The following is a 50628-nucleotide window of genomic DNA, read 5'->3' as shown; positions in this document are numbered from 1 at the left end:
CAAATATTTATTCAAAGAGCTGGCATAAATGAACCCATTGGTAATATGCTTTATAAAATAGCCAACGGCCAAAAGTTTACAATTAATGTAAAAAAAGGATTTCAAGTAGGTGTTTTTATTGTTGTTCCTCCATTTCCTTATGAAGATAAAAAAAGTTTTAATTTGTTTTCTAAAGATTCAGTAGTAATTTTTAAAAAGGATTTAAAAGAAGGAATACACCCAATGCATTTAAAGAAAATAAATGATGAATGGCTTATTACAGGAAATACGGGTATTGCATTATTAGTAACTGGCACAGGAATTACAATGAAAGATGCTCAAAAAATGATGTATAACCGCGTAAATACTATTATTGTAAATAACAGTTATTATAGAACTGATATTGGTGATAGATGGTTTGACGAATCAGACAAGCTAATGTCTTGGGGTTTAATCTAAATTAAAAAAAATGGCTTTAGACTTTATTAATTTAAACAAATCTCCAAAACAGTTTTTTGATATATTACCTACAGATTGGCAAGATATTATTGTTTCTGAATGGGATGCTTATAAAAAAACCGCAACAATTTATGTTTTAAAAGATAAAAATGAGATAGTTGCTGGTGGTATTGTGTTTTTAAACAGTCACCCTGAAATGACAGATTTTGAACAGTCATTTCAATACTTATTTTCAGAAGGTTATTTATACATTGGTTATCTATGGGTAATTCCTCAAAAAAGGAATCAACAATTAGCTTCAAAATGGTTGGATAAACTTAAAGAAGAAAATAAAAATCAAAAATATTGGCTCACTATTGAAGAAGAATCTCTTAGCTATTTTTATAAAAAAAATGGTTTTAAACTATTAAAAGAAAGTACTAATTCAGCTTCTAAAGAATGGTTACTCACCTATAGTCCAATAAAATAACCTTAGTTTAGTAAATTTAAAGTTTGTTAAAACACTCTCTAAGTAATTGTCTAAATTAGTCCAATTTTAACTGACGATTTACTTTGTAAAGTTTACATAAGCTATAATACTAAAAATAGCTTTTTTGCTAAATAGTATACTCAAATTTAAAATTTTTAATTACTATGTGCACTATGTGCCAAGAATTAAAAAATTATGTAAATGTTGCAAATGAGATTTATGCTACATAAATTAATATTTTGTATATTTAAAACTATTAACTAAAAAACAAAAATTATGGCAATTATGAAAGTTATTGAAGTAATGGCAAGCTCAGACAAAAGTTGGGAAGATGCTACTAGAAAAGCTGTTGCACATGCAGGAAAAAGTATAAACCACATTAAATCAGCCTTCGTACAATCACAAAGTGTTGTTGTTAATAACAGCAATGTTGAAGAGTTTAGAGTAAATCTAAAAATTACATTTGAAGTGAAATAATCTCTTTTTATATTATTTTAAAAAGACTGTCTAAAAAGTGAAATTTTCGTTAACCTGAATTTAATTCATATTATCATATTGATTTAATATTTACATGATAAGATTCTGGAATAAATTCAAAAATGACAGTTTTTATAACTTCTTAGACGGTCTTTTTAATTACATATTTGAATTAAATTTCAACTAATAATGTATAAATTACCATTATTACTTTTACTTATTCTTTTAACTAATTGTACAAGTCAAACTAATAAAAAAATGTCAGAACATACATACACCAACAGTTTAATTAACGAAACTAGCCCTTACCTTTTACAACATGCTCACAATCCTGTTGATTGGTATGCTTGGAATAAAGAAACACTTGACCTTGCCAAAAAAGAAAACAAACTATTACTTATTTCAATTGGGTATTCGTCTTGCCATTGGTGTCACGTAATGGAACATGAATGCTTTGAAGATGAAGAAGTTGCAGCTGTTATGAATCAAAATTTCATTAATATTAAGGTAGATAGAGAAGAACGTCCAGATATTGACCAAGTATATATGAATGCCATTCAATTAATAACTGGTAGAGGTGGTTGGCCTTTAAATTGCATTGCACTACCCGACGGAAGACCAATTTGGGGTGGTACTTATTTTCCAAAAGAAAATTGGATAAATGCTTTAAATCAACTTTCAAAATTATATACTGAAACACCTCAAAAAGCAATTGATTATGCCGAAAAACTAACGGAAGGAATTAATAATTCTGATTTAATTCCAAAAAACAACAATGAAATAGATTTTAAAGTAGCAGATTTAAACTTAACAGTAGATGAGTGGAAACAATCTATGGATTTTAATTTAGGAGGAAGAAAAGGCGCACCTAAATTTCCAATGCCTAACAACTACCAATTTTTGTTGCGTTACGCAATGCAGGCTGAAGATACTGACATACTTAACTATGTAAATACATCACTTAGCAATATGGCTTTTGGTGGTATTTACGATCAAATAGGTGGTGGGTTTTCTCGTTATTCGGTTGATGAAAAATGGCACGTACCACATTTCGAAAAAATGTTATATGATAACGGGCAATTAGTAAGTTTATACGCTGAAGCTTATCAGGCAACAAAAAATGAGTTGTATAAAAATACGGTATACCAAACGCTTCAGTTTATTGAAAGAGAATTAACGACCAATGAAGGTGCTTTCTATTCATCATTAGATGCAGACAGTATCAATGAAAAAGGAAAATTAGAAGAAGGCGCTTATTATGTTTGGACAAAAGAGGAAATAAAATCTATTTTGGGAACTGATTTTGATTTATTTTCTGACTACTACAATATCAATCATTATGGTTTTTGGGAACATGACAACTACGTGTTAATTAGAAAGGATAATAAACTTGAAATTACCCAGAACCACTCAATCTCAAATTCTGAATTAGAAGAAAAAGTTATTCATTGGCATAAAATATTATTAAAAGAACGAAATAAAAAAGAAAAACCACGATTAGATGACAAATCCTTAACTTCTTGGAATGCATTGATGCTGAAAGGATATATAAACGCGTATACTGTTTTTAATGAACAACATTTTTTAGATGTTGCCATTAAAAACGCAACATTTATCTATACCAAACAACTTCAAGAAAACGGAAATTTGAATCATAATTATAAAAATGGAAAAAGTACTATTAATGGGTATTTGGAAGATTATGCTACTGTAATTGATGCCTTTATAGCTTTATATGAAGCCACTTTTAATGAAGTATGGTTAAACACAGCCAAACAATTAACCGACTATACTTTTGATCATTTTTATGATACTGACAGATCACTATTTTATTTTACTTCAAACGAAGATCCTAATTTAATTACACGTAAAATGGAAATTGAAGACAATGTAATACCTGCTTCAAATTCTATAATGGCAAGAAATTTATTTAAATTAAGCCATTATTATTCCAATAGTTATTATTTAAAAGTAAGCAAACAAATGCTTCATAATGTAAAAGAAAGAACACAAAAATATGCGTCAGGGCATTCAAATTGGTTACAACTTATGTCTGATTTTTCAGGAGATTATTATCAAATAGCCATAGCAGGTGAAAATGCTTTTGAGAAACTTAATGAAATAAATAAAAGTTATATTCCAAATAAACTAATTGCCGGAAGTACAAAAAAAAGTAATTTGTCTTTAATGGAAGGTCGCTTTAATGAAAGTGAAACTCTCATTTATATTTGTGTAGATGGGGCTTGTAAAATTCCTGTAAGCGATACTAAAAAAGCATTAAATAAATTAAAAATAAAATTTTAACTATGAAATTATTACAAGTGTTTTTTGTTTGCTTAGTTGCCTTTGAGCACATTTATTTTATGATTTTAGAAATGTTTTATTGGGATAAACCAAGAGGTTTAAAAGCTTTTGGTTTAAAACTTGAAGATGCGAAAATTTCTAAAACACTGGCTAAAAATCAAGGTTTGTATAATGGTTTTTTAGCTGCAGGACTTATTTGGGCTATTATAGATATGGACAATTTTAATAACATTGCTCTTTTCTTTTTAATTTGTGTAACTGTAGCTGGGGTGTACGGTTGGTATACTACAAAAAAAATTAAAATATTTTTTATTCAATCTATTCCTTCAATTATAGGAATAGTCCTAATTTTACTTAAAAATTAAAAAATCATGGATTATCAAAAGTACTTAGATTTAACAACAAACTTTATTGACAGAAATGCAACTAATGTTATAGGCGCAATATTAATACTAATAATTGGGTTCTGGCTTTCTAAAAAAATTGTAAAAATCACTCAAAAATTAATGGCTAAAAGAGGGTTTGATGAAACCCTACAAAAATTTTTAGGAGATTTATTTGGTTGGGGATTAAAAGTATTGATTTTTATTACTGCCATTTCTCAAGTTGGTATTGAAACAACTTCTTTCATTGCTATTTTAGGAGCTGCAGGTTTAGCAGTTGGTTTAGCTCTACAAGGTGCTTTGGCAAATTTTGCGGGCGGTGCTTTAATTATGATTTTTAAACCTTTTAAAGTAGGTGATCTAATAGAAGCTCAAGGTGAAATAGGTGTTGTAAAAGAAATTCAAATATTTGTAACTAAATTAATTTCCCCAGGTAATAAATTAGTAATAGTGCCTAATGGAATTTTATCTAACGGAAATATTAAAAATTATACAGAAGAAGGAAAATTACGTGTAGATCTAACATTTGGAGTTGGTTATAGTGAAGACATCAAAAAAACAAAAGAAGTTTTAATGAATGTTATGCTTAAAAATTCAAAAGTTTTAAAAGATCCTGCACCAACAGTAAATGTTTCAGAATTAGCTGATAGTTCAGTGAATTTCGCTGTGAGACCTTGGGCAACTCCAGCTGATTATTGGGATGTTTATTTTAGTGTAATTGAAGAAGGAAAATACGCATTAGATAAAGCTGGTATTGAAATACCTTATCCACACCAAGTTAACGTTACAAAATAGATTTACTTCTTAGATTTTATAGCTACAAAATCTTTTAAATAAAAAGGTTCAAAATAAGCGACATCTTCGATGCCGTTTTTTTTGAGCTTTTCAAAAGAAAGTTTTGACATTTCATTTGCTGAAGGTAATTTATCATCAATAAATGTTGCGTTTTTATGTGTAATAATTCCTTTACATTTTTCGACACCATCACCAACAAAATAAACTTTTTGAATATTTAAGTACTCTTTAAAAGAGTCTTCCGTAATTATTTCAGCTTTCACTTCTCTAAGAGATTCATTTTTTGAATTAAAAACACTACTATAAACTTCCATTCTTCTCGCATCTAACAAAGGAATAACAACACCTTCAGAAATTGAAATTGATAATGCTAATATTTGTAACGTATTTATCGAAATTAATGGAATCTCTAAGGCAAAACACAAGCCTTTTGCAGCCGAAACTCCAATTCTTAAACCCGTATAAGATCCAGGCCCTTTACTAACTGCTACCGCCTTTAATTCTGATAATTCAATACCAACTTCATCAGTAACTTGTTTAATAAATTCGTGTAATTTTTCAGCATGAGAATATTCTCCACTATTTAGTTCTTTTAAAACAATAGTTTTACCTTCTTTCGAAATACTTACCGAGCAGTTTTTTGTTGCAGTTTCTATGTTTAAAATGTACCCCAATATTCAATTTTTAAATGGCAAAGATACTTAATTCAATAAGTATAAAACAAAATATCCAACGTAAAACGCTGGATATTTAATTAACTATTTTATGAAATTATTAATCAAGCAAAATAGGCTCTCCATAGTAAAATCTCAAAACTTTGGTTTTAAATACAAAATCGTATTTTGCTCTTATTATTGCTCCTTCTGCATTTACAAAGCGATTACGAACTTGGTCAAAATCAAACTGTGTCATTGCTCCTAAATTGTAACTTTCTTGTGCATTTTTAAAAGCCTCATTTTGTGCAATCAACGATTTTTCTGCTGATTCATATGTTTTTGCCGCTGCTTTTGCGTCATAAAACGCTTTTTGAATTGTTTGTTGTAATTGTAATTTTTCATTCTCTAATCCAAACTTTGAAATCTCATAATTAATTATTTGTCTATTCACATTAGACTTCGTTTGGTTTCTATTAAAAATAGGAATATTAACATTGAAACTTATACCATAACCTAAATTATCATCTAATTGTGAAAAGTAAGGTATGTGAGAATTATTTTTAAGATTAAAACCATAACCTGTACCTACATTTGCCCCTAAAGATATTGAAGGCAAAAATGATGCTTTTGCAATTTCAACTGATAAATCTGCTGATTCTATATCTAATTCAGCTCTTTTAATCTCTGGTCTGTTTACTAATGCTTTATTATAAACTTCATTAGGGTCTTTATACATTAATATAGTTGAAGGAGAATCTATTTCTATAACCTCCACATCAAAGCCAACTGGATCAACTTGCAATAATTGAGATAAATCTAACAACGCTAAATTTAATGTGTTTTCATATGAAATTACAGCTTGTTCATCAGCAGCAGCAGTAGATTGTGCGTTTAACAAATCACCTTTTGGTTTCACTCCAGCATCAAACTTTGCTTTTGCATTTTCAATTTGTTTTTTACTAATTTCAAATTGAACATTTGCAACATTTAAATTTTCTTTAGCAAACAATACATTCAAATACGTATTTACAACATATAATGAAATATCATCTTGAATTTTTTCTAAATCTAATTTACTTCCTTCAACGCCTAGTTGAGCTTGCTTATAAGTGTTTAAATTTCTATACCCATTGAAAACTGTTATTCCTGAATTAATTCCAAAAGAACCACCAAAAGTACTTGTTGAAACTCTATCTTGAGAAACAGGGTCGAAACCAGATCCGAAATTTAAATTTCCACCAGTTGAAGCATTCAAATTTGGTAAAAAGTTCCCTTTAGAGCTAATTACATTCTCTTGACTTATTTCAACATTTAACTTATTTTGCTTAATTGTAATATTATTATCTAAAGCGTGATATACACATTCTTGAAGTGTCCATTTTTTTTCTTGTGCATTTATAGTTATAAAAAATACAAATGCTAAAATTGTAACAATTTTTGTTCTCATTATATAGAATTGAGTTTATAGTTAAGCTGATATTGTTATATGACGACTAAAATTATTATTTGTTACACTCTTAGTCTCTTATAGAAATGTTAAATTTTCTTCTTTCTTCTACTTTTAATAATAAAATAAAATAAAGTACCCACTAAAAGGTAAGGAAAAATCATTAAATAAAGTATCCCTGTGTTTAAGCCTTCAGCTTGTGAAATATCACCACTTTCAACAACGGCTTTACACATGGCGCATTGTGCATTTAAAAAATGTGTACTAAATATTAATATAAAAACTACTAATTTTTTCATTATTAATAATATGGTGAAATCATTAAATAAACTACCACCCCACTAATAGCAACATATAACCATAATGGAAAAGTGAATTTTGCAATTTTTTTATGTAGTTCAATATTATTGGTAATAGCCCTAACATATGTTATCAATACGAAAGGAATGACTGCAATAGACAATATAATATGTGAAATTAAAATGATAAAGTACACTATTCTTAAATTTCCTTCTCCTCCAAATTTTGTGGAATTTGAAGTCATATGATAGGCAACATATAATACTAAAAACACTACTGAAAATATAATGGCTGTTTTCATTAAATTTTCGTGCAATTTTACTTTTTTGTTTTTTATAGCCCAAAATGAAGCTATCAAAACTATTGAAGTTAATGCATTGATGCTTGCATATATTGGCGGTAAAAAAACAGGTAGTTCGGCATCAATTTTTACACCAAATAAAATTGCCACTACTAACGGAATTGTTATTGATAAAATAACAATCCATTTATTATATTTTTTGGTTTCTTTAGTCATTATTCTTTCAAAAGTATTGCAATATCTTCTTTAATCATTTCCACGCCAATTGGATCTAAACCATCATAAAAAGCAATTGGATTTCCAAATTCATCTAACCTTGAACGTATATTTCCTTCTTTATCAATTAAAGCAAACATTCCTGAATGTTCAAACCCGCCTTCTGCATCGCTGTTTTCACCTGCAAAAAGTGTAAAACCAGTATTTGCTAACTCATAAATTACCTCTTGCTCTCCAGTTAAAAAGTTCCAATTTTTTAATGTAGCTCCGTGATCTTTTGCATATTGTTTTAAAATTTCAGGAGTATCATGTTTTGGGTTAATACTAAAAGAAACAATTCCAAAATCTTGATAGGCATAAAATTGATTTTGAATGGTAATCATACTTTCAGTCATTCTCGGACAAATAGTTGGGCAGGTTGTGAAGAAAAATTCTACTACATACACTTTATTATCATAAAACGAATTTGAAATTAATTCACCATCTTGATTCGTAAATTCGAATGAAGGAACTTTTGCAACGGTAATTAATTCTGGTGTTTTTAATGTATTTACAATTTTAGGAATCGCATAAATTCCGAAGATTAAAATGATAAAGGCAACACCTATATATGAATATTTTTTCATGATAATTATATTTCTCTTTTTCTTCTTTTTTGCTTCTCTGCAGATTTTTTTAATTGATAATAAATAACATCAATATCATCTTTCATTTTATTTTTTAACGTAGAAACAGACTTCATATTATAACCGTACAATTTTCCACCTTTAGTATCTTCATCATCTTTTCTACCTCGCAATCGCAATTCCATATCAATAATAAATGCATTTTCTGAATATAAATTATTATTCAGTTGGAATGGAGTGTCAAAACTATTAAAAAGTGATTGAATGCTTTCTGAATTTGCATATACAAAATGCCAGTTTTTAATATCTGTAAATACTGAAAGTTCTTCAATTACCGCTTCATATTCATTTTTATTTTCTTTAGGAAGTAAGGCTATCATTTGAAAAAATGGCTTTTCATAATAACGCTTATATACCGTTTGATTTAAATTAAATAAACTTGCTTTTGCTTCTTTTATATCACTTCCTAAAAAACAAACAACAGTCAATTTATTGGCAAAAGAACTTTTTTCGTCCGAAGTAAATTGTTTTACATCAACTACTTTTTCAGTGAGTATTGGCAAATTTGAATATTTGTAAATTCCTTTTGATAAAAATATATAAAATACCAATGGTAAAATAAATAAGCTAAAAAGTATCCAAAATTTCTTCATATTGATTGTAAAAAAAAGGTGGTTAAAAAACCACCTTCCTCCTTTATAATTTTAAAGTTTTAGTAGTTCCATTTTGTTAATGGCCCTAAAACATCGTTAATATAACTTCCTTCAATTAATAATAATGCTGCTAAATAACAAATTAAGAAAAAGGCTGTCCAAACAACAGCTCTTCTTAAATTCTTCTTTTCATCGGCCATATGCATAAAAAACCAAGTAATGTAATATGCTTTTACCAATGTTAAAACTAAGAAAATGATATTTAATAAACTTGTTCCTAAAAAATTAGTTAAATGAAGAAATTCTGGCTTTATAATTCCTAAAATAACTTCAACTAATGTTATTGCTGAAAGTATTCCAAATACTTTCCAAATTAATTTTGTGTGCGATGTATGTTCTTGTGCGTGTGCCATTTTTATTTCTTTTTTTGAATTAAACTAAGTAGAAGAATGTGAATACAAATACCCAAACTAAATCTACAAAGTGCCAGTACAATCCAACTTTTTCAACCATCTCGTAATGTCCTCTACGCTCATAAGTTCCAATAATAACATTAAAAAATACGATAACATTTATAATAACTCCAGATAATACGTGAAAACCGTGAAATCCTGTAATAAAGAAAAAGAAATCTGCAAATAAAGTTTTACCGTATTCGTTTACTTGTAAGTTAGCACCAGTAACAACTGCCTTGCTTTCATTTAAATAAGCCATGGCATTTTCACGTGGAATGATTATTTTTTCTTTTAATTCTGGATTTACTTGTTCAGTTCTAATTGTAATTTCAGGATGTGCTTTAAAACCTTCTATTACTTCATTTAAAGTTATTGCTGGTAAAGCTGCTTCTTCAACAAACCACAATCCTTTACTTTTTATATGTTGGGTTCTTTCTGTTTGAGAAGGTTTAGCAAAACTTTCTAACGTGATTTGTTCGCCAGAAGCATTTACAAATTGAATAATTTTACCGTCATTTAATTGAACTGCACCATAAGAACCTCCTATAAAGTTTTTCCATTCCCAAGCTTGTGAACCTAAGAATATAGCACCACCAATAATGGTTAGAAACATATAAAAGGTAACTTTTGTTTTATTCATTTGATGACCTGCATCAACAGCTAATACCATTGTTACTGATGAAAATATTAAAATAAAGGTCATTAAAGCTACATAATACATTGGCGCATGTACACCGTGTAAAAATGGAAAGTGGGTAAAAACTTCATCAGCAATTGGCCAAGAGTCAATAAATTTAAAACGCATTAAACCGTAAGCGCCCAAAAAACCTGAAAATGTAAGTGCATCCGATAAAATGAAAAACCACATCATCATTTTGCCGTAGCTTGCACCTAAAGGTTTATTGGCTCCTCCATCCCAATTATCTCTATTAGCGTTAGTAGCAATAGTTGATTCCATATAAAGTTTGTTTTGATTTTTAGTTATAGTTGCGCCAAATATATGTAATTTTTATTACCTAATAAAATAGAAAAATAAAAACAGGTAAATCCATAATATATCAACAAAATGCCAAAAAATTGCACCTAACTCTAATCCTAAAAAATTTGTTGAAGTATATTTTTTAGTTAGATGGTTATAAAACACTACAAGAAGTACTATGATTCCTGCAGCTATATGCACTAAATGTGCTAATGTGATTCCGTAAATAAAAGATGATTTTACCGTGCTTTTTTCACCTGCAAAAAACAACCCTGAATTAATTAATTCTTTAAATCCTTCAAACTGAAAAAACACAAAACCAGCACCCAAAACTAAAGTTGTAATTAAAAATACGGTTGTAAGTTGTCTATTATCCTTTTTAATAAAAAATTTGGCTAATAAAAAAGTTATACTACTTAGTACTATTAAAATTGTGCTAATATAAAATGCTGGTGGTAAATCAAACGAAACCCAATCATAACGTTTCCTGCTTACTACATATGCACTTGTTAAACCAGCAAACATCATGGTCATACTAATCATTGAAACCCAAAGCATTGGTTTAGCCGATTTCCTTTTGGCTTGTTTGTATTCTTGTTCTAATGTGTTTTCCATTTAATGTAAAAATTTATCGACAACGTAAATTACTTGTATTAGGGTTATATATAAAACACTTGACAGCATTAATTGTCTTGCTTCCTTATTGGTTTGGTTTTTATATAGTTTCACCGCATAAAATAACATTGTGCTTCCTAAAAAAACCAAAATAACCGCTGTTATTGGGTAAATATAAAAACTTCCTGTTAATTTTAATACAGGAATTACTGAAACTATTATTAAACAAACTGTATATATGATAATTTGAATTACAGCTTTCTTATTTTTTTGTCCCATCGGCATTAAATTAAAACCTGCTTTTTTATATTCATCATATTGTAACCAAGCAATTGCCCAAAAATGAGGAAATTGCCAAAAAAACTGAATTAAAAATAACATTCCAGGTTCTATAGAAAAATCATCTGTAGCGGCCACCCAACCTAGCATAAATGGAATTGCACCAGGAATTGCACCTACAAAAACGGATAATGGAGTAACTGATTTTAAAGGTGTATAAATACTTGTATATAAAAAAATAGATATAGCACCAAATAAAGCACTCTTAGGATTGATGCTATATAAAATTGCCAAACCAACAATTGTAAAAGAAACTGCAATAACCAACGCCATTGAAACATGCATTCTACCTGCTGGCAATGGTCTATTCATTGTTCGTTTCATTAATGCATCGGTGTCTTTTTCAATAATTTGATTGAAAGCATTTGATGCTCCAACCATTAAATAACCACCAATTGCTAACATAAATAGTATTGATAGTTGAATTTTATCAACAGCCAATAAATACCCCGCTAATGAAGAAAATACTACACTTAAAGATAAACCAACTTTTGTTAGTTGCTTAAAGTCACTAAATATTGCTGAAAAATTCACCTTTATACGACTAGAATTTGAAGTTATTTGCATTAAATTTGATTAAAATCACTGCAAATATATTTTATTATTAGAGAATTACAACCTTATAGCTAGTTGATTAAATAAATATTTAAAATAAACTTAAAAAAGTCTTTGCAATTAGTTTAATTATTTTAAATTTGCACTCGCATTTAGATTATCAAATGTAAGTTCTTAAGAAAATATGACTGCGAAAGTAGCTCAGGGGTAGAGCATCACCTTGCCAAGGTGGGGGTCGCGGGTTCAAATCCCGTCTTTCGCTCTACAACATAAAATACCAATGCAGGAGTGGTGGAATTGGTAGACACGCTGGACTTAAAATCCAGTGAGCTGTAAGGCTCGTGCGGGTTCAAGTCCCGCCTCTTGTACTAAAAACCTTGTTAATCGTTTGATTTTCAAGGTTTTTTTCGTTTTTAGAAGCATTTTGTTCAAGTCTAATATACGCTTGGGTGTAATTTGGAGAAGTCGACGTAAAGTATTTGACACAACACTATAAAACAGTTCTAATATTACAGTGTTTTAGGTTCAACAAAATCTAGCATTCTTGAAACAATAGTCTCTTTCTTTCAAATAAGAAGCATTATTATTAATTGCCACATCAACTGCTTTACCATTTGAAAACCCTTCCAAAACTTTTAAAGCTTTTTCTTTCGTTCGACTTACTATCGTAACTGAATATTATTATCAAGTAAATAGTGAACAATTGGTTTTACCACCATTCCAGTTCCTAAAATCAATACTTTTTTCATGTTTAAATTTCTCAAAATATTTGCTGATTCATAAAAAGACTGTCTTTTCAGACAGCCTTTTTAAAATAAACTCAAATAATTACTTTAGATTTATAATGTTTTTCTTAATCAATTTTAGAGTTTGCTTGTATTTCCGATAATGGAACTGGAAGATATGAATGTTCAGTACTATTAAATCCGCTTCTACCAGCAGCCTGCATAGCCTGATCTAACATACCCCATCTTCTTAAGTCAAAAAATCGAGTAGATTCCAATGTTAATTCCATAGTTCTTTCATGAATTATTTGTGTTTTCACAGCTGATTGAGAACTTACAGTTAAATCAGGCATTAAACCATGGGTATTTCTAACTTCATTTATTAAATCTATTGCCTTTGGTGTATTTCCAGTTTCATTTAACGATTCAGCATACATTAATAACACATCAGCATAGCGCATTAATACTACGTTTACTCCAACATATCCATTATTCCAAACATAATTCGGCAGCCATTTTCTAAAGTACACATGATTGTCATGCGTATCTCCATAAGTATCATTCATTAATACATCCCAGGTCCCTCCTTGCATTTGGCTAGTATTGGTATCGTTATAAAAAGAGTCTCTAAAATAAAGGGAACCATACAATCTATTATCATACAAGCCATTGGTAGCAATCATTCCTTCTTTTTTCATTTCATTTACAGCAGCCATAGAAGCTTCAATACCTCCCCATCCTCCAACAGACCAATCTCCTACAAAGAAATGAAGTGCGGTAGCATTCCATGAAGTTGCATCACCACTTTTAAATTGTAATTCAAAAATAGATTCGGTATTATTTTCATTTTCACCATTAAAAAGACTTAAAAATTCAGGTTCTAAATCATAATTTCCAATGCCGTCGTCTACAATTTGTTTAAATGCATTTGACGCATTTTCAAAATCATTGCTTTCAGAAGATGAAATATCTCCCGCTTTGTATAAATAAGCCTTTCCTAAAAAAGCCAACGCAGCACCTTTATTTGCTCTACCCAAATTATTAGCACTATTAGTTGGTGGAAGCATTTCTGCAGCAGTTTTAAAATCATTAATTATTGCAGTCCAAGATTCTGGTCTATCTGCTAACTCTTTGTCCAACGTTTCTTGAGAAATGATATCAGTTCTCAAAATAATTTGTTCAAAAAGTGTTAATAATTTAAAATGGTAATAAGCTCTTAAAAAAGTGGCTTCGCCAATAATTTGATTTTTTTCTGCATCTGATATTTGTTCACTGGTCATAGCGCCAACTTTTGAAATAACCTGATTTGCAAAATTTAACCCTTTATAATTAGTACTCCATAAAACATCTACAAAAGTATGTCCGTTTGTATAAGTGAAATTAAAAATTGACATCCAGTGCCCATAGTTTGTAGCATCTGGCCCCGGTAATGCATAATCTGATCTAAAGTATTCAACCACACCCCTTCCTTCTTGCCAACCGTCCCAAAAATTACTTCTTGATTCTAATTCAGCATAGGCAGCTGTTAATCCAGATTTTGCATCTTCAGCATTTCTCCAAAAGCTTTCTGAAGTTAATTGATCAGGTGATGATTGCTCTAAAAATTCATCATCATTACAAGATATTAATGTTAGCATACTAAATGCCACCATACATATTTTATTTATATATTTCATTTCCTAAATTTTTAAAGTTAAAATTGAAGTTGTACCCCAAGAATGAATGATTTGTATTTTGGATAAAGGCTTCTATCAATACCTCTTGATAAAATACTTCCTCCTACTTCAGGGTCTAAACCACTGTAATTTGTAAAAGTAACTAGGTTTTGTCCTGTTAAATAAACTCTACATTTTGACATTTGAAGATTTTCAAGTACTTTTTCATTGAAACTGTACCCTAACTGTATTGTTTTAATACGGAAATAACCACCATCTTCTAAAAATCGTGTAGATGCTCTTGCGTTTTGATTTGGATCTCCAAGAACTGCTCTTGGCATATCGGTATTGGTATTTGTAGGAGTCCAGGCATTTAATGTTTCTGTTCTAAAATTTCTACCACTATCCATTCCTAACATTTCAAAATCATTTCCATTGTAAATTTTATTTCCACCTACTCCTTGAAAAAATATATTTAAATCAAATCCTTTATAATCTGAATTAAAACTTAAACTATATTCATACTTTGGTATTGCGGTTCCTTGATAGGTAGCATCATCACTATTAATAACTCCATCATTATTTTGATCAACAAATCGGATATCTCCTGGAGAAGCTTCTGGTTGGATTAATTCACCGTTTAAACTATGCGTATCAATTTCAGCCTGATTTTGAAAAATTCCATTTGCTGTTGGTAAAAAGAAAGCTCCTGGTTCATGTCCAATTTTGGTCTGATTTACAAAATGGTCTGAACCATATTTTAACCCTACACCATACAATACTTGATCTTCACTACTTAATTTAGTAACTTCACTATTGATGGTTGTAAAAGTTGTAAAAGCGCTATAATGAAACTCATTATCATTATTTTTATAACCAAGTTCAAATTCAAACCCTTTATTTTCAAATGCTCCTACATTTACAACCGGACTGTTAATCCCTGCCGATGGAGAAACAACTTTTGTTATTAATAAATCTTCAGTACTACTTTTATAATAATTGATAGCTCCTTTTAATTTAAGGTCTAATGCAGCAAAATCAAGACCATAGTTTGAAGATGTGTTTGTTTCCCATTGTAAATCATCATTCTGTAAATCTCTTGCAATACTTCCTAATGAAGACGTTTGAGGATTTCCGAATACATAACCTCCATCATTCTGACTTTTTCCCTGACTAATTAAGGCAACATAATCATAGTATCCCAAAGCACTATCATTTCCTGCTTGTCCCCAACTCATTCTTAATTTTAAGAAATCAAAAATGGTTTGGTCTTTCATGAAATTTTCATCCGTTATTTTCCATCCTAAGGCAAATGAAGGAAATACTCCATACCTGTTATTTTTACCAAATTTAGAGCTGCCGTCTCTACGAACACTTGCTTGAAATAAATATTTATCATCATAAGAATAGTTTATTCTTCCAAAGTAAGAAAGCAAACTATACTCAGCATTTGTACCACTGGCAGAATAGGTTCCATCAGTAAAAGCATTTAGTGTATTAAAACTATCATCTAAAATAATGGCATCAACTTTATTTCCATCATCATCTAATTTATACCCTTCACCTTGCGCATAAGTTTCTTTAAAAGGTTCAGATATTTTTTGATATCCCACTAAAACATCAAATGAATTTTTACTTAATTCAAATTTATAATTTGCAGTATACTCTTGATTTAATCTTCTGAACTCACTATGATATTCTGACACAAAAGCGTATTGATTACTTTCTTCTTGTACATCTCTAACCTGAAAAGGGGTATGAAAATTATAGGTGTAATTCGCCAAATTTGACATGGAAAAATTTGCATTCACATTTAATCCTTCAATTATTTCATATCCAAATGTTACATTTCCTAAAAAATATTTCAAATTTGTATTTCCCTGAAGAAAAGCATTATCCCCTACTGGATTACGATGATCAGGTATATCACCATCTCTAAACCCAAACCCATATTCTTTAGTGTTATCATACACTGGAATTAATGGAGAAATGTGATATGTTTCTCTTAATGAGAACTTGTAGGCCTCTTTATCTGTTTCTGTATAATTTAAATTGGCATTAATTTTTAATTTACCTTTTTTAATACCCAAATTAGCACTAATCCCTTTTTTTGAAAAGTCAGATCCAATTAGTAATCCCACTTCGTCAGCAAAATTTCCTGAAACACTATAATTTACATTATCTGTTGCTCCACTTACTCTTACATTTAACAATGATAACTGCCCACTTCTATGTGTTTCATCAATCCAATCTGTATTTATAGCAGGTGCATTTTGCACATATTGAGGCAAAGCATTGCCTGCATTTTCAAACATTTGACCATGAACTTTTACGTAACCTTCAGCATCTAACAATTCCATTTCATTTCTAGAAGTATTGCTACTAAAAGATGATTCAATATCAATAATTGGTTTTCCTAGTTTTCCTGTTTTGGTAGTAATAATAACAACACCATTAGCCGCTCTTGTACCATAAATTGCACCAGAAGCAGCATCTTTTAAAACTTCTATAGATGCAATGTTGTTTGAATCCATAAAAGAAGGATCGGCTTGCACCCCATCAACAATATATAAAGGTTGGTTGTTTCCAAAACTCCCAATTCCTCTAATCATAATATCAGAAGTAGAACCTGGGCTACCTGAAGATGAAGTTACATTAACCCCAGAAACTCTACCTTGCAACGCGCTCATTGGATCTGCAGTTACAACCTGTGTTAATTCACTTGCTTTTACTTGCCCTATTGCGCCAGTTACATCACTCTTTTTCTGAGTTCCATAACCAATAACAACAACTTCGTCCAAACTATTGCTATCCTCTTGCATCACAACATTTACAAACTCTTTATCACCAACTAAAATTTCTTGAGTAACAAAACCCATAAAACTAAAAACAAGCGTTGATTCGGTATTTAGTAAAGTCATGGAAAAATTTCCATCAAAATCAGTTTGAGCACCTATAGTTTGATCCTCTTTGATAGTAATTGAAGTTCCAGGTAAAGGAATCCCATTTGCATCAGTAACAGTTCCATTTATTACAATGCTTTGAGAAAAAGAACTGGAAGTAAACGCAAACGATGCAAACATAAAAAGCAATAAAAACAGACCGTTAAACGACTGGTTTTGATTTTTTGATTGTTTTTTTTTCATATTAGAATAGTTAATTGTTAGATTAACTCATAACCTTAAATTAGACATGAGTTTTGTATTGTCAAATATTGTTTTTTTTTCGAGTAAAACCTTAAAAACAACCTTTACTTGACCTTTACATCATGTGTAAACATCTTTAAATGAGGGTATTTAATATGAAATGTATGTAAGTGAGAAATTAAAAAAATAATGTGATTTTAGTTAGAGGAAAGAAATAATATTATTAATTAGAAGGTAATAAATGAATGGCGTAGGCTTCTGTTTATGGTAAGGTTAAATGTGTACAAGATTTTGAAAAACTTAAATACTTTCTAGAAAACTAACCAGGTTCTCTTTTTTATCCAAATTCAGTTTTTTCCTCAATCGATGCCTGCCAATTTCTACAGAATTTAATGAAATGTTATTAATATTTGCAATTTCTTTAGAACTAAGCTTAAGCTTAACTTGTACAGCTAGTTGCATATCCTTATTCGTTAAGTGAGGGTATTTTTCTTTAATTCGAAATAAAAAATCGCTTTGTAAAGTTTCAACATTTGTATGGAATCTTTGTATATCTTCATTAAAATCAAGCTTAAAAGTATACTCTTTTATAAGTGTATTAATATCTTTTTTTAATTGATTTATATCCGTAAAATTTAAGCTTTTAAAAGATTTTGTTAAATCCCCATATATAGATGTTCTTTGAGATATAAATAATGCTAAATTTGTTAGCTCTTTCAGACGAAATTCTAATTTGTGCTCAAGATTTTCTTGTAAAAGTGATTGTGTTTTTAACTTTTCCTTTGACAACCTATCGCTTTGTTGATAAATAGCTTTTTTCTTTTTTATATTGTTCCAAAGTGAAGCTATTATAAGAATTCCTATAATCGCTAATAATATGGAACCAATTAGTAACGATTTCTTTTTTTGTGCTTCTAGGTTTCTTTGTTGCTCTAATAATTTAATTTCAGATTTTTTTCGTTCAGCTTCGTAAAGAATCCTCATTTCAGCTAATTTTTCACTTTTATTACTTGAAAAAATATCTGACTTCCCTAGATCATACATTTTATATTTAGAAAGTGCTTCTTTGTAATCTCCGATTGCTAAATAATAATCAGACATAATTCTATCATTTTCAACTAACCACTCTTTATTATCCATTAACCCCTCCATAATCAATCTGGATTCTTTTAATAGTAAATAACATTTATCATAATCTCTAAGCTTCAAATTTACTATTGAAAGCTCAATTAGAATTTCAACCTTGTTATGATCATCCTTAATTTGATTTGTAATTTCTAAAGAAGATTCTAAAAATGTCTTAGCAGAATCAAGTTCATTAATTTTGCGATAACAAACCCCCATGTTTTTCATGGTTTCGGCAATTCTATCTTTATTTTTAAACTCTTTTTTTAGTTCTAAAGATTTCTTAAAAAAAGATAATGCCAAATTACAGTCTCCTTTATGTTCATGAATTAACCCTATACTGTTATAGCTATAAGCAATTCGCTGTTTATCGCCAATTTTTTCGTGAAGCTTTAAAGTTTCTGTATGGTATTCAAGAGCTTTTTCAAAATACCCAATGTCGTAATATAACCATCCAAGCGTACGCAGCGTAAAGGCTAAATCATAATCATTCTCAATGTTTTTTCTGATTTCTAACGATTGCAACCCAAATTGTAAAGCTTTATTATAAAAATCATTAAATAAATAGCCTTGACAAAGATTAATAAGTGCTAATCCTTCTTGACTTTTATTATTGAATTTTTGCGATAACTGTAAGGCTTCATCTGCATATTCTATAGTTTTATTGGGGTTAATTGACCAATAAATTTCTGCAACTCTGTTTAATAAAGGTATTTTATCTTTACCTTTTGAGTATGGTAAAATGGTTAACAAACTATCCAGTTCTATTCGAGAATCACTCGGATTTTCATCCCAAATATTAGTTTGAGAATGTACAGTAAAACCTATAAATATGAGTATAAAAAAAATAAGTTTAATCAATTTTTTCATTAGCTAAAATTTATAAATTATAAAGAAAATCGCTTATTAAAATAAGTATTTTCACCAGTTATATTAATTCACAAATATAGATATTATTAACTGACGTGCTTTTATAAAAAATATAATGTAAGGTCAAGTAAAGGTCATTTTTAAATTATCAAAGAAAAATAATCGAAATTTGTTGAAATCTGATTTAAGATAGAAATGATAATTTAAAACAAATCCTAAAATTAAAAAAATGAATTTAAACAAAGTAGTTAAACATATAGTTGTTTTAATTTTGGTATTAAATTTTAGTTGTAATAACACTAAAGAGCCAGTAAAAATTGATAAGAAATTTGTTTTTCTTAACCAGAGTGAAAATATTCTTAATTATAAAATTACCCCAAAAACAGCTTTTGATAAAAGCGGTTTAATGTTTTCTGATCAAGGAGCATGGTTTGGGTATAGTTTGCCAGATACAATTTCAAGTTATGGAGGTTTTTCAGGGCCTTTTTTAATGACCCAACAAAATGGAGTTTGGAGTAGTTGTTCTCTTGTTCAACTTCATATAAAAAATAATGTATGGAATACAATTGAAACTAAAAGCTATAATAGTCATTTAGAGCAAGTTTTAAAAAGTGATCATTTAGAATTAAAGCAACAACTTATTTTTAGTTCTGGTCATACCGCAATTTTCAAATCAACTATTACAAATCTTAATAAAGAAGAAATTGCTATTTCCATGCATTGGAAAAATCAACCAATATTAGCTGATGGAATAAAATTAGCATCAAACAAAAATGAAGTTACAATTATCTCAACTAAGTCAAATGCGATAGGACATCTTTTATTTCCAACAGGAACTTCCATAAAAAATACTGATAGCACCTATAGTACAGAGCCTGAAAGCATAACCTTAAAACCCAATCAATCAAAAGAAATAATATTTTCACAAACATTTATTTTTCCTGAATATTCTTGGGAAAAAGAAAAAGAAGCGCTTGTTACTATTTCATTTGATTCTGTTTTGAACATTCGAAAAAACGAAAAAGAAGGACAAATTTCAGCATTAACAAACAATTTAAAACCTGAATTTAAAGATACCATTTATGAGAATGTTTTAGCAAAAGCACAATTAACCCTGCAAAATAACTGGCGTATTGCAGCTGGTGAATTAAAACACGAAGGTTTATTTCCAAGCTATCATTATAGATGGTTTCACGGTTTTTGGTCATGGGATTCTTGGAAACATGCAGCTGGATTGTCCTATTATAATACTGATTTAGCAAAAAATCAAATGAGAGCTTTGTTTGATTTTCAAAATGAAGATGGTTTTATTGTTGATTGTGTTTATAGAGATACCACTATTGAGGCTCACAATTTTCGTGACACAAAACCACCATTATCTGCTTGGGCTGTGGCAAAAATCTATAAAAAAGATAAGGATATCGAATTTGTAAAAGAGTTGTATCCAAAATTAAAAAAATATCATGAGTGGTGGTACAACAAACGTGACCATGATAAAGATGGATTGTGTGAATATGGCTCAACTGATGGAACTTTAGTTGCTGCAAAATGGGAAAGTGGTATGGACAATGCTATTCGTTTTGATGATTCTAAAATTTTAAGAAATGAAGATGGAGCTTATTCTTTAGATCAAGAAAGCGTAGATTTAAATGCTTATTTATATGCTGAAAAATTATACTTAGCAAAATTAGCTGAATCTTTGAATTTAATAGATGATGTTGAAATTTATAAAAAAGAAGCTGCAATATTAAAATCTAGCATTCAACAGCAATTTTTTGATGAAGAAGATGGTTGGTTTTACGACACCAATTTAAAAGGAAATAAGTTTATTAAAGGAGAAGGAAGTGAAGGTTGGACTGCACTTTGGGCAAATGCAGCAACACAAGAACAAGCCGAAGCCGTAAAAATAATAATGATGAATTCTGAAAAATTTTACACAAAAATTCCATTCCAAACTATGAGTGCTGATCATCCAAAATTTGACCCGTTAAATGGGTATTGGAGAGGTCCAAATTGGTTAGATCAAGCTTATTTTGGAGTAAAAGGTTTACGGAATTATGGTTTTAATAAGGAAGCCGATAGAGCTACAATACAAATATTAAAGGGAGCTGAAGGTGTTTTAGGAAAAGGAAAGTCAATCCGTGAAAACTATCATCCATTAACTGGGGAAGGCTTAAATGCACAAAATTTTAGTTGGAGTGCTGCGCATATCATCATGCTTTTAACAAATTAATAAAATGAATTACGCCAATCTAAAAATAACATCTGAACAAGCTGAAAATATTCTTTTCACACTTTTTAAGATTAAAGGAAATGCATCAGAACTTCCAGGAGAAGTTGATTTTAATTTTAGAATTAAAGTTGAAAATGAAGAGGGTTTTATTCTAAAAATATCAAGACCAAATGAAGATTTAAAATACCTTGATTTTTATCAAAAAATGCTACAATATGTCGAAAAAAATGGTGCTTTAATTACTCCTCAAGTAATAAAAGATGATAAAGGAAATTTAATATCGGAAATTACAGATGAGTTTGGCAACATTAGAAAAGTACGATTACTAACATGGATTTCAGGAAGAATTTGGGACAATGTAAACCCAAAACTAAATAGTCTTCATTATAGCTTAGGAGAACAATGTGGCTTATTAACTAAAGCTTTACAAGGATTTGAACATCCTGCCGCTAAAAGAGAATTTGCTTGGGATATTGCTCAATCCTTGTGGACAAAAAAACATTTAAATTTATTTAAAGGTGAAGAAAAAGAAATTATTATTTACTTTCAAAATAAATTTGAAGCTAGTCAAAATACTTATATAAAACTTAGAAAATCTGTAGTTCATAATGACGCCAACAATCATAATATTATTGTTTCATCTAATTTAATAAACCCTACAGTAAAAGCAGTTATTGATTATGGCGATGCTATACATACTCAAATTATTAATGATGTTGCAGTTGCTTGTGCTTATGCAATTATGGAGCATAACAACCCTTTAGCTGCTGCTTTGCCAATTGTGAAAGGTTATCACAGTTCTATTCCTTTAAAAGAAAATGAATTAGAACATTTATTTACCGCCGTTGCAATGCGTTTAATAATTTCAGTAACAAATTCTGCTATCAATAAAATTGAAGAACCTGATAATCACTATTTATTAATAAGTGAAAAACCTGCTTGGGAAGTTTTAAAAAAATGGAGAAACATTGCTGCTGATTTTGCCCTTTATAATTTCAGACAAGCTTGTGGTTTTACACCGCATCCAAAACAAGCAACATTTGAAAAATGGGCTTCAGAAAATGAATTTCAACTAACAGATTTATTTCCAACTATTCAAAAAAATAAAATTCAACTACTAGATTTAAGTGTATCAAGCACATGGATTGGTCATCAAGAAGAATTCAACGATTTAGATTTATTTGAATATAAAATCAACAAATTACAAACTCAAAATTCGTCAAAAACAATTGCAGGAGGCTATTTAGAGCCTCGTCCACTTTATACTTCTACTGATTTTGATACCATTGGAAATAACGGAAGAGAAAGCCGAACCATTCATTTAGGAGTTGATTTTTGGTTACCTGCTCAAACACCAATTCACGCATTATTTGATGGCGAAGTGGTGGTTTCTTATAATAATGCAGGGAATAAGTTATACGGCGGACTTATAATTTTAAAACACAGCATTAAAAATTTTGAGTTTTATACGTTGTACGGACATTTAAGTATTGAAAGTGTTATCAAGAAAAAAGTTGGAGACTCAATAAAAAAAGACAGTTGTATTGGTTATTTAGGAAATAGGAAAGAAAACGGTAATTGGGTGCCTCATTTACATTTTCAAGTATTGCTTTCGATTTTAAATTTTAAAAATGATTTTCCTGGAGTTGCTAATTTTAATGAAATTGAAGTTTGGAAAAGTATTTGTCCAAACCCTAATTTATTTTTTAAAACAACAGGACTTCAAGCTAAAAAAATAACTTCAAATGTTGAATTAATTAATTTCAGAAAACAACATTTAGGCAAAAGTTTAAGTCTGCAATATAAAACACCCATTAAAATGGTTCGTGGAGCTGGAGCGTATTTAATGGATGCAAATGGCACTAAATATTTAGATACAGTAAATAACGTAGCACATGTGGGTCATGAACATTTTTCAGTAGTAAAAGCAGGTCAGCAGCAAATGGCTTTGATAAACACAAATTCGCGCTATTTACACGAAAACATAAATGATCTTACCTTCGAATTGTTAAAAACACTGCCGCCTGAATTAAATGTATTACATTTTGTAAATTCTGGTAGTGAAGCCAATGAATTGGCCATTAGAATGGCAAAAGCTGCAACAGGAGAAAAAGATATAATTGCTTCAGAAGTTGGGTATCATGGAAACACGAATGTGTGTATTGATATAAGCTCCTATAAATTTGATGGAAAAGGTGGAAATGGAGCGCCAGAGCATACTCATATTTTTTCATTACCCGATAGTTTTAGAGGGAAATATACTGGAAGCAACACTGGAAAATTATATGCACATGAAGTTAAAAAATGTATTGAACAAGTTCAATATAAAGGTAGAAATGTTTGCGCTTTTATTATTGAACCAATAATTAGTTGCGGTGGACAAATTGAATTACCAGATGAGTTTCTATCGGAATCTTATAAATTAATTAGAAAAGCTGGAGGTGTTTGTATTTCAGATGAAGTTCAAACAGGTTGTGGAAGAATGGGGAAAACATTTTGGGGTTTTCAATTACATAATGTAGTTCCAGATATTGTAACTATTGGGAAACCATTAGGAAACGGACATCCAATTGCTGCGGTTGCCTGTACTCAAGAAATTGCCGATAAATTTGCAAACGGAATGGAATATTTCAATACGTTTGGCGGAAATCCAGTTTCATGTGCTATTGCAACAGAAGTACTAAAAACTGTAAAACGAGAAAAACTCCAGGAAAACGGATTAAAAGTTGGTGAATTTTTAAAAAATGAATTAAAAAAACTTGCTAAAGATTTTCCAATTATAGGAGATGTTCGTGGGCAAGGATTATTTATTGGAATTGAATTAGTAGACGCTAATAAAAATCCGTTAGAGGCACAAACAACATACGTGGCAGATCGAATAAAGGATTACGGCATTTTAATGAGTATTGATGGACCAGACCACAATGTTTTAAAAATTAAACCACCGTTAGTTTTTTCGAAAGAAAACGCTAAAGAATTGATATTCTACTTACAAAAAATATTCACAGAAGATTTCATGCAATTATTTTAATTAAAGAATTATGTACAGAACAGTATTTATAATATTTCTAACCATTAGTTTTTTTAGCTGTAATGAAAAAACTTTGAAACCAATTTTAGAACAAACTTATCATTACAATCACGAAATATTTGAAGAAAATAAATTATTTCCAAGAGCAACTTTTTTTGGTTTTGAATCTGATGATATTTCAGAAAAAGAGGATTCAAATCGTTTTTTAAATTTAAACGGAGATTGGAAATTTAATTGGGTAAAAGATCCAAAACAACGCCCAACAACATTTCAAAATATTAAATTTAACGATAGTGACTGGACAACAATTCCTGTTCCTGCAAACTGGGAAGTTGAAGGTTATGGACATCCAATTTATTTAGATGAACGCTACCCGTTTACTACAAAATGGCCCAATGCCCCAACCGATTATAACCCAGTTGGAACTTACAGAAAAGAGATAATACTCAACAATGAGTTTTTATCTGAAGATGTTATTCTCCATTTTGCTGGTGTAAAATCTGCTATGTATGTTTATGTAAATGGCGATTATGTCGGCTATTCACAAGGCAGTAAAACGCCTGCTGAATTTAAAATCACAGAATTTTTAAAGGAAGGTGAAAACCTAATAGCACTACAATTATTTAGATGGAGCGATGCCAGTTATTTAGAAAGTCAGGATATGTTAAGAATGAGTGGCATTGAGCGTGACGTTTATTTATATGCACAACCAAAAGTGTTTGTTTCAGATTATTACGCAAACACAAATCTTGATAGCTCCTATACTCATGGAATTTTCAACGGAACTATTTCAATTTCAAATGCTACTGATAAAAAAGCTACTAGAGCCATTTTAGTTGAAATTTTGGATAATGAAAAACCTCTTTTTAAGTCATTAGAAACTATTGAAATAGCAGCAAACTCTTCTATTAGTTCTACTTCAAAAAAAATAATTGAACATGTAAAAAAATGGTCTGCTGAACTTCCTAAATTATATCAATTAAAAATCAGTTTGATTGATGATGAACATTCAAATAACAATCAATTTATTACAAAAAACATAGGTTTTAAACGTGTAGAAATTATCAATAGCCAAGTACTAATTAATGGAAAAGCTATTTATTTTAAAGGGGTCGACCGACACGAAACTGATCCATTTACAGGTCATGTAGTTTCTAAAGAATCGATGGAAAAGGATATTCAATTAATGAAGCAAAACAATATAAATGCGGTACGTTCTTCACATTATCCAAACGATCCTTATTGGTTAGATTTATGTGATACTTATGGCTTATATGTAATTGATGAAGCAAACATAGAAAGTCATCCGTTGGCTATAGATAAAAATACCCAAATCGGAAATGAAATATCTTGGTTGCCAGCACATTTAATGCGTACAAAACGTATGTTTTATAGAGATAGAAACCATGCTTCAATTTATTCTTGGTCTCTAGGAAATGAAGCAGGAGAAGGTGACGTTTTTAGAACCACTTACAAATGGCTAAAAGAAAATGATTCAACAAGAATAGTTCAATACGAACCAGCAGGGAAAGATGATTATACAGATTTATATTGCCCAATGTATCCAAGACCCGAAGATTTAATTAATCATGGAAAATCGAATTCTAACAAACCTTCAATAATGATTGAATATGCTCATGCGATGGGGAATTCAGTTGGTAATTTACAAGATTATTGGGATATCATTGAAAAATATCCAAATCTACAAGGTGGATATATCTGGGATTGGGTAGATCAAAGTTTAGAATATAAAGATGAGAATGGTAAACCATATTTAGCGTACGGACACGATTTTCATCCAGATTTACCAACTGATGGTAACTTTTTAAATAATGGTTTAGTTGATCCATATAGAAACCCACATCCTCATTTAACAGAGGTTAAGAAAGTATATGAACCTTCTCAATTCAATTATTTAGGAAATGGTAAAATTGAAATTGAAAATAAAAATTTTTTTGCTGATTTTTCAGATAAAAATATTGCTTGGAAAATATTGGCTGATGGTGAAACTTTATATGAAGGAAGAGTTGCAAGTATTGATGTATTACCTCAGCAAAAAAGCAACTTTATTTTACAAAATTTTCCTGAAAGTTTTGACTCTAGTAAAGAGTACATTCTAGAAGTAAGTCTACTTCAAAAAGAGGCTACAAATTTATTACCTAAAGGTCATGAACTTGCCTGGGATCAATTTATACTAAATAAAGGAATTAGAAAATCAGTTTTAAATTCAAAAGGAAACACAATAGAAATTATTGCATCTAAAAACGGAATTGAGTTAAAAAATGATAAAACTGATTTAAAAATAAACGCTAATTCTGGTGAAATTATTTCTTGGCTTTTTGATGGAAAAGAAATTACAAATCAACCAATTCGTCCTAATTTTTGGAGACCTCCAACTGATAATGATTTGGGAAATGGAATGGATAAATGGGCGAGAGTATGGCAAAATGCATCTTACAATTACACATCAAAATTAATTAAAGAACCAAAAAATAATGAAAATGGAGTTTCTTTTAAAGTTCAGTACAATCTTCCAAATAATGAAGCGACTGTTTTTGTAAATTATTTGATTTCAAATAATGGAAATTTAAAATTAGATTATTCTTTCAGTCCAAATAAAAAAGATTTGCCAAATCTACCAAGAATAGGAATGTATATCAGAATTCCAAACAATTTTACAGAACTATCTTGGTATGGTAATGGTCCTGATGAAAGTTATTGGGACAGAAAAACAGGTGTTAAAACTAGAGTGCATTCAGGAAAAATTGAAGCACATTTCCATCGCTATCTACGACCACAAGAGACAGGTAATAAAACGGATGTTAGGTGGATGAAAGTAGCTTCTAAAGACATTACATTAAAAGTTTCCTCGGAGCAATTATTAAATGCTAGCGTATGGCCATTTAATATGGAAGAGCTCGATTTTAATAGTGATGACGCTGTAAAATCAGCATCTGGGCTAGTTCCTGTAACTAAAAAACATGGCGCAGACATTAAAATTGGTAAAACCATTCAATGGAATATTGATTATTTACAGATGGGTGTTGGAGGTGATACGTCTTGGGGAAGATTACCACACCCAGAATATATGATATTGGCTAATAAATCCTATAGTTATTCTTTTACAATTCAACCATCAATAATAAAATAGTTAAAAGAAATATAAAAAATAGTGATTAGAATTTTATCTCACTTGTCTAAAAACAACTAAAATTCCACTCATTCTATTTAATTACAAAAAAGAATAAGTAGATTGTACAACGGAGCAAACACTCAATTAAAATCTAAATATAATCACCTTAAATAATATGATACCAGTATTACTATTAATGACAATAGGTTTAATTCTTGGATATGTTCTCAGAAATAAAACCAAATTCATTCTATTTTCAAACAAGGCTACAACACTAATTATTTACATGTTATTATTTCTTTTAGGAATTGGTGTTGGTTTAAATAAAACAATTATTTCTAATATTGCCAACATTGGTTTTCAGGCTATTTTAATAACTTTTGGAGCCATATTAGGAAGCCTAATTCTTGCGTACATCACTTATAAATTATTCTTTATCCAAAAAAATGAAAAATAGCATCATCATACTTTTAATGTTTATAGTGGGTGTAGTTTTAGGGCTATACAAATTCTTGCCAGATTTTTTGATGGAAAATGATTTTTCAATGTACTCACTATATGCGTTAATGCTTTTTGTAGGTATTGGTATTGGGGCAGATAGTAATGCACTTAGCGTAATTCGTGAAACAAAAATTAAAATTATACTAGTTCCACTATGTGTTATTTTAGGTTCATTAATTGGCGCAGCAGTAACATCTTTTTTTATTTCTAAAATTAGTATAACAGAAGCTATGGCTGTAGCTGCGGGATTTGGATACTATAGTTTGTCTTCTATATTTATAACAGAAATTAGCGGAGAAACTTTAGGTGTTATCGCCTTATTGTCTAATATCTCAAGAGAAATAATTACGCTTTTAGCAACACCATTTTTCGTGAAATATTTTGGTAAACTAGGTGGTATTGCTTCTGGTGGTGCCACCTCAATGGATACCTGTTTGCCTATTATTTCAGAAAGTACAGGGAAAGAATGGGCAATTATAGCTGTTTTTAGTGGCGTTGTATTAACTATAATTGTACCATTTTTAGTTCCTTTTATATTAACATTTATTTAAATAAATAAGAATTAAACATCGAAATTTTCAGTAACAATTTTCTTTATTTTTATGTTAAGGGATTTCATAGCATTATAACTGGTGTGCTCTAAAACGATAACTATCAAATCGTCTTCCAGATATTGTGTAAGTCCTGTACTAAAACCATTCCATTTACCATAATGATAGATGCTTTTTTCCCCCTTTGTATTAATCCGAAACCCAAAACCATATGGAATTTTTCTTCCGTAAACGGTTTCTCCTTGCGAATGCATAAGGCCTAACGACTCTTTAGAAAGTAGTTTCCCATTATTTAATCCAAGCGTCCACTTAAACAAATCCTCAGTAGTAGCATATACATTTTTATCACCAACAATAGCGTCATTTACGGTATTGTTAATTTTTAAATGTCTCCACCCTCTATATAATCTATACCCATCCAATTGATTTTTTTTAATACTATCATTTTCAAAACTGTATACATACGTATTATCCATGTGTAGCGGATCAAAAAAGTTGCTTTTTAAAAAAGCGCCAAAACTAGTACCACTAACTTTTTCAACAATAGAAGCCAGCACAAAATAACCGGTATTGGAATAATCAAAATTTCGCCCTGGTTTAAAGAACCGCTGCACATCACTTGATTCTAACAATTCCATCATTTCGCTATTCGAAGGTGCTTTCTCTTGTTGCCATTTATGCTCTGCAACCCAAAAATATTTTGGCAATCCAGCAGTATGATTTAGAAGATTTTTAATAGTCACATTTTCGTAAGGGAAGTCTGGAAAATAAGTATTTACTGTATCTGTAAGCTGAATTTGATTTCTCTCATTCAATAACATAATGGCTGCTGCAGTGAATTGTTTACTTACAGAAGCTAATTGAAACATAGACACCTCATCTAGTGGTACTTTATTTCTGAAATCTGCATAACCAATCTGATTGTTATACATTATTTTTCCATTTTTCGCTACCAATATTGCCCCGTGGAAATCATGCCTTTTGTTAATACGTTTTAATAATGAATCCAATTTATGGCGCACCTTTTCTGTTGCATTTTCAGGATATCGTTCTATTAAAATGGCGGATTCATCTTTAGATGGAATTGTAATAGGTGTTGCTGTTAAGTCAACTTCATTCTTAGAGGCTTCAGAATTACTACTGAGAAAGAAACCACTAAAAACAACTATAAGGGTTGAGGCTATTACTTTAATATTTTTTTTCAAAAGGGGCTTTAAGGAATTTAGGAGCAAATTAGCATTCATTTCTGGATTATCAAAACGTTATTCTTAAATTTATGTAAGTTTTAAGATTTAATGGTTCAATTTTACATTTCCTAAATAAAAAACTTCACAATTATGATGAAACTTCTTGTAACTTTTGTCGCGTAGACTGAACTCGAATCAGCAAACTTCAAGTTATAAACCCCAGCTTTGAATCGTAATTACACACCCCAATTAATTTTAGTTAATTTTCAGAAAAAAAATTAAAAAACAATTCTTCTTAGCATTTTATTATAATTATATCATAAGTATTAATTATCTCACAAATAACAATGGCTATAATTTGTTGCTGTTTTGTGGAAATCCTACAAACAATCTGTATATTTAACCTAATTTTTTATCAAAAAATCATAAATCCAAAACCATTGCAAGTTGCAAAAACTACAAATTATGGAATTTAAATTGCGAAAATGGACTCTAAACGATGTTGATAGCCTAGTAAAATATGCTAATAATAAAAAAATTGCAGCAAATTTAACCGACCAATTTCCACATCCGTATTATAGAGAAAATGGAAAAGCTTTTATTCAAATGGCGACTAAAAACGATCCAATAAGTATTTTTGCCATAGAAATTAATGGAGAAGCTTGTGGAGGAATTGGATTACATCTTCAAATAGATATTCATAAAAAAAATGCAGAACTTGGGTATTGGTTAGCTGAGCCATATTGGGGAAAAGGAATTATGAGTGAGGCAGTAAGACAAATAATAGATTATGGATTTAAAAATTTTGAAATAGAGAGAATTTTTGCTCGACCTTTCGGAACAAATATTGGTTCTCAGAAAGTTTTAGAAAAAGCAGGTTTTATTCTGGAAGGAAAATTTGAGAAAACCATATATAAAGACGGAGAATATTTAGATGAATTAATTTTTGCTTTTAGAAAAAGTTAATAAATTTTGAAACCATTGCTAATTAAAATTAATTGATTAAAAAGTAGCATTAAAAATGTAACATACGAAGATAATTAAACACCAATAATAAAACAAAAAATAATAGATATGAAAAGTGAATGGATTGGAAAATATGAAAATTCTGAAATAAGAGTTGTAAATACATGGTTTAATGGAGAAATGCTATTTGTAAATGATAATTTACAAGATAAAAAATATGGTTTTACTGGCTCAAATTTAACTGGGCACATCACCAATGAAAAAGGAGAACGAAAAGAAATAAAAGTTACTTTAGGAGGATATTTCAATATTAATTGTATAGTTTTTGTTGACAATAAAATACTAACTATTAAAAAGATATAACTAAATATGGTAAACAAACACAGAGGGTGGCAAAGAGTTTTACTGATTATTTTACCTTATATATTTATAGTTGGAGCATTCCAATTTATTGGAGCTTTAATTTCTGGGGTTGATATAACTCAAAATCAAATCGACCAAACATCCTTTCAAAAACTAACTTTAAGTTTTTTTAATTTATTAGGTACATTTCTTGTTTTATGGCTTTTTATGAAATATCTAGATAAAGAGAAATTGATTAAACTTGGATTTGAAATTAAGGATAGGTTTAAGGAATTCAACGTAGGAATTGGAATTGGGTTAATTACTATGAGTGTCGGATATTTACTGTTATTATCCCTTGGTGAAATTACTTTTCAGAGATTAATTTTTGATCCTAAAGAAATCGTAATTTCTGTTCTTCTATTCATAATTGTAGCTATTGTTGAGGAAGCTTTATTAAGAGGATATGTTTTAAGAAATTTAATGATTTCATTTAATAAATATATTGCCTTAATTCTTTCTTCAATTCTATTTTCTTTAATGCACGGCTTTAATCCTAACATTGATTTATTTGCATTGACTAATTTATTTTTAGCAGGAATACTTTTAGGATTGTCATACATTCACACGAAAAATTTATGGTTCCCAATTGCTTTACATTTAAGTTGGAATTTATTTCAAACATTATTTGGCTTTAATGTAAGTGGACAAGACACTTATTCTTTGATTGAATTTAATTTAACTGAGAAAACTTTATTAAATGGAGGGGCTTTTGGCTTTGAAGGTTCAATACTATCAATCATTTCAATGGTAATTACTATTATACTTATAGAATTCTATTACAGAAAGAAAAAAACTGATCACAATAATGAGCCTAAAAGAATGCTAAATGATTAGAAATTAATTTATAATTACTTTTTTTCTTGTTTGTTATCATCAATATATAAGAGAATCTTTTGAAATCTTTAAACTTTATAAAGTATGATAAAACAAAAGAAAAAATTAACTTTGAATTAATGAACTAAATACGTTCTATCAAAAAACCTAAATCAGTTTGAAAACGTACATATTATGGAGTTAACTTTCCCTCTTTTTGCTGGTATTATTGCAGCTATGTTACATGTAATTTCAGGCCCAGATCACTTAGCAGCTGTAACACCTTTTGCTATTGAAAGTAAAAAGAAAGCCTGGAAAGTAGGTCTTTTTTGGGGAATTGGTCATTTATTAGGAATGTTATCTATTGGGGTTTTATTTTTATTTTTTAAAGACTTAATACCTATCGAAAAAATATCAAAACACAGTGAAAAGTTTGTTGGAATAGTTTTAATTGGGCTTGGATTATGGATATTTCTTAAACTCTTTAAAGAAGAAAAGAATCACAAACATATTCATGTCCATAGTAATAATAATCCTGTAATTCACAAGCATCAGCATCTTCATAACTTAGAAAATACACACGATCACAAGCATCCAAAGTTAAAACAAGGTATTATAGCTTCCTTATCTGTCGGTTTTATACATGGTTTAGCTGGTGTTGCTCATTTTTTATTATTTCTTCCTGTAATTGGTTTTACTTCAAAAATAGATTCAACAAAATATATTATAGGCTTTGGAATAGGAACATTAATTGCCATGATTTCTTTTGCATTGGTAATTGGTAGAATTTCAACATTCTCAAAACAAGACCATAACGAAACTTTTTTTAAAGGAATTAGATTGGCAAGTGGGTTGTTTGCTTTTATTCTTGGTGTTTATTGGATTATTTCGAACTAATTTCAACTAGCAAATTCTAGGTAATTGTTCCCCAACTAACGGACTCACAATTCGTTTTCCGCCAATTAAACTTTGCATTACAACTTTGTTTGGATGTTCGTTTGTTATTTCACCTATCATAGCGGCATTTTTTCCTTTTTTATGATTTTTCATTAGTGACAAAACTTCATTTTCAACACTTGGGTCAACCACAACTAAAAAAACACCTTCATTTGCAACATACATAGGGTCTAAACCTAACATTTCACAAGCCGCAGCAACTTGTTTTTCTAATGGAATAAATTCTTCTTTTAAAAATACACCTTTTGAAATATCATTGGCTATTTCGTGTAAAACAGTTCCTAAACCACCACGAGTTGGATCTCTAAACAATTTTATCTTTTCTCCAAATTCATCTAATAAATCTTTTACCAAAAAATTTAAATTAGTTGAATCACTTTCAATAGTAGATTCAAATTGCAAACCTTCACGTTCACTCATAATAGCCATTCCGTGCTGTGCAACAAAACCATTCACAATAATTTTATCACCTTCTTTTATGTTTTGAACTGATATATTGGCTTTTGGATGAACTTCACCAAAACCAGTTGTATTGATAAATATTTTATCGCCTTTTCCTCTTTCAACTACTTTCGTGTCTCCTGTAATTATTAACACGCCACTTTCATCAGCTGCTTTTTTTATGGATTGTACAATTTTTATAAATTCTGAAACTTTTAAACCTTCTTCAATAATAAAAGCCAATGATAAATACTTAGGAATTGCGCCGCACATAGCAACATCATTTACAGTTCCATGAACTGCTAAGCTTCCAATATCTCCACCTTTAAAAAAAATAGGAGTAATTACAAAACTATCGGTTGAAATTGCAATTTCCCTATTAAATTTCACGATAGAGCCATCGTGTTTTTGGTCTAAAAATGGATTGCTGAAAGTTTTAAAAATAATTTTATCCAATAAATTTCTAGTCAATTCCCCACCACTTCCATGTCCTAAATTAATAGTTTCAAATCCTATATTTTCTATTTCCATTTATTAGTCAATTAAATTAGTTGAAAAATGATAATATGCTGCGCATGCGCCTTCTGATGAAACCATTGGAGCACCTAAAGGATTTGCTGGTTTACACGCTTTACCAAATTGATCGCATTGATTTGGTTTTTTAATTCCTCTTAAAATCTCTCCAGCAATACAATTGGAATTTTCAAGAACTTTTATATAACTGATATTAAATTTAGCTTCGGCATCATATTTCCTATAAGCCTCTTTAATTACATAACCACTATTCGGAATTTCACCAATTCCTCTCCATTCTCTATTCCCAATTTCAAAAACCTTATTAATTACTTCAATAGCAGCTTTATTTCCATGTTCTTTTACAACACGCGCATATTGATTTTCTAATTTGTATTTCCCTTGTTCTAATTGTTTAACCGCTAAATAAATACCCTGTACTAAGTCTAATGGTTCAAAACCTGTTACAACTATTGGAATTTTATAGTTATCAACCAACGGATAATATTCTTGAATTCCCATAATCGCACAAACATGACCTGCGGCTAAAAAGGCATCAATACTGCACAATTCATCATCTAAAATAGCTTCCATAGCCGGAGGAACCAACACATGTGATGCCAAAATAGAGTAGTTAGAAATTCCTTCTTTTTCAGCATGTAAAACCGACAATGCATTTGCGGGAGCCGTGGTTTCAAAACCAACCGCAAAAAATACAACTTCTTTATCTGGATTTTTCTTTGCAATTGAAACAGCTTCAATAGGCGAATATAAAATACGTAAATCGCCTCCAACTGCTTTTGCTTCTAACAAACTCTTTTTACTTCCCGGCACACGAATCATATCGCCAAAAGAACAAACAATAACTCCTTGTTCTAACAATTCAATGGCTTTGTCAATTAAATTTAACGGTGTTACACAAACTGGACAACCAGGGCCATGAATCATTCTAACTTTTTCAGGAAGTAATTCTAAAATACCATTTTTAACCAAACCGTGTGTTTGTCCGCCGCAAATCTCCATAATATTCCATTCGCGTGTTGTAATATTGTGAATTTCATCTAAAACTTTTTTAGTAGCTTCATAATTTCGATATTCACTAAGGTATTTCATTCTTTAATTTTTTATATTTAAATAGTACATCAATTGTCCAAAAGATACGTTTTCATCGTTTGGAGATAAATCTTTATGAAAATACAGTTTTATTTCTTTTGATGCTAATTCTAACAACATATCAATTAAAATTGTATTCTGAAAAACACCTCCGCTTAATGCAATATGTTTGTAATTATTACTTTTTGAAACATCAATAATTAATGTAGCTAAAGTGAATAGAAAATTAACAACAATAGTTTCTTTTGATATCCCATTTTTAAAATCTGCTGCAATATTTTTAATTATTTCTTCGGAAGAAATTTCAGCTTCAAACTTTTTTAAATAACTTTTACAGGAACTTAAATTATATTCTGAAACCAAATTTTCTAATAAAATTGGAGCTTCTCCTTCGTATGAATTAAAATCAGTTACGTTCAGTAATGATGCAACAGCATCAAATAAGCGTCCAACTGAAGATGTTTTTAGTTTATTTTCTTTCTTTAAAGTTTGATAAGTTTTTAATTCATTTTTAGTGAATTTTTCAGTTAAAATTTCATCCCTTTCTGAAGTTGAGAGTGATAATAAAGAAAGTCGTGGCTCTTTAGACATTTTATCACCTAACAACCAATCAAAATACTTGAAATGATTGATTCTTTCAATTGAATTTGCTTCATAGTTAAAAAATTCCCCACCCCAAATTTGTGCATCATCACCAAAACCTGTTCCATCAAATACAACCCCTAAAACTCTTTTATTGAATAAATTATGTTCACCAAGAATGGCTGTGAAATGCGCTTCATGATGTTGAATTTCAACCAACTTAGAATTCATTTTTTGTGCTAATTCTTTTCCGTATTGTGTACTTTGGTAATTAGGGTGTTTATCAACTAGAATAACTTCTGGTTTTTGTTCAAAAATATTTATAAACGATTGAGCAGTTTCAGTAAATCTATTGTAAACATCAAAATTATCTAGGTTTCCCAAATACTGACTCACATACAAATATCGGTTTGGATAATAAGCAATGCTACTTTTTAAATGAGCGCCCATTGCCATAATTTTCTCATTAGAATTTATAGAAATATTTAAATAATTTGGAGCATATCCACGAGAACGACGGAACAAAACTTCATGACTAAATTTAGCGCTAAATTTCACCACTGAATCGTCTTGTGGATGCATAATTTGTAAATTATGTTGTAAAAAATAATCCGCAACATTTTTGAGTTTTTCAACTGCATCACCATTATCACTAATAATTGGTGAACCATAAATATTACCACTTGTAGCAACTATTGGAAAACTCAATTCATTTGCTAACAATTGTAAAATTCCAGAATATGGCAATAATACGCCTAACTGATTTAAACCTGGAGCCACTGAATTTAACTGAATATTTCCATTATAATTTTTTGAAGAGATAATAGTGATTGGACGCTCTGCTGAAGTAAGCGTATTTTTATGGTTTTCAGTAAGATTTAATTCATTTTGAAGAAATTGCATTGAAGGATACAAAACCGCAAAAGGTTTCGTTGGTCTATTTTTTTTGGTCCGTAATTTTTCAACAACTTGCTTATTTTCAGCATTGCAACATAACAAATATCCGCTCGTATTTTTTATTGCTATTATATTTCCTTGAAGAAGTAATTTAGCAATTTCTTTAAAAGAATTGTGCTGTGGAATTTCAATTCTATTTCCAATATTGTTTGTTAAAAACAATTCTATACCACACGTGTTACAAGTATTTGTTTGTGAGTGAAATCGCCTGTCTGATGGTGACAAATATTCTTTTTTACAAGCTTCACACATTGGAAAATCATGAATACTGGTGTTATTCCTTTCAAAAGGAAAAGTTTGAGTAATTGCCCATCTCGGCCCACAATTTACACAAGTTGTAAATGCATAATTGTATCTGTTATTTTTTGAATTTTCAATATCATTTTTACAATCGTCGCAAATTGCAAAATCAGGAGTTAATGGCAAATTTAAGTTCCCATTTGTTATTGAAGGAATAATATTAAAATCGCCAAATTCCTGATATTCAATTGAAGTAATTGAATAATTTTTTATACGAGAAATTGGAGGTGGGAATTGTAATAATTTGGAATAAAAATGATGTATAGATTTTTCTAAGCCAGAAACATAAATTACAACACCTTCTTCATTATTAGAAACTGTACCATTTAAAGAGTGTTCTGTTGCTAAACTATAAACATACGGTCTAAACCCAACGCCTTGCACTTGACCAGAAACAGTAATTTTATAGGTTTTTAACATCCTGTTTTCTTATAAAATTAACCTTATAAATTTACGTTTTTTTTAAGTGAAGTTCTTCACAATGAGTTAAAATATTTTCAATAATTATAGGGATAGATTCTTTAACTTTTTGATTTAATTCAAGTGTCATTGGATTAATTTCCTTTATTGAAACGGTAAACAAATGAATATCAGGCACTTTTTCCATTAGATAAACAGCTTCAATCATATCTTTTAAACCAACATCATGTACACTTAATGCTGAAGGGAAATCAGAAGCAAATTTTGGTTTAATTAGAGAAATAGTTCCTTCAGGTTTACCATCCATAGTAGCATCAATAAAAATGACAGTTGAATATGCTTCAAAACAATTTAACAATAAAAAACCACCAGTTCCACCGTCTAAAATATCAACATAATCTGGTAATTTATGTTTTACCATTTCTTGTATAATCTGTACTCCAATTCCTTCATCACCCATTAAATAATTACCAACACCCATGACTAAAATACTATTTGATTTGTCTTTTTCAAAAAAGTATGAATCGCTGCAAATAGCTACTGGGGTTCTTTCTTTTATACTCATATGTTATAATCTTAAAAAGTAAATTCATCCTGATTAAAACTCTATAGCCCGGATGAATTTACTTAAATATTTAGGTATTTAATTATTCTTTACTTTCAGTTTCATCTACTTTAATTACTTTCTTTACTCTATCTTCTCTTACAAATTTATAACCACCAAACATTGATGATACTTCACCACGACCTTCTAACCAATCATGATAAAAAACTAAATATATATGAACTATGCTAAAAAATATAAAAATCCACATTGCTATATGGTGTATCTGTCTTACCACAAAATCACCTCCTAATAAAGGGCTAACCCAAGTAAATAGTTGTGGAAGCCACCATCCAGATGTGTCTGCATATAAAGCAAAACCAGTGAATGTTTGTATAATTGCCATAAAAAACAACACTAAATAAGATAAAGCTGCTACACTATTATGACCAACACTTATATTTTTTACATCAGGATGATCTTCATTCAACAACATAATATCAATTTTCATTACATGCCAAAAGTTATTCCACATTTTTCTACTAAATGGCCAAAAAGCTCTCCAACTAGCATATTTGTTTCCCACAAAAGACCAATAAACTCTTAAAATCATATTAAAAAAGAAAATATATGCTGCGGCAAAATGTATAAATCTTACAATTCCAAATGAATGTAAATTTGTTGCTTCGGCACTTGACTGTAAAGCCGGTGGGTTGGCAATTAAAAATCCAGTAAGAGTAAGTACTATAATTGTGAGCACATTTACCCAATGAAAAAACCGAACTGGCAATTCCCAAACCATTACTCGTTTAAAATTTTTAGTTTCCATAATTTAAATTTTAATTGTCACAACTAGCAATATTCTGAACCTGAGAAATATGTTTTCCATGTTCATCATACAAATGAACTGCACAAGCTAAACAAGGGTCAAATGAATGAATTGTTCTAATAATTTCTAAAGGTAAATTAGGATCAGCAACTGGCGTACCTATTAAAGCTTCTTCATAAGCTGAACGTTGTCCTTTTGGATCGCGTGGGGATGCATTCCAAGTTGAAGGAACTACCAATTGATAATTTTCAGTTTTCTCATCTTTAATTTTAATCCAATGTGCTAATGCTCCTCTTGGTGCTTCACAAAACCCTACACCTTTAGCTTCTTTTGGCCATGATGATGGTTCCCAGCTTTCTGTGTTTGCCATCCGTTCATCTCCATTTTTAATATTTGTCATTAATGTGTCAAAGAATTCAAGTGTCCAATTAGCCACTAATTGTGTTTCAATTCCACGAGCTGCCGTTCTACCTAAAGTAGAGAATAATGCATCTACAGGAACATTTAAATGAGACAATGCACCATTTACAGCACTTTGAATTTCTTCGTTACCTCTTCCATAACCCACTAATAAACGTGCAAGCGGACCAACTTCCATAGGTTTTCCTTTCCAACGTGGTGTTTTAATAAAACTATATGCTTCTTCAACATTTAAATGTTCGTATGGAGGTTTTGGACCTGTATATTTAATATTTGTTTCTCCTTCCCAAGGATGTCTTCCTTTATCTTTACCTTCCTCATAATTATCATACCAAGAATTGTTTACAAACTCTTCTATCTCATCAGTACTTCTATGATCCACATCATGTACTTTAGATAAATCATTATTTAATATAACTCCTTGTTGAAATTTAAAACTCGATAAATCGGCATATCCATTAGTAGGAAAATCTCCGTATGACATATAGTTTCCAATTCCTTTTCCAATACCTCCCCAATCTTTATAAAATGATGCAATTGCTAATAAATCTGGGATATAAACTTTATCGATAAATTCTTTTCCTTCCTTCAATAATTTTTCAACATGCATTAAACGTTCTGCATTTAAACCACCTGCACCATCTGAATTTATTGCACAAGCCATACCGCCAACTAAGTAGTTTGGATGTGGATTTTTACCTCCAAATATGGTGTGAACCTTCACTATTTCTTTTTGCCATTCTAATGCTTCTAAATAATGTGCAACTGCTAATAAATTTACTTCCGCAGGTAATTTCATTTGTGAATGACCCCAATAACCATTTGCGAATATTCCTAATTGTCCGCTTTCAACAAATTTTTGAATTCTCTTTTGTATATCAGAAAAATAACCTGGCGAACTTTTTGGCCAACTAGAAATGCTTTGCGCTATTTCAGAGGTTTTTTTAGGATCAGCTTTTAGAGAGTTTACAATATCTACCCAATCCAATGCATGCAAATGATAAAAATGCACTGCATGGTCGTGCATATATAAAGCGCCCTCCATAATATTACGAACCATTTCCGCATTTGGCGGGACAGCTATTCCTAAAGCGTCTTCAACAGCTCTAACAGATGTTAAAGCATGTACTGTGGTACAAACACCACAAGTTCGTTGCACAAAAGCCCAAACGTCTCTAGGATCACGTCCTTTAACAATACTTTCAATACCTCTAACCATTGTGCTTGAACTAAATGCGTCTACAATTACGCCATCTTTAATTTCTGCTTCTATTCTTAAATGACCTTCAATTCGTGTAATTGGGTCTACTACTATTCTATTTGCCATTATTATACGTTTTAAGAATCAATATTTTTTTCATTAGTTTTCCCTCTTTTTATCCTGTCCATAAGTTCTGTTCTTTTAGAAATATTTGCAGCGACAGCATGAACCGCTAACCCACCTGCTAATACTCCTGCAGCAACTTTACCAACCGTATCTGCGTTGCTTTCAACTGCAAATCCAGGAACTTTTGTTGTTCTTTCATAAAAAGGTCCATTATCCCAGAAATCTTCTTCACTACAGCCAATACATCCATGGCCTGATTGAATAGGGAAGCTTACTCCGTTATTCCATTTCATACTTGCACAAGCATTATAAGTCATTGGTCCTTTACAACCAAGTTTATACAAGCAGTATCCTTTTTTTGAGTTTTCATCATCAAATGTTTCAGCAAATAAACCTGCGTCATAATAAGGTCGTCTATAACAAGTATCGTGAACTCGTTTACCGTAAAAAGCTTTTGGTCTTCCTAATCGGTCTAATTTTGGCAAACGTCCAAAGGCAACTACATGCATTATTACGCCTGCCATAACTTCGCCTATTGGTGGACAACCAGGAACTCTTATTATTGGTTTGTTTTTTACAATTTTATGAATTGGTGTTGCTTCTGTTGGATTTGGTTTTGCAGCTTGCACACAACCGTTAGACGCACAACTTCCCCAAGCAATAATAGCTTTAGCTCCAGCTGCTGCTTCTAAAAATGTTTCTTTTGCTGATTTTCCTGCAATACAACAGTAATTACCATCATCACCAAGTGGAATAGATCCTTCAACACATAATATATATTCACCATGATATTTTTTCATGGTTTCTGCTTTTGCAGCTTCTGCTTGATGACCAGATGCAGCCATTAAGGTTAAAGAATAATCTAATGATATTCTATCTAAAATAATATCGGCTACAATTGGATGATTAGATCTTATAAAAGATTCACTACAACACGTACATTCCTGATAATGTTCCCAAATAACGGGAAGTCTTGGTGTGTTTTCTAATGATTGTGCAATTTGACCAACCATGGAAGATTCTAAACCCATAAATGCAGCCATATATGTAGAGAATTTCATAAAATCTCTACGACTATAACCTTGTTTAATGATACTTTGATAGTAAGTATCACGCTTTTCATTATTAGTAGACATATTTAAAAGTTTTTAGTAATATGATAGATTATTTAATGATTTTCCTTCTTTTTATGAAAAAGAACAGTACTAAGTTACAATTTATTTATTATGATTTAATGTTAACGACCTAATTTAGAATGACTTAAAATAAGATTGTTTAATCTTTATTTAAATTAAGAAAAACAAATCAAAAAAAATAATTATCATTATTTATATGTAGATAATTTGTAAATTTGATTTTAAACACTTTTTTTAAGATGCATGAATTATCAATTGCTTTAGGAATTGTTAAAATAGCAGAAGACGAAACAGCAAAAGCAAACGCCAAAAAAGTTACCAAAATTGAATTGATAATTGGTGAATTGTCTGGAGTTGAAATAGAGTCTCTAAATTTTGTTTGGCAATCTGCAATTAAAGACAGTGTGCTAGAATTTTCTGAAAAAGAAATTATTATCATAAAAGGAAAAGGAAAATGTATTGATTGCGATACTGAATTTGATATGGAGTTTATTTATGACACTTGCCCCAAATGCAATAGTAACTTTAAAGGGATATTGCAAGGAAAAGAATTAAGAGTAAAAGCATTAGAAGTAATTTAAAACCTAATAAATATGTGTGGAACTTGCGGATGCGGATCTGATAATAATGGTCCTGTTATTTTAAAACCTGGTGAACATAAACACTCTCATACAGAACATCATCACGATGGGCATACACATTCTCACAATGATCATCATCATGAAGGACATACACACACTCACGATCTTTCTCACGATCATAAACACAAAATATTAGAAATAGAACAAGATATTTTACAAAACAATCAGGTTTTGGCTGCAAGAAATAGAGGCTATTTTGAAGCGAAAAACATATTTGCATTAAATATGGTAAGTTCTCCTGGTTCAGGGAAAACATCTATTTTAGAACGTACATTGGCAGATTTAAAAGAAACTATTCCTTTTTATGTGATTGAAGGCGATCAGCAAACATTGAATGATGCTAATAGAATTGATGCGCTAAACATTCCCGTAATTCAAATTAACACAGGAAAAGGATGCCATTTAGAAAGCGATATGGTTTATGAAGCTGTTAAAAGGTTAAATATTGAAGATAATGCTATTTTAATGATTGAAAACGTTGGGAATTTAGTTTGCCCTTCTATGTTTGATTTAGGTGAAAGCAAGCGTGTTGTGATTATCAGTACTACTGAAGGTGAAGATAAGCCAATTAAATATCCTGATATGTTTCATACTTCTGATATTTGCATTATTAATAAAATTGATTTATTACCTTATGTAAATATTGATATTGAAAAACTTAAAAATTATGCATTACAAGTGAATCCTAATTTACAGTTTTTTGAAATTTCAGCAACCACAGGTGAAGGTATGGATGAGTGGTATAAATGGTTGAAGAAAAATATGATTTAAATAGTAGTTTTTGCGTTAGTGATTGAAGTGGCATCCTTTTTTGAAGTGAAACGTAAAAAAAGATATAACGTAAAGCGCGACCTAAAAGGGAACGCCCAAAGTAAATAGTTAAATTTAGAAATACTACATAAATATGTGTTTATCAATTCCTGGGAAATTAATAGAAATTACTGCACAATTAGATGAAACTTTTAGAGTTGGAAAAGTTTCTTTTGATGGAATAATAAAAGAAGTAAGTTTAACTTTGGTTCCTGAAGCTGTTATTGGAGATTATGTAATGGTTCATGTAGGTGCTGCAATTTCAATAATTGATGAAGAAGAAGCCAAAAAAACTTTTGATATTCTCATGCAACTTGATGAGCTTCACGAATTAGAAGATGACAATAACAACGATTAAAAATCGAAATTCCAATTAAACACATCGGTTCTCAATCCAAATGAAATCCAAGTTGAATTCGATTTATCAAATACACCTGTTGGCGCATTTGGGTTAAAATCTCTAAATGTAATTCCGCCAAACAATTTTAAATTTGTAGCTGGATTTAATAAATAACCTATTTGTAAATCTCCAATAAAAACAGTTGCTGTATTTCCTTGGCCAATTTCATTTCCATAATCTGTTGCTCTATTATCATTATCTTGAAAGACATTACCACCATAACTAAACGTATCTACTCCATCAGAAAAATCGAAGCCTTTTTCTCCTATAATTATTTTTGCATTAGCAAACCAACGGTTCTTTGTATATCTAGCAATACCAATTGTTTCTTTAAAGTTTGAACCCCATAAATGCGCTAAAGGCTGGTTGTTATGACCGTAATTTAAATTTAACTCGTCATGAGAATATGTGTAAGGTCTCACTGCATTATATTCTGCTTGTAAGTATAGGTTTTCAATATTAAATGCATTGTGATATTTAGCTCCTATTTGAACTCCATATTTATTTGCCCACCAACCATCGCTTCCTGTAATTTCAGATGCCCTAAACTCATCTAATATCAATTGAGAATAAATTGAAATATCTTTTAACTTATATTTTAAACTTAAGCCAAGTAAAGTATTTCCTGCTCTTGATCCTGTTGAAAATTCTACCGCCGTATAAAAAATAAGTGGATTTAAATAATTAACATCAAAACCTCTTTCATTAGTATCATCCCAGATAACAGTTTCAAACAACCCAATATTTAATTTTTTTGAAACATTCCAACTTAAATAATGAATTGCCATATATTTTTGTTTATATGCTCCATCAACTGTTAGTTCAGGTCTAACATCCTGCATCCACATCCAAAGATTTGTGTATTTAATTTTCCAAAAATCAGTATTTATTTTGAAAAAAGGATACGGAGAAGCAACATCTGATAAAAACAAAGAGCGATAACCATCACCTATAAAATTTTTACCATTTCCAAACTGAAAATTAAACGTTTGATTCGGTGTATAAGACAAATAAGCTTCAGCAACAGGATAATCATAAGCGTCAGATTTAAATTCCTTGGCAATTCCTCTTCCTGGTATTAATGCCGGATTTCCACCATCGGGTCTAATTGACTCCGCATAATCATTCACATACTTTGCAAATCGGCCTTGGCTTTCATAAAAACTAGTTGAAAAACTAAATTTTTCTCCAATTGCGCCATTTACATGTATAGCTCTAGTATTATTAAATGTGTTAACATCTTCACTATCTTTTCCAACTTGTAAATCAGCTCCCGGATCAATTGTAAACCAAAAATTTTCACCCTTAACAAATGCAATATGTTCATTCAATAATTTTTTACCAAACCAAGTTGACTTTGGTTTTATGAGCTTATTTTTTTGTGCATCTAAATCAATATATTTAGTTATTTCAGAATACAAATAAGGTTTAACAGCAGTATGTGAATTATCGGCATTATTTAAATAAAAATCATACGAACTATATTCAGCATGAGTAAAAGGTATATTTAATTCGCTGTTATGTTCTGGAAATAATGTGTTTTTTGTAACTTTTTTTATTATCTCCTTAGTTTCCTTAGTTGGTTGAATTACTTCAACTATCACTTCTTTTTTCTTAATTTCTTCTTGAATATTATTTTCTAAAGGAATTGATAAAGGAAAAACAAACTGCATTTCAACTGGATAGTTGTTATATTTTGCAGGTGTTATTTTTGGTAATGTTGTAAAAACACGCTCAACTTCTTCTTTTAGTTCTTTATAAGGAGAATTCACGTAAATAACTTGAAAACCACCTGAGGTATTAACTAAAAAAACAATGTTGATAGTATCATTAAAATTTTCTTGTTGTATTTTTTCAGGGACTTTAAATTCATTAATTATAGCCTTTTCAACTTCATTTTTAAAGCAAAACGACATCTCAGAAATAGTAACAGAATCGCAAGCCGCGAAAACAGGATATTTTTCTATTTGGGAAAAAACTGATATTGAAAAAAGAAAGAAAATAAAACTAAGTTTCTTCATAGCTACTATTACGAGATTTTTTCTATTTTATTATCTTTTAATTGATATTTTTCGCCACTCTCTATACAAGTTGCAAGATTGTTTTTATCAAATTTTAAACGATGGCCGTATTCACTAATCCAACCAATTTGTTTTGAAGGGTTTCCAACAACCAATGCATAAGGTAAAACCTGTTTTGTTACCACTGCTCCTGCACCAATAAAAGCATATTCGCCAATATCATTTCCACATACAATAGTAGCATTTGCACCAATACTAGCTCCTTTTTTTACCAAAGTTTTTGAGTACTCACCTCGTCTAACAATAGCACTTCTAGGGTTTATAACATTGGTAAATACCATTGAAGGACCTAAAAACACATCATCTTCACAAATTACACCTGAATAAATTGATACATTATTTTGGACTTTCACATTTTTACCCAATACTACATTAGGTGAAATAACAACATTTTGACCAATGTTACAATTTTCACCAATGGTTGAGTTTGGCATTACATGACTAAAGTGCCAAATTTTAGTTCCGTTTCCAATTTCACAACCCTCATCAATTATGGCTGTTTCATGTGCAAAATAATTTTCCATTTTTAATAACCTCCATTTGTGTCTCCACCATCAGCAATTAATTTCGCTGATGAAGTTCCTATACGAGTTACTCCCATTTCTACCATTTTAACGGCATCTTCATAATTTCTAACTCCACCAGCTGCTTTTGCTGGTAATGGTTTTGAATTCTCTACAATTAATTCCATCGCTTCAAAAGTTGCACCGTTTGGTTTACCTCCTTCTGTTTTAAAGAAACCTGTAGATGATTTTACAAAAACTTTAGCTGCATTCTCTTCACCAAAATTATCTAAAACCACGTCACGAATTAATTGAGTTATTGAAACAATTTCTTCATTAGTTAAAGCTGCTATTTCAATAATCCATTTTGTGATTTTATTATGGTCCAATGCTAATTTTGTTCCTTTAAAAACTTCAGCTTTTACTAAGTTAATTTTTTCTTCTTTAAAAGCTTTATAATTTATAACATAATCCAACTCATCAACATCATCTTCAATCGCTTTTTTAGCTTCTATTAATTTTTCATCAGTACTATAGGTTCCTTCATGAAAACCAATTACAGTTCCTATTAATGTTTCGGAATTAGCATTTTTTACCATTTCACGAGCCATTGCAACAAATTTTGGGCGAATCATTGCCAAAACAAAATTATTTTCAATTGCTTCTTTTACTAACTCTATAACATTATTTTCTGTTTCTTTTTCAGAAATACCAGCTTGTTCAGCTGTTTTTAGATATGTGGAGTCTAAATATATATTTACTTTCATCTTATGAACTATTATTTTACGAAAATACTAATTTACAGAATATAATAGTTTATAAAATTCTATTACTTCGTAAAATAATTATCAATAATGAGATTTGAAAGTTGAAATTTAATTTATTCTACTTTAAAAACTATTGGAAGTCCGTATCTAACACCAACAGCTCTTCCTCTTTGTCTTCCAGGAGTCATATGTGGAAGTAAATTTATAACTCTAATAGCTTCTTCTTGAAGTTTTTTATGTGGAGCTCTTGCTTGAATATCAGCAATATTTCCATTTTTATCAATTTTAAACAATACAAAAATTCGTTGAATACTACCTTGTGGTAATCCTAAATCTGCTGCTAACTCTGCATTAAATCTTTTTGAAACAAATTTTGACATTTCTGAAGAGAAACAAGCTCTTAATTCAGTATTATCTCCTTTACAACCAGGAAAAACAGGAACATTTTCAATTACTAAAAAAGGTACATCTTCAACCATTTCTTCCTCTTCTTCAACAGCAACCACCTCTCTATCTAAATCTATAATTACCGCTTGTGATTCATCAGTTTCAGTTGATTCTATAATGGTTTCAACTATTTCAACTTGATCTTCAACTTGCACAATTTTATCAGGTAAAACAGCTTTTGCAATTGGTTCAATTTCTGGTTCAACTATTTTTATTTCAATAATATCTTCTGTTTCATCAACTGTTACAAAAGTTCCTACTAAATCCTTTATCGAATTGGGATAGGATTTCATATTCATAAATTGATACACAATAAAAAGTGCTAACACTAATCCTAATTGGATTAATATTTTACTATAATTTTCGAGCGTTGCGTTTGGATATTTTTTAATTTGCATTTTAACTTGCTTTAGGATTAAACAAGAATCATTTATAAAAACTGGTATACAGTACTATTTATAATGCAAGAAATTGGATGTGTTAATAATAAATAATTAAGCAAAATCTTGCAAGATTATTATCATATTAAATTTACAAAATATTTAAATAGAAAGCAATGATTTAAGGTCAAAAAAAGCTCAACTAAATGATTGAGCTTTTTAAGTATTTCATAGCATCCTCTTTTACTCTACTTTAAATGCAATTGGCAGACTATACTTTACACCAACCGCAATTTGACGTTGTTTCCCTGGTGTCATTTTAGGTAATAAATTAACAACCCTTATTGCTTCTTCTTGTAATCTTTTATGAGGAGCACGAGCTTGTACATTTGTAATATCACCATTTTTATCAATTTTAAATATCACAAAAATTTTCTTGACACCAGGGGTTAAACCTAGTTCAGATCCTAATCCTGAATTAAATTTTCTATTGATATGCTTTTTTATCTCTTCTTGCAAACAGGCTCTTAATTGTTCTTTATCACCCTTACAACCAGGATATACAGGTACATCTTCAATAATTTCAAAAGGTACATCTTCAATAAAATTATCACCTTCCTTAGGATCTACTTCAATAAATATAGGTTCTTTAATTGGGCCGTCTGGATCAATTATTTTAAATACATCTTCTTCTATATCTGAATTATTATCTTCTTTTTTTATGTTAATTAAAACTTGTAGTTTTTTTATTGGAAGTACTTTAATTGGTTCAATTTTATATTCTATATTTTGCTCAGGAGTAAAGTTTTCTGATAAATTTTCACCTACTATACCTGTAATGTTTTTTTCGAAAGTTTTGTTTTGAATTAATACATACACAACAAGTAATGATAAAACAAGGCCTAATTGTACAAATAATTTACTGTAATTTTCTAAATTTGCTTTTGGATGTTTTTTTGTTCTCATAATTATATAAGTTTTATTTCATCCTTTTAATAGCTTGTTATTTAAAATTAATTGTTTTGAGTGGTATTAAGATTCTTAATTTATATAACAATTACTACTTAAGGATAAATGTTAAAATTATGTTAAAGCAAAAAACATACCAAAAAAAAAAGCTCAACCGTTTCGTTTGGTTGAGCTTTTTAAATATTATATAGTGTCTTTTTTACTCTACTTTAAATGCAATTGGTAAACTGTATTTTACACCAACTGGGCGACCACGTTGCTTTCCTGGTGTCATTTTAGGTAATAAATTAATAACTCTTATTGCTTCTTCTTGTAATCTTTTATGAGGAGCACGGGCCATTACATCAGTTATGTTACCAGTTTTATCAATTTTAAACATTACAAAAATACGCTTAACTCCTGGCGCTAATCCTAGGTCTGAAGCTAATTCTGAATTAAATTTTCTATTCACATGTTTTGTAATTTCATCTTGTAAACATTCTCTTAACTGAGCTTTAGAACCTTTACAACCTGGAAAGACAGGGACATCTTCAATAATTGCAAAAGGAACATCTTCCATAATGTCTTCTTCTTCTTCAACTTCAATAATTTCCTCAACTTCAACAGCATCATCTTCATCTGTTTCAGTAGATTCTATTACTGTTTCTTCAACTTCTTCCTCATCTTTCACCACTTCAATTACATCTGGAGCAGGTGGTGGTGGAGTTTTTTGTTCTGGTGGTTTTACTTGTTCTATTTCAATTGTTTGTTCTTCATCTTCCATATTTAGAACAACAGGACCTAGTTCGCCAATAACTCTATCATACGTCTTTTTTTCAATGGCTAAGTACACTATCAATAGCGCTAAAACTAAACCTAACTGCATAAATAATTTGCTGTAGTTCTCTAGATTTGCTTTTGGATTCTTTTTAATTTGCATTTGCGAAAAATTTTATAGTTTGCTAATTTAATAATTTTAATATATTATACAAGTATATTTTTTATTTCATTCTAATTTCTTTTAAAAAATGTGTTAAAAAACACATACGCAATTAAGATACCTCCTAAATTGGCAAACATATCATAAATATCTGCTTGTCTATAATTGGTAAAACTCCCTTGTAAAACTTCAATAATTATGCCATAAATGAATATAACTATTATAAGTAAAACGAATTTCTTTTTTAACTTAAAGCTTTTTTTTAATGCAAAAAGCCAACTCAATGTTAATAAAAAATAAGCTAAAATGTGCAAAAATTTATCAAGATAATTGACAGAAGGTAATTTAATTATACTATTTATTGAAATTAAACTTCCAATTGTAATTACTATTGTAAAATAAATTGCTACAAAAAAATATAATTTACGCTCCAATAAGTTCTTTATAATCGTCTGCACTTAATAATTCCTCTATCTGAGATGGATCAGAGATTGAAATTTTAATCATCCATCCTTCTCCATAAGGGTCTGAATTTACTTTTTCTGGTTCATCTTCTAGTGCTTCATTAAAAGCGGTTACTTCACCTGATAAAGGCATTAAAAGATCTGAGACTGTTTTTACAGCTTCTACTGAGCCAAATACCTCATCTTTTTCCAAAGTTTCATCTAAAGTATCTACATCAACGTAAACAATGTCGCCCAATTCACTTTGTGCAAAATGTGTAACACCTATTGTTGCTGTATTACCTTCTATTTTAATCCATTCATGGTCTTTTGTGTATTTTAATTCTGCTGGTATATTCATTATTATTGTTATTATTATT

The 50628-nt window shown here is 30.0% G+C and carries 46 protein-coding genes, 2 tRNA genes and 1 pseudogene; 20 read left to right on the top strand and 29 right to left on the bottom strand.

The features are described 5' to 3' along the window. The 6 genes and pseudogenes from Q0352_RS01000 to Q0352_RS00975 form a co-directional block, all read left to right on the top strand. Positions 1 to 438 (top strand): annotated as a pseudogene (locus tag Q0352_RS01000) (phosphoribosylamine--glycine ligase); the annotation flags it as partial. A 10-nt stretch (positions 439 to 448) separates the two neighbouring features. Next, positions 449 to 907 carry a GNAT family N-acetyltransferase gene (locus Q0352_RS00995; RefSeq protein ID WP_299522185.1) on the top strand — a complete coding sequence of 153 codons (459 nt, stop codon included), beginning with the start codon at positions 449 to 451 and terminating at the stop codon, positions 905 to 907. Between the two features lie 276 nt (positions 908 to 1183). Continuing rightward, entirely contained in the window at positions 1184 to 1384 is a 201-nt protein-coding gene (locus tag Q0352_RS00990; RefSeq protein WP_299522182.1) for a dodecin family protein, read from the top strand. 258 nt (positions 1385 to 1642) lie between these two features. Continuing rightward, positions 1643 to 3688 (top strand): thioredoxin domain-containing protein, encoded by a 2046-nt coding sequence (locus Q0352_RS00985; RefSeq protein WP_299522179.1) that lies wholly within the window; start codon positions 1643 to 1645, stop codon positions 3686 to 3688. 2 nt (positions 3689 to 3690) lie between these two features. Beyond that, on the top strand, positions 3691 to 4053 hold the full coding sequence (locus Q0352_RS00980) for a DUF1304 domain-containing protein (RefSeq protein WP_299522176.1): 363 nt from the start codon (positions 3691 to 3693) through the stop codon (positions 4051 to 4053). 6 nt (positions 4054 to 4059) lie between these two features. Then, complete coding sequence (locus Q0352_RS00975; protein ID WP_299522173.1) at positions 4060 to 4866, top strand: mechanosensitive ion channel domain-containing protein; 807 nt, start codon at positions 4060 to 4062, stop codon at positions 4864 to 4866. Between the two features lie 2 nt (positions 4867 to 4868). On the opposite strand, the gene tsaB is transcribed toward Q0352_RS00975, so the two are convergent. From tsaB to cyoE, 10 genes are all read right to left on the bottom strand, one after another. Next, positions 4869 to 5540, bottom strand: coding sequence for a tRNA (adenosine(37)-N6)-threonylcarbamoyltransferase complex dimerization subunit type 1 TsaB (gene tsaB / locus Q0352_RS00970; RefSeq protein WP_299522170.1), 672 nt, complete (start codon positions 5538 to 5540; stop codon positions 4869 to 4871). Positions 5541 to 5640: 100 nt separating this feature from the next. Beyond that, complete coding sequence (locus tag Q0352_RS00965; RefSeq protein ID WP_299522167.1) at positions 5641 to 6969, bottom strand: TolC family protein; 1329 nt, start codon at positions 6967 to 6969, stop codon at positions 5641 to 5643. Between the two features lie 89 nt (positions 6970 to 7058). Further along, positions 7059 to 7268 (bottom strand): hypothetical protein, encoded by a 210-nt coding sequence (locus tag Q0352_RS00960; protein ID WP_299522164.1) that lies wholly within the window; start codon positions 7266 to 7268, stop codon positions 7059 to 7061. A gap of 2 nt (positions 7269 to 7270) precedes the next feature. Further along, positions 7271 to 7786, bottom strand: coding sequence for a DUF420 domain-containing protein (locus Q0352_RS00955; RefSeq protein ID WP_299522161.1), 516 nt, complete (start codon positions 7784 to 7786; stop codon positions 7271 to 7273). Continuing rightward, on the bottom strand, positions 7786 to 8415 hold the full coding sequence (locus Q0352_RS00950) for an SCO family protein (protein ID WP_299522190.1): 630 nt from the start codon (positions 8413 to 8415) through the stop codon (positions 7786 to 7788). Before Q0352_RS00950 ends, Q0352_RS00955 begins: the two co-directional genes overlap by 1 nt. A 2-nt stretch (positions 8416 to 8417) precedes the next feature. Further along, positions 8418 to 9065 carry a hypothetical protein gene (locus Q0352_RS00945; RefSeq protein WP_299522159.1) on the bottom strand — a complete coding sequence of 216 codons (648 nt, stop codon included), beginning with the start codon at positions 9063 to 9065 and terminating at the stop codon, positions 8418 to 8420. Between the two features lie 59 nt (positions 9066 to 9124). Then, positions 9125 to 9478 carry a cytochrome C oxidase subunit IV family protein gene (locus Q0352_RS00940; protein WP_299522156.1) on the bottom strand — a complete coding sequence of 118 codons (354 nt, stop codon included), beginning with the start codon at positions 9476 to 9478 and terminating at the stop codon, positions 9125 to 9127. Positions 9479 to 9497: 19 nt separating this feature from the next. Next, positions 9498 to 10478, bottom strand: coding sequence for a cytochrome c oxidase subunit 3 (locus Q0352_RS00935; protein WP_299522153.1), 981 nt, complete (start codon positions 10476 to 10478; stop codon positions 9498 to 9500). Positions 10479 to 10532: 54 nt separating this feature from the next. Next, positions 10533 to 11114, bottom strand: coding sequence for a cytochrome c oxidase subunit 3 (locus tag Q0352_RS00930; protein WP_299522150.1), 582 nt, complete (start codon positions 11112 to 11114; stop codon positions 10533 to 10535). Then, a complete protein-coding gene (gene cyoE / locus Q0352_RS00925; RefSeq protein WP_299522147.1) occupies positions 11115 to 12020 on the bottom strand; it encodes a heme o synthase in 906 nt (301 codons plus the stop codon). It lies immediately after the preceding gene. Between the two features lie 178 nt (positions 12021 to 12198). Between cyoE and Q0352_RS00920 the strand changes: the two genes are divergently transcribed. Both Q0352_RS00920 and Q0352_RS00915 read left to right on the top strand, forming a co-directional pair. After that, positions 12199 to 12270, top strand: a tRNA-Gly gene (locus Q0352_RS00920). Positions 12271 to 12290: 20 nt separating this feature from the next. Then, positions 12291 to 12376: transfer RNA gene (locus Q0352_RS00915), tRNA-Leu, on the top strand. A 485-nt stretch (positions 12377 to 12861) separates the two neighbouring features. On the opposite strand, the gene Q0352_RS00910 is transcribed toward Q0352_RS00915, so the two are convergent. From Q0352_RS00910 to Q0352_RS00900, 3 genes are all read right to left on the bottom strand, one after another. Then, positions 12862 to 14409, bottom strand: coding sequence for a RagB/SusD family nutrient uptake outer membrane protein (locus Q0352_RS00910; RefSeq protein ID WP_299522144.1), 1548 nt, complete (start codon positions 14407 to 14409; stop codon positions 12862 to 12864). Positions 14410 to 14426: 17 nt separating this feature from the next. Beyond that, the gene (locus tag Q0352_RS00905) at positions 14427 to 17534 is read right to left on the bottom strand and encodes a TonB-dependent receptor (protein ID WP_299522141.1); all 3108 of its coding nucleotides are present in this window, start codon (positions 17532 to 17534) and stop codon (positions 14427 to 14429) included. Between the two features lie 300 nt (positions 17535 to 17834). Next, the gene (locus Q0352_RS00900) at positions 17835 to 19529 is read right to left on the bottom strand and encodes a transcriptional regulator (RefSeq protein ID WP_299522138.1); all 1695 of its coding nucleotides are present in this window, start codon (positions 19527 to 19529) and stop codon (positions 17835 to 17837) included. A 229-nt stretch (positions 19530 to 19758) separates the two neighbouring features. Between Q0352_RS00900 and Q0352_RS00895 the strand changes: the two genes are divergently transcribed. From Q0352_RS00895 to Q0352_RS00875, 5 genes are all read left to right on the top strand, one after another. Next, on the top strand, positions 19759 to 21762 hold the full coding sequence (locus tag Q0352_RS00895; protein WP_299522135.1) for a trehalase family glycosidase: 2004 nt from the start codon (positions 19759 to 19761) through the stop codon (positions 21760 to 21762). A gap of 4 nt (positions 21763 to 21766) precedes the next feature. Continuing rightward, positions 21767 to 24793, top strand: coding sequence for an aminotransferase class III-fold pyridoxal phosphate-dependent enzyme (locus tag Q0352_RS00890; protein WP_299522132.1), 3027 nt, complete (start codon positions 21767 to 21769; stop codon positions 24791 to 24793). Between the two features lie 73 nt (positions 24794 to 24866). Further along, entirely contained in the window at positions 24867 to 27944 is a 3078-nt protein-coding gene (locus Q0352_RS00885) for a glycoside hydrolase family 2 TIM barrel-domain containing protein (RefSeq protein WP_299522129.1), read from the top strand. Positions 27945 to 28101: 157 nt separating this feature from the next. Continuing rightward, a complete protein-coding gene (locus Q0352_RS00880; RefSeq protein WP_299522126.1) occupies positions 28102 to 28383 on the top strand; it encodes a LysO family transporter in 282 nt (93 codons plus the stop codon). After that, the gene (locus Q0352_RS00875) at positions 28373 to 28978 is read left to right on the top strand and encodes a lysine exporter LysO family protein (RefSeq protein WP_299522123.1); all 606 of its coding nucleotides are present in this window, start codon (positions 28373 to 28375) and stop codon (positions 28976 to 28978) included. Before Q0352_RS00880 ends, Q0352_RS00875 begins: the two co-directional genes overlap by 11 nt. Before the next feature lie 11 nt (positions 28979 to 28989). Here Q0352_RS00875 and Q0352_RS00870 read toward each other — a convergent pair whose 3' ends face one another. Next, a complete protein-coding gene (locus Q0352_RS00870) occupies positions 28990 to 30183 on the bottom strand; it encodes a serine hydrolase (RefSeq protein WP_299522121.1) in 1194 nt (397 codons plus the stop codon). 447 nt (positions 30184 to 30630) lie between these two features. Between Q0352_RS00870 and Q0352_RS00865 the strand changes: the two genes are divergently transcribed. From Q0352_RS00865 to Q0352_RS00850, 4 genes are all read left to right on the top strand, one after another. Continuing rightward, on the top strand, positions 30631 to 31131 hold the full coding sequence (locus Q0352_RS00865; protein ID WP_299522118.1) for a GNAT family protein: 501 nt from the start codon (positions 30631 to 30633) through the stop codon (positions 31129 to 31131). 108 nt (positions 31132 to 31239) lie between these two features. Then, positions 31240 to 31494, top strand: coding sequence for a hypothetical protein (locus Q0352_RS00860; protein WP_299522115.1), 255 nt, complete (start codon positions 31240 to 31242; stop codon positions 31492 to 31494). A 6-nt stretch (positions 31495 to 31500) separates the two neighbouring features. Then, on the top strand, positions 31501 to 32370 hold the full coding sequence (locus tag Q0352_RS00855; RefSeq protein ID WP_299522112.1) for a CPBP family intramembrane glutamic endopeptidase: 870 nt from the start codon (positions 31501 to 31503) through the stop codon (positions 32368 to 32370). Between the two features lie 174 nt (positions 32371 to 32544). Beyond that, positions 32545 to 33246: a sulfite exporter TauE/SafE family protein gene (locus tag Q0352_RS00850; RefSeq protein WP_299522109.1), complete on the top strand. Its 702-nt coding sequence runs from the start codon at positions 32545 to 32547 to the stop codon at positions 33244 to 33246. A 6-nt stretch (positions 33247 to 33252) separates the two neighbouring features. Here the strand turns inward: Q0352_RS00850 and hypE are convergent, their stop codons facing one another. The 7 genes from hypE to Q0352_RS00815 form a co-directional block, all read right to left on the bottom strand. Then, positions 33253 to 34278: a hydrogenase expression/formation protein HypE gene (gene hypE, locus Q0352_RS00845; protein ID WP_299522106.1), complete on the bottom strand. Its 1026-nt coding sequence runs from the start codon at positions 34276 to 34278 to the stop codon at positions 33253 to 33255. Positions 34279 to 34281: 3 nt separating this feature from the next. Further along, complete coding sequence (gene hypD, locus Q0352_RS00840; protein ID WP_299522102.1) at positions 34282 to 35373, bottom strand: hydrogenase formation protein HypD; 1092 nt, start codon at positions 35371 to 35373, stop codon at positions 34282 to 34284. Positions 35374 to 35376: 3 nt separating this feature from the next. Then, the gene (gene hypF / locus Q0352_RS00835; protein WP_299522099.1) at positions 35377 to 37632 is read right to left on the bottom strand and encodes a carbamoyltransferase HypF; all 2256 of its coding nucleotides are present in this window, start codon (positions 37630 to 37632) and stop codon (positions 35377 to 35379) included. 31 nt (positions 37633 to 37663) lie between these two features. After that, on the bottom strand, positions 37664 to 38197 hold the full coding sequence (locus Q0352_RS00830) for a hydrogenase maturation protease (RefSeq protein WP_299522096.1): 534 nt from the start codon (positions 38195 to 38197) through the stop codon (positions 37664 to 37666). Positions 38198 to 38279: 82 nt separating this feature from the next. Continuing rightward, on the bottom strand, positions 38280 to 39005 hold the full coding sequence (cybH, locus tag Q0352_RS00825) for a Ni/Fe-hydrogenase, b-type cytochrome subunit (RefSeq protein ID WP_299522093.1): 726 nt from the start codon (positions 39003 to 39005) through the stop codon (positions 38280 to 38282). Between the two features lie 10 nt (positions 39006 to 39015). Then, a complete protein-coding gene (locus tag Q0352_RS00820; protein WP_299522090.1) occupies positions 39016 to 40752 on the bottom strand; it encodes a nickel-dependent hydrogenase large subunit in 1737 nt (578 codons plus the stop codon). An 11-nt stretch (positions 40753 to 40763) separates the two neighbouring features. Then, positions 40764 to 41888 (bottom strand): hydrogenase small subunit, encoded by a 1125-nt coding sequence (locus tag Q0352_RS00815; RefSeq protein ID WP_299522087.1) that lies wholly within the window; start codon positions 41886 to 41888, stop codon positions 40764 to 40766. Between the two features lie 239 nt (positions 41889 to 42127). On the opposite strand from Q0352_RS00815, the gene Q0352_RS00810 reads away from it, so the two are divergent. The 3 genes from Q0352_RS00810 (at position 42128) to Q0352_RS00800 (ending at position 43697) form a co-directional block, all read left to right on the top strand. After that, positions 42128 to 42469, top strand: coding sequence for a hydrogenase maturation nickel metallochaperone HypA (locus Q0352_RS00810; RefSeq protein ID WP_299522084.1), 342 nt, complete (start codon positions 42128 to 42130; stop codon positions 42467 to 42469). 12 nt (positions 42470 to 42481) lie between these two features. Continuing rightward, positions 42482 to 43300 carry a hydrogenase nickel incorporation protein HypB gene (gene hypB, locus Q0352_RS00805; RefSeq protein WP_299522081.1) on the top strand — a complete coding sequence of 273 codons (819 nt, stop codon included), beginning with the start codon at positions 42482 to 42484 and terminating at the stop codon, positions 43298 to 43300. A 133-nt stretch (positions 43301 to 43433) separates the two neighbouring features. After that, a complete protein-coding gene (locus Q0352_RS00800; RefSeq protein ID WP_299522078.1) occupies positions 43434 to 43697 on the top strand; it encodes a HypC/HybG/HupF family hydrogenase formation chaperone in 264 nt (87 codons plus the stop codon). Here Q0352_RS00800 and Q0352_RS00795 read toward each other — a convergent pair. The 8 genes from Q0352_RS00795 to gcvH form a co-directional block, all read right to left on the bottom strand. Next, positions 43694 to 45760: a gliding motility protein RemB gene (locus Q0352_RS00795; protein WP_299522075.1), complete on the bottom strand. Its 2067-nt coding sequence runs from the start codon at positions 45758 to 45760 to the stop codon at positions 43694 to 43696. The genes Q0352_RS00800 and Q0352_RS00795 overlap by 4 nt on opposite strands. A gap of 8 nt (positions 45761 to 45768) precedes the next feature. Then, positions 45769 to 46344, bottom strand: coding sequence for a DapH/DapD/GlmU-related protein (locus Q0352_RS00790; protein WP_299522072.1), 576 nt, complete (start codon positions 46342 to 46344; stop codon positions 45769 to 45771). A 2-nt stretch (positions 46345 to 46346) separates the two neighbouring features. Next, positions 46347 to 47090 (bottom strand): deoxyribose-phosphate aldolase, encoded by a 744-nt coding sequence (gene deoC / locus Q0352_RS00785; RefSeq protein WP_299522069.1) that lies wholly within the window; start codon positions 47088 to 47090, stop codon positions 46347 to 46349. A 113-nt stretch (positions 47091 to 47203) separates the two neighbouring features. Next, positions 47204 to 47935 (bottom strand): energy transducer TonB, encoded by a 732-nt coding sequence (locus Q0352_RS00780; RefSeq protein ID WP_299522066.1) that lies wholly within the window; start codon positions 47933 to 47935, stop codon positions 47204 to 47206. A 225-nt stretch (positions 47936 to 48160) separates the two neighbouring features. Beyond that, positions 48161 to 48883, bottom strand: coding sequence for an energy transducer TonB (locus Q0352_RS00775; RefSeq protein ID WP_299522063.1), 723 nt, complete (start codon positions 48881 to 48883; stop codon positions 48161 to 48163). A 202-nt stretch (positions 48884 to 49085) separates the two neighbouring features. Then, positions 49086 to 49805 carry an energy transducer TonB gene (locus Q0352_RS00770; protein ID WP_299522060.1) on the bottom strand — a complete coding sequence of 240 codons (720 nt, stop codon included), beginning with the start codon at positions 49803 to 49805 and terminating at the stop codon, positions 49086 to 49088. 71 nt (positions 49806 to 49876) lie between these two features. Continuing rightward, on the bottom strand, positions 49877 to 50263 hold the full coding sequence (locus tag Q0352_RS14755) for a VanZ family protein (protein ID WP_367274559.1): 387 nt from the start codon (positions 50261 to 50263) through the stop codon (positions 49877 to 49879). Continuing rightward, positions 50229 to 50609: a glycine cleavage system protein GcvH gene (gcvH, locus tag Q0352_RS00765; protein ID WP_299522188.1), complete on the bottom strand. Its 381-nt coding sequence runs from the start codon at positions 50607 to 50609 to the stop codon at positions 50229 to 50231. The genes Q0352_RS14755 and gcvH overlap by 35 nt, the downstream gene beginning before the upstream one ends. Positions 50610 to 50628 lie beyond the last annotated feature (19 nt).

The organism is uncultured Lutibacter sp., from assembly GCF_937891065.1.
GTDB lineage: Bacteria > Bacteroidota > Bacteroidia > Flavobacteriales > Flavobacteriaceae > Lutibacter.
The sequence above is the reverse complement of the archived record's forward strand: the minus strand, read 5'-3'. Positions and strand labels throughout refer to the sequence as shown.

What these genes read in the sequence shown, in the direction of transcription:
- hypD (WP_299522102.1), bottom strand. Translation starts at nt 35,373, where the DNA reads ATGAAATACCTTAGTGAATATCGAAATTATGAAGCTACTAAAAAAGTT.
- Q0352_RS00955 (WP_299522161.1), bottom strand. Translation starts at nt 7,786, where the DNA reads ATGACTAAAGAAACCAAAAAATATAATAAATGGATTGTTATTTTATCA.
- Q0352_RS00975 (WP_299522173.1), top strand. Translation starts at nt 4,060, where the DNA reads ATGGATTATCAAAAGTACTTAGATTTAACAACAAACTTTATTGACAGA.
- Q0352_RS00880 (WP_299522126.1), top strand. Translation starts at nt 28,102, where the DNA reads ATGATACCAGTATTACTATTAATGACAATAGGTTTAATTCTTGGATAT.
- Q0352_RS00910 (WP_299522144.1), bottom strand. Translation starts at nt 14,409, where the DNA reads ATGAAATATATAAATAAAATATGTATGGTGGCATTTAGTATGCTAACA.
- gcvH (WP_299522188.1), bottom strand. Translation starts at nt 50,609, where the DNA reads ATGAATATACCAGCAGAATTAAAATACACAAAAGACCATGAATGGATT.
- Q0352_RS00980 (WP_299522176.1), top strand. Translation starts at nt 3,691, where the DNA reads ATGAAATTATTACAAGTGTTTTTTGTTTGCTTAGTTGCCTTTGAGCAC.
- Q0352_RS00905 (WP_299522141.1), bottom strand. Translation starts at nt 17,534, where the DNA reads ATGAAAAAAAAACAATCAAAAAATCAAAACCAGTCGTTTAACGGTCTG.
- Q0352_RS00780 (WP_299522066.1), bottom strand. Translation starts at nt 47,935, where the DNA reads ATGCAAATTAAAAAATATCCAAACGCAACGCTCGAAAATTATAGTAAA.
- hypB (WP_299522081.1), top strand. Translation starts at nt 42,482, where the DNA reads ATGTGTGGAACTTGCGGATGCGGATCTGATAATAATGGTCCTGTTATT.
- Q0352_RS00815 (WP_299522087.1), bottom strand. Translation starts at nt 41,888, where the DNA reads ATGTCTACTAATAATGAAAAGCGTGATACTTACTATCAAAGTATCATT.
- Q0352_RS00965 (WP_299522167.1), bottom strand. Translation starts at nt 6,969, where the DNA reads ATGAGAACAAAAATTGTTACAATTTTAGCATTTGTATTTTTTATAACT.
- Q0352_RS00830 (WP_299522096.1), bottom strand. Translation starts at nt 38,197, where the DNA reads ATGAGTATAAAAGAAAGAACCCCAGTAGCTATTTGCAGCGATTCATAC.
- Q0352_RS00945 (WP_299522159.1), bottom strand. Translation starts at nt 9,065, where the DNA reads ATGAAGAAATTTTGGATACTTTTTAGCTTATTTATTTTACCATTGGTA.
- Q0352_RS00775 (WP_299522063.1), bottom strand. Translation starts at nt 48,883, where the DNA reads ATGAGAACAAAAAAACATCCAAAAGCAAATTTAGAAAATTACAGTAAA.
- Q0352_RS00900 (WP_299522138.1), bottom strand. Translation starts at nt 19,529, where the DNA reads ATGAAAAAATTGATTAAACTTATTTTTTTTATACTCATATTTATAGGT.
- deoC (WP_299522069.1), bottom strand. Translation starts at nt 47,090, where the DNA reads ATGAAAGTAAATATATATTTAGACTCCACATATCTAAAAACAGCTGAA.
- Q0352_RS00790 (WP_299522072.1), bottom strand. Translation starts at nt 46,344, where the DNA reads ATGGAAAATTATTTTGCACATGAAACAGCCATAATTGATGAGGGTTGT.
- cyoE (WP_299522147.1), bottom strand. Translation starts at nt 12,020, where the DNA reads ATGCAAATAACTTCAAATTCTAGTCGTATAAAGGTGAATTTTTCAGCA.
- Q0352_RS00985 (WP_299522179.1), top strand. Translation starts at nt 1,643, where the DNA reads ATGTCAGAACATACATACACCAACAGTTTAATTAACGAAACTAGCCCT.
- Q0352_RS00850 (WP_299522109.1), top strand. Translation starts at nt 32,545, where the DNA reads ATGGAGTTAACTTTCCCTCTTTTTGCTGGTATTATTGCAGCTATGTTA.
- Q0352_RS00875 (WP_299522123.1), top strand. Translation starts at nt 28,373, where the DNA reads ATGAAAAATAGCATCATCATACTTTTAATGTTTATAGTGGGTGTAGTT.
- Q0352_RS00895 (WP_299522135.1), top strand. Translation starts at nt 19,759, where the DNA reads ATGAATTTAAACAAAGTAGTTAAACATATAGTTGTTTTAATTTTGGTA.
- Q0352_RS00940 (WP_299522156.1), bottom strand. Translation starts at nt 9,478, where the DNA reads ATGGCACACGCACAAGAACATACATCGCACACAAAATTAATTTGGAAA.
- hypE (WP_299522106.1), bottom strand. Translation starts at nt 34,278, where the DNA reads ATGGAAATAGAAAATATAGGATTTGAAACTATTAATTTAGGACATGGA.
- Q0352_RS00865 (WP_299522118.1), top strand. Translation starts at nt 30,631, where the DNA reads ATGGAATTTAAATTGCGAAAATGGACTCTAAACGATGTTGATAGCCTA.
- cybH (WP_299522093.1), bottom strand. Translation starts at nt 39,005, where the DNA reads ATGGAAACTAAAAATTTTAAACGAGTAATGGTTTGGGAATTGCCAGTT.
- Q0352_RS00820 (WP_299522090.1), bottom strand. Translation starts at nt 40,752, where the DNA reads ATGGCAAATAGAATAGTAGTAGACCCAATTACACGAATTGAAGGTCAT.
- Q0352_RS00960 (WP_299522164.1), bottom strand. Translation starts at nt 7,268, where the DNA reads ATGAAAAAATTAGTAGTTTTTATATTAATATTTAGTACACATTTTTTA.
- Q0352_RS00935 (WP_299522153.1), bottom strand. Translation starts at nt 10,478, where the DNA reads ATGGAATCAACTATTGCTACTAACGCTAATAGAGATAATTGGGATGGA.
- Q0352_RS00890 (WP_299522132.1), top strand. Translation starts at nt 21,767, where the DNA reads ATGAATTACGCCAATCTAAAAATAACATCTGAACAAGCTGAAAATATT.
- Q0352_RS00995 (WP_299522185.1), top strand. Translation starts at nt 449, where the DNA reads ATGGCTTTAGACTTTATTAATTTAAACAAATCTCCAAAACAGTTTTTT.
- Q0352_RS00990 (WP_299522182.1), top strand. Translation starts at nt 1,184, where the DNA reads ATGGCAATTATGAAAGTTATTGAAGTAATGGCAAGCTCAGACAAAAGT.
- hypF (WP_299522099.1), bottom strand. Translation starts at nt 37,632, where the DNA reads ATGTTAAAAACCTATAAAATTACTGTTTCTGGTCAAGTGCAAGGCGTT.
- Q0352_RS00930 (WP_299522150.1), bottom strand. Translation starts at nt 11,114, where the DNA reads ATGGAAAACACATTAGAACAAGAATACAAACAAGCCAAAAGGAAATCG.
- Q0352_RS00855 (WP_299522112.1), top strand. Translation starts at nt 31,501, where the DNA reads ATGGTAAACAAACACAGAGGGTGGCAAAGAGTTTTACTGATTATTTTA.
- Q0352_RS00770 (WP_299522060.1), bottom strand. Translation starts at nt 49,805, where the DNA reads ATGCAAATTAAAAAGAATCCAAAAGCAAATCTAGAGAACTACAGCAAA.
- Q0352_RS00795 (WP_299522075.1), bottom strand. Translation starts at nt 45,760, where the DNA reads ATGAAGAAACTTAGTTTTATTTTCTTTCTTTTTTCAATATCAGTTTTT.
- Q0352_RS00810 (WP_299522084.1), top strand. Translation starts at nt 42,128, where the DNA reads ATGCATGAATTATCAATTGCTTTAGGAATTGTTAAAATAGCAGAAGAC.
- Q0352_RS00800 (WP_299522078.1), top strand. Translation starts at nt 43,434, where the DNA reads ATGTGTTTATCAATTCCTGGGAAATTAATAGAAATTACTGCACAATTA.
- Q0352_RS00860 (WP_299522115.1), top strand. Translation starts at nt 31,240, where the DNA reads ATGAAAAGTGAATGGATTGGAAAATATGAAAATTCTGAAATAAGAGTT.